General features: G+C 54.9%; 53 protein-coding genes and 1 pseudogene (1 of these 54 running past the window's edge). 10 read left to right on the top strand and 44 right to left on the bottom strand.

The features are described 5' to 3' along the window. From BLP78_RS11445 to BLP78_RS11435, 3 genes are all read right to left on the bottom strand, one after another. Window positions 1-1,150, bottom strand: partial view of an alkaline phosphatase family protein gene (locus tag BLP78_RS11445; RefSeq protein ID WP_090459335.1) — the 5' portion only. The gene continues 224 nt to the left of window position 1, outside the view; only the first 1,150 of its 1,374 coding nucleotides appear in the window; its start codon is at window positions 1,148-1,150; the stop codon falls past the left edge of the window. Next, the gene (locus BLP78_RS11440) at window positions 1,137-1,787 is read right to left on the bottom strand and encodes a hypothetical protein (protein WP_143002948.1); all 651 of its coding nucleotides are present in this window, start codon (window positions 1,785-1,787) and stop codon (window positions 1,137-1,139) included. Before BLP78_RS11440 ends, BLP78_RS11445 begins: the two co-directional genes overlap by 14 nt. 151 nt (window positions 1,788-1,938) lie before the next feature. Next, window positions 1,939-3,027, bottom strand: coding sequence for a hypothetical protein (locus BLP78_RS11435; RefSeq protein WP_090459330.1), 1,089 nt, complete (start codon window positions 3,025-3,027; stop codon window positions 1,939-1,941). Window positions 3,028-3,519: 492 nt separating this feature from the next. On the opposite strand from BLP78_RS11435, the gene BLP78_RS11430 reads away from it, so the two are divergent. Then, the gene (locus tag BLP78_RS11430; RefSeq protein WP_090459329.1) at window positions 3,520-4,272 is read left to right on the top strand and encodes a hypothetical protein; all 753 of its coding nucleotides are present in this window, start codon (window positions 3,520-3,522) and stop codon (window positions 4,270-4,272) included. A 272-nt stretch (window positions 4,273-4,544) separates the two neighbouring features. Here the strand turns inward: BLP78_RS11430 and fliR are convergent, their stop codons facing one another. From fliR to fliF, 13 genes are all read right to left on the bottom strand, one after another. Then, window positions 4,545-5,357 carry a flagellar biosynthetic protein FliR gene (fliR, locus tag BLP78_RS11425; RefSeq protein WP_090459327.1) on the bottom strand — a complete coding sequence of 271 codons (813 nt, stop codon included), beginning with the start codon at window positions 5,355-5,357 and terminating at the stop codon, window positions 4,545-4,547. A gap of 148 nt (window positions 5,358-5,505) precedes the next feature. After that, the gene (gene fliQ / locus BLP78_RS11420) at window positions 5,506-5,775 is read right to left on the bottom strand and encodes a flagellar biosynthesis protein FliQ (protein WP_025039698.1); all 270 of its coding nucleotides are present in this window, start codon (window positions 5,773-5,775) and stop codon (window positions 5,506-5,508) included. A 135-nt stretch (window positions 5,776-5,910) separates the two neighbouring features. Then, entirely contained in the window at window positions 5,911-6,687 is a 777-nt protein-coding gene (gene fliP, locus BLP78_RS11415) for a flagellar type III secretion system pore protein FliP (RefSeq protein ID WP_143002947.1), read from the bottom strand. Beyond that, a complete protein-coding gene (gene fliO, locus BLP78_RS11410; protein WP_256330242.1) occupies window positions 6,677-7,264 on the bottom strand; it encodes a flagellar biosynthetic protein FliO in 588 nt (195 codons plus the stop codon). The genes fliP and fliO overlap by 11 nt, the downstream gene beginning before the upstream one ends. A gap of 23 nt (window positions 7,265-7,287) precedes the next feature. After that, window positions 7,288-7,743: a flagellar motor switch protein FliN gene (gene fliN / locus BLP78_RS11405; protein WP_371128878.1), complete on the bottom strand. Its 456-nt coding sequence runs from the start codon at window positions 7,741-7,743 to the stop codon at window positions 7,288-7,290. Next, on the bottom strand, window positions 7,740-8,717 hold the full coding sequence (fliM, locus tag BLP78_RS11400) for a flagellar motor switch protein FliM (protein WP_090459324.1): 978 nt from the start codon (window positions 8,715-8,717) through the stop codon (window positions 7,740-7,742). Before fliM ends, fliN begins: the two co-directional genes overlap by 4 nt. Window positions 8,718-8,724: 7 nt before the next feature. Continuing rightward, window positions 8,725-9,228 (bottom strand): flagellar basal body-associated protein FliL, encoded by a 504-nt coding sequence (gene fliL, locus BLP78_RS11395; protein WP_090459323.1) that lies wholly within the window; start codon window positions 9,226-9,228, stop codon window positions 8,725-8,727. Window positions 9,229-9,535: 307 nt separating this feature from the next. Next, a complete protein-coding gene (locus BLP78_RS11390) occupies window positions 9,536-10,981 on the bottom strand; it encodes a flagellar hook-length control protein FliK (RefSeq protein ID WP_090459321.1) in 1,446 nt (481 codons plus the stop codon). A gap of 48 nt (window positions 10,982-11,029) precedes the next feature. Then, entirely contained in the window at window positions 11,030-11,479 is a 450-nt protein-coding gene (fliJ, locus tag BLP78_RS11385) for a flagellar export protein FliJ (RefSeq protein WP_090459320.1), read from the bottom strand. Window positions 11,480-11,555: 76 nt separating this feature from the next. Continuing rightward, entirely contained in the window at window positions 11,556-12,983 is a 1,428-nt protein-coding gene (gene fliI, locus BLP78_RS11380) for a flagellar protein export ATPase FliI (RefSeq protein WP_090459318.1), read from the bottom strand. Between the two features lie 105 nt (window positions 12,984-13,088). Next, the gene (locus BLP78_RS11375) at window positions 13,089-13,775 is read right to left on the bottom strand and encodes a flagellar assembly protein FliH (protein WP_090459354.1); all 687 of its coding nucleotides are present in this window, start codon (window positions 13,773-13,775) and stop codon (window positions 13,089-13,091) included. Window positions 13,776-14,016: 241 nt separating this feature from the next. Beyond that, window positions 14,017-15,015 (bottom strand): flagellar motor switch protein FliG, encoded by a 999-nt coding sequence (gene fliG / locus BLP78_RS11370; protein ID WP_090459316.1) that lies wholly within the window; start codon window positions 15,013-15,015, stop codon window positions 14,017-14,019. After that, entirely contained in the window at window positions 15,008-16,699 is a 1,692-nt protein-coding gene (gene fliF, locus BLP78_RS11365) for a flagellar basal-body MS-ring/collar protein FliF (protein ID WP_090459314.1), read from the bottom strand. Before fliF ends, fliG begins: the two co-directional genes overlap by 8 nt. Window positions 16,700-17,156: 457 nt before the next feature. On the opposite strand from fliF, the gene fliE reads away from it, so the two are divergent. Further along, the gene (gene fliE, locus BLP78_RS11360; RefSeq protein WP_090459352.1) at window positions 17,157-17,498 is read left to right on the top strand and encodes a flagellar hook-basal body complex protein FliE; all 342 of its coding nucleotides are present in this window, start codon (window positions 17,157-17,159) and stop codon (window positions 17,496-17,498) included. A 242-nt stretch (window positions 17,499-17,740) separates the two neighbouring features. Here fliE and BLP78_RS11355 read toward each other — a convergent pair whose 3' ends face one another. Next, window positions 17,741-18,046: a helix-turn-helix domain-containing protein gene (locus tag BLP78_RS11355; protein WP_090459312.1), complete on the bottom strand. Its 306-nt coding sequence runs from the start codon at window positions 18,044-18,046 to the stop codon at window positions 17,741-17,743. Window positions 18,047-18,059: 13 nt separating this feature from the next. Beyond that, window positions 18,060-18,383 carry a type II toxin-antitoxin system RelE/ParE family toxin gene (locus BLP78_RS11350; RefSeq protein ID WP_090459311.1) on the bottom strand — a complete coding sequence of 108 codons (324 nt, stop codon included), beginning with the start codon at window positions 18,381-18,383 and terminating at the stop codon, window positions 18,060-18,062. 374 nt (window positions 18,384-18,757) lie between these two features. Between BLP78_RS11350 and BLP78_RS11345 the strand changes: the two genes are divergently transcribed. Next, entirely contained in the window at window positions 18,758-19,405 is a 648-nt protein-coding gene (locus BLP78_RS11345) for a recombinase family protein (RefSeq protein WP_090459307.1), read from the top strand. Window positions 19,406-19,412: 7 nt separating this feature from the next. Then, the gene (locus BLP78_RS11340; RefSeq protein WP_090459305.1) at window positions 19,413-22,448 is read left to right on the top strand and encodes a Tn3 family transposase; all 3,036 of its coding nucleotides are present in this window, start codon (window positions 19,413-19,415) and stop codon (window positions 22,446-22,448) included. Between the two features lie 126 nt (window positions 22,449-22,574). On the opposite strand, the gene BLP78_RS11335 is transcribed toward BLP78_RS11340, so the two are convergent. The 3 genes and pseudogenes from BLP78_RS11335 to BLP78_RS11320 form a co-directional block, all read right to left on the bottom strand. Next, window positions 22,575-25,808, bottom strand: coding sequence for a S8 family serine peptidase (locus BLP78_RS11335; RefSeq protein ID WP_090459303.1), 3,234 nt, complete (start codon window positions 25,806-25,808; stop codon window positions 22,575-22,577). 414 nt (window positions 25,809-26,222) lie between these two features. Further along, window positions 26,223-26,348, bottom strand: a pseudogene (locus BLP78_RS11325) (hypothetical protein); the annotation flags it as partial. A gap of 111 nt (window positions 26,349-26,459) precedes the next feature. Continuing rightward, window positions 26,460-30,503: an InlB B-repeat-containing protein gene (locus BLP78_RS11320; protein WP_143002946.1), complete on the bottom strand. Its 4,044-nt coding sequence runs from the start codon at window positions 30,501-30,503 to the stop codon at window positions 26,460-26,462. Between the two features lie 150 nt (window positions 30,504-30,653). On the opposite strand from BLP78_RS11320, the gene BLP78_RS11315 reads away from it, so the two are divergent. Together BLP78_RS11315 and BLP78_RS16280 are read left to right on the top strand one after the other, a co-directional pair. Then, window positions 30,654-31,367: a tyrosine-type recombinase/integrase gene (locus BLP78_RS11315; protein WP_256330239.1), complete on the top strand. Its 714-nt coding sequence runs from the start codon at window positions 30,654-30,656 to the stop codon at window positions 31,365-31,367. 19 nt (window positions 31,368-31,386) lie between these two features. Beyond that, window positions 31,387-31,488 carry a hypothetical protein gene (locus BLP78_RS16280; protein WP_371128879.1) on the top strand — a complete coding sequence of 34 codons (102 nt, stop codon included), beginning with the start codon at window positions 31,387-31,389 and terminating at the stop codon, window positions 31,486-31,488. A 105-nt stretch (window positions 31,489-31,593) separates the two neighbouring features. On the opposite strand, the gene BLP78_RS11310 is transcribed toward BLP78_RS16280, so the two are convergent. Together BLP78_RS11310 and BLP78_RS11305 are read right to left on the bottom strand one after the other, a co-directional pair. Then, the gene (locus tag BLP78_RS11310; RefSeq protein ID WP_090459298.1) at window positions 31,594-32,172 is read right to left on the bottom strand and encodes a hypothetical protein; all 579 of its coding nucleotides are present in this window, start codon (window positions 32,170-32,172) and stop codon (window positions 31,594-31,596) included. Window positions 32,173-32,259: 87 nt separating this feature from the next. Beyond that, entirely contained in the window at window positions 32,260-32,481 is a 222-nt protein-coding gene (locus tag BLP78_RS11305) for a hypothetical protein (protein ID WP_143002945.1), read from the bottom strand. A gap of 846 nt (window positions 32,482-33,327) precedes the next feature. On the opposite strand from BLP78_RS11305, the gene BLP78_RS16050 reads away from it, so the two are divergent. Both BLP78_RS16050 and BLP78_RS16045 read left to right on the top strand, forming a co-directional pair. Continuing rightward, on the top strand, window positions 33,328-33,552 hold the full coding sequence (locus tag BLP78_RS16050) for a hypothetical protein (RefSeq protein ID WP_256330238.1): 225 nt from the start codon (window positions 33,328-33,330) through the stop codon (window positions 33,550-33,552). Between the two features lie 6 nt (window positions 33,553-33,558). After that, on the top strand, window positions 33,559-33,822 hold the full coding sequence (locus BLP78_RS16045) for a JAB domain-containing protein (RefSeq protein ID WP_256330237.1): 264 nt from the start codon (window positions 33,559-33,561) through the stop codon (window positions 33,820-33,822). Between the two features lie 402 nt (window positions 33,823-34,224). On the opposite strand, the gene BLP78_RS11295 is transcribed toward BLP78_RS16045, so the two are convergent. The 10 genes from BLP78_RS11295 to BLP78_RS11250 all read right to left on the bottom strand — a co-directional run bounded on the left by BLP78_RS11295 (window position 34,225) and on the right by BLP78_RS11250 (window position 43,780). Continuing rightward, entirely contained in the window at window positions 34,225-34,560 is a 336-nt protein-coding gene (locus BLP78_RS11295) for an EscU/YscU/HrcU family type III secretion system export apparatus switch protein (RefSeq protein WP_090459295.1), read from the bottom strand. Next, complete coding sequence (locus BLP78_RS11290; protein ID WP_090459293.1) at window positions 34,553-35,614, bottom strand: flagellar hook-length control protein FliK; 1,062 nt, start codon at window positions 35,612-35,614, stop codon at window positions 34,553-34,555. Before BLP78_RS11290 ends, BLP78_RS11295 begins: the two co-directional genes overlap by 8 nt. A gap of 301 nt (window positions 35,615-35,915) precedes the next feature. Next, window positions 35,916-36,242: a flagellar protein FliT gene (locus BLP78_RS11285; protein ID WP_090459292.1), complete on the bottom strand. Its 327-nt coding sequence runs from the start codon at window positions 36,240-36,242 to the stop codon at window positions 35,916-35,918. Next, complete coding sequence (gene fliS, locus BLP78_RS11280; RefSeq protein ID WP_090459351.1) at window positions 36,242-36,715, bottom strand: flagellar export chaperone FliS; 474 nt, start codon at window positions 36,713-36,715, stop codon at window positions 36,242-36,244. The genes BLP78_RS11285 and fliS overlap by 1 nt, the downstream gene beginning before the upstream one ends. A gap of 32 nt (window positions 36,716-36,747) precedes the next feature. Then, window positions 36,748-38,766: a flagellar filament capping protein FliD gene (fliD, locus tag BLP78_RS11275; protein ID WP_090459290.1), complete on the bottom strand. Its 2,019-nt coding sequence runs from the start codon at window positions 38,764-38,766 to the stop codon at window positions 36,748-36,750. A gap of 49 nt (window positions 38,767-38,815) precedes the next feature. Next, window positions 38,816-39,157 (bottom strand): flagellar protein FlaG, encoded by a 342-nt coding sequence (locus BLP78_RS11270; RefSeq protein WP_090459288.1) that lies wholly within the window; start codon window positions 39,155-39,157, stop codon window positions 38,816-38,818. A gap of 106 nt (window positions 39,158-39,263) precedes the next feature. Further along, complete coding sequence (locus BLP78_RS11265; RefSeq protein ID WP_090459287.1) at window positions 39,264-40,418, bottom strand: flagellin N-terminal helical domain-containing protein; 1,155 nt, start codon at window positions 40,416-40,418, stop codon at window positions 39,264-39,266. Window positions 40,419-40,907: 489 nt separating this feature from the next. Next, the gene (locus BLP78_RS11260; protein WP_090459285.1) at window positions 40,908-41,534 is read right to left on the bottom strand and encodes a response regulator; all 627 of its coding nucleotides are present in this window, start codon (window positions 41,532-41,534) and stop codon (window positions 40,908-40,910) included. Next, window positions 41,531-43,078, bottom strand: a complete 1,548-nt coding sequence (locus BLP78_RS11255) for a sensor histidine kinase (protein ID WP_143002944.1) — start codon at window positions 43,076-43,078, stop codon at window positions 41,531-41,533. Before BLP78_RS11255 ends, BLP78_RS11260 begins: the two co-directional genes overlap by 4 nt. A 372-nt stretch (window positions 43,079-43,450) precedes the next feature. Further along, window positions 43,451-43,780: a thioredoxin family protein gene (locus BLP78_RS11250; RefSeq protein ID WP_218118972.1), complete on the bottom strand. Its 330-nt coding sequence runs from the start codon at window positions 43,778-43,780 to the stop codon at window positions 43,451-43,453. Window positions 43,781-44,224: 444 nt separating this feature from the next. Here BLP78_RS11250 and BLP78_RS11245 point away from each other — a divergent pair, with 444 nt between their 5' ends. Further along, on the top strand, window positions 44,225-44,929 hold the full coding sequence (locus BLP78_RS11245; RefSeq protein WP_090459283.1) for a DUF3579 domain-containing protein: 705 nt from the start codon (window positions 44,225-44,227) through the stop codon (window positions 44,927-44,929). A 397-nt stretch (window positions 44,930-45,326) separates the two neighbouring features. On the opposite strand, the gene flgL is transcribed toward BLP78_RS11245, so the two are convergent. The 11 genes from flgL to flgB form a co-directional block, all read right to left on the bottom strand. After that, window positions 45,327-46,262 carry a flagellar hook-associated protein FlgL gene (gene flgL, locus BLP78_RS11240; RefSeq protein ID WP_090459282.1) on the bottom strand — a complete coding sequence of 312 codons (936 nt, stop codon included), beginning with the start codon at window positions 46,260-46,262 and terminating at the stop codon, window positions 45,327-45,329. Window positions 46,263-46,348: 86 nt separating this feature from the next. Further along, entirely contained in the window at window positions 46,349-48,259 is a 1,911-nt protein-coding gene (flgK, locus tag BLP78_RS11235) for a flagellar hook-associated protein FlgK (protein ID WP_090459280.1), read from the bottom strand. 123 nt (window positions 48,260-48,382) lie between these two features. Beyond that, a complete protein-coding gene (gene flgJ, locus BLP78_RS11230) occupies window positions 48,383-49,405 on the bottom strand; it encodes a flagellar assembly peptidoglycan hydrolase FlgJ (protein WP_090459278.1) in 1,023 nt (340 codons plus the stop codon). Next, window positions 49,405-50,460, bottom strand: a complete 1,056-nt coding sequence (locus BLP78_RS11225; protein WP_256330244.1) for a flagellar basal body P-ring protein FlgI — start codon at window positions 50,458-50,460, stop codon at window positions 49,405-49,407. The genes flgJ and BLP78_RS11225 overlap by 1 nt, the downstream gene beginning before the upstream one ends. 123 nt (window positions 50,461-50,583) lie before the next feature. Beyond that, the gene (locus tag BLP78_RS11220) at window positions 50,584-51,348 is read right to left on the bottom strand and encodes a flagellar basal body L-ring protein FlgH (protein ID WP_371128877.1); all 765 of its coding nucleotides are present in this window, start codon (window positions 51,346-51,348) and stop codon (window positions 50,584-50,586) included. Between the two features lies 1 nt (window position 51,349). After that, entirely contained in the window at window positions 51,350-52,132 is a 783-nt protein-coding gene (gene flgG, locus BLP78_RS11215; RefSeq protein WP_090459277.1) for a flagellar basal-body rod protein FlgG, read from the bottom strand. Window positions 52,133-52,463: 331 nt separating this feature from the next. Further along, the gene (locus BLP78_RS11210; protein WP_090459276.1) at window positions 52,464-53,216 is read right to left on the bottom strand and encodes a flagellar basal body rod protein FlgF; all 753 of its coding nucleotides are present in this window, start codon (window positions 53,214-53,216) and stop codon (window positions 52,464-52,466) included. Window positions 53,217-53,556: 340 nt separating this feature from the next. Continuing rightward, window positions 53,557-54,777 carry a flagellar hook protein FlgE gene (gene flgE / locus BLP78_RS11205; protein WP_090459274.1) on the bottom strand — a complete coding sequence of 407 codons (1,221 nt, stop codon included), beginning with the start codon at window positions 54,775-54,777 and terminating at the stop codon, window positions 53,557-53,559. Between the two features lie 64 nt (window positions 54,778-54,841). After that, window positions 54,842-55,510 carry a flagellar hook assembly protein FlgD gene (gene flgD, locus BLP78_RS11200; RefSeq protein WP_090459272.1) on the bottom strand — a complete coding sequence of 223 codons (669 nt, stop codon included), beginning with the start codon at window positions 55,508-55,510 and terminating at the stop codon, window positions 54,842-54,844. A gap of 39 nt (window positions 55,511-55,549) precedes the next feature. After that, a complete protein-coding gene (gene flgC / locus BLP78_RS11195) occupies window positions 55,550-55,969 on the bottom strand; it encodes a flagellar basal body rod protein FlgC (protein ID WP_090459270.1) in 420 nt (139 codons plus the stop codon). A gap of 14 nt (window positions 55,970-55,983) precedes the next feature. Then, on the bottom strand, window positions 55,984-56,391 hold the full coding sequence (gene flgB, locus BLP78_RS11190) for a flagellar basal body rod protein FlgB (protein WP_090459268.1): 408 nt from the start codon (window positions 56,389-56,391) through the stop codon (window positions 55,984-55,986). A gap of 438 nt (window positions 56,392-56,829) precedes the next feature. On the opposite strand from flgB, the gene flgA reads away from it, so the two are divergent. Next, the gene (gene flgA, locus BLP78_RS11185) at window positions 56,830-57,558 is read left to right on the top strand and encodes a flagellar basal body P-ring formation chaperone FlgA (RefSeq protein ID WP_090459266.1); all 729 of its coding nucleotides are present in this window, start codon (window positions 56,830-56,832) and stop codon (window positions 57,556-57,558) included. The last annotated feature ends 113 nt before the right edge of the window (window positions 57,559-57,671 follow it).

Below are 57,671 nucleotides of genomic sequence, written 5' to 3'. Positions count from 1 at the left end.
CGAGTACTTGCGACACGCTTTGTATGCCCAGTTTTCTCCTCCGCGCGACCTCATCGTTATAGTCCGGCGTGCCGGCGAACTTCTCGGATAGTAATTGCAGGATCGATGTGTGATCCATCGATCCCTTGAAAACAGTACCTGGTCGGATCCATGGTGACGCGATAAGAGCCGGAACCCTCGGGCCGGTGCTTTCAAACGCGGTTTGGAATAGCGAACGAGGTGGAACCGCTGTAGGGATCGCGAGTGGCGGAACATGGTCGAAGAATCCGCCATGCTCATCATGCATAGTGATCAACAGCGTGCGGTTCCATTTTTCCCTGTCCCGGGTCAACAGGCTGTAAATATCCCGCAGGAAGTTTTCGCCGGGTCCGATAGGCGTGGGTGGGTGGTTGTCGTTGGGTATCCAGCCGAAATGGGTAGGAGAATCAGTATACTCAGGCTCGATGAATATCACGCCAGGCATCTCTGAGACTGATTCCGACTCGAAATCCGCCGGAAAATGCCGGAAGCTGCGGAAATCAGGCCCAAGTACCTCTTCATGGAAACGATCGAAAAGAGTAAAGAATGAAATCCCGCAGTGATAGACGCGCCAACTGACATTACGGGAATTCAGCCACTCAAAAATAAAACTTCCCTTCATTGTTGGGATGGGGCGCGGTTTCGTGTCGTCGATCATGCTGTAGCCGCTGTACGCCACTGAACGATTCGGCTGAGTATCCGTCGGAAGCGGAGCAAACCAGTTATCGCACACGGCATACTGCGTCGCAAGAAAATTCGATATCGGCGTATCGCCAGGCGATAAAAATCCCAACGATGGTGGGTCCTTGACTTTGCTGCCTGTCGCCTGGAAATAAGCATCGGCAAAACCGCTCATTGTGAAACGCGAACCGGCCTTTGCCAGTTGAGTTGCTACACGAGCCCTGCTGTGGGGCAGGTCATGCAACAGAGGTCCATCCTTCAATTCGAAAGGCTGGTAACCCTGGCCGTCCAGGAAATTGGTATAGTCGAAGTTCGTCTCGGGATCGACCAATCCCTCCACGTCTTTTCGATTGCCAAAGCGGGCCATGCTGAGGTGCCCAAGAACGTGATCGAAGGATCGGTTCTCCATCATCACGATCACGATGGTCTGAAACTGGTCAAGGGCCGCCATTCGGTCTCTCCTCGCAGCTCATCTGCGTTCTGATGGTTAATCGGCCCCGTACCGCGTCGAGCGCATTATCGCAACTTTCACCGGGAGCTAATGGGGTACGAACCGTCCAGGTACCTATAACAGACACATTTTTGAAGTGACCTGTCGTACCATTCGGTGGTATCTCCACCTCGATATCTTCCTTGCTGACACCCAGTGGCCGATTGTAGTTATTTACAATCGACACGGCTCGGACCCGTGAAGAGGTGTCTTTTTGCTGCAGTGTGAACGATGTCGATACGGACTGGGGGCTGCCGCCACACTGGGCAATGCCCCCCAGCAGCCCGGCACTCTGGCTGGGTATCACCTGGACATCCCACTCGCGCTGAGCGCTCTTGAGCAGGCCTGGAACCTTGATCGTAAACCGGGTATTCTCCGTGGGGGCGAAAGATCGCGAGCCTTCTGTGGGCCCTTCCCCTGTCCCCTCCAATGGAGGTGCCGCATCCAGGGTGATTTTGTCTGAAGCCTCCCAATCGATCTCGACGGTTTCTCCGGGACATACAATGCTCGGGGTTACGGAGAAAGATTTGATCTGGGCACAACCTGCGACCAGCGGCGCCATAAGCAACGTGGTCAATACTAAAAATCTGTCATGCATTTCCAATCTCCCCGGGACGAGCACAGTTCGCGAACCGCCCACGATGCGCGTCATGCTTTCTCAACTCTTTCAAACGAGCGGAACCATCAAAGCTTCAGCGGGTAACAATGATCGGAACATCGCCCGGTGCCCGCATCCATTCTGGCCGGCTTTACCAATATCCCGGCGGCACCAGGTAGAGGCCCGTATCCCATTTCCATTGCCGGATGGGGTTTTCGGTCATCGCATCTTTGTCATCAGGCTGCGCAGTCCAATGAAAATCGCACACGCTTCCCATGTGCCCTACGAACGTATGTATGCCGCCATTCGCGACACCAACGAAGAAAGGCACATTCTCCAGTTTTTCCAGCAACATCAGGGTATTGCGATCCGGCGTGACGCCGCGGTAGCCCGTAATGACTGCATCGCAGCGTACGCCATTCGATCCTGGAATCGGTGATTTCCATACGCGCGTGCCCGCTTTCGCCATATTAAGCGCGCCCAATTTCTCTCGCTCGTTTGAGTTCGCAAGATCTTCGGCGGTTCTGGGGCAATAAAAAATGACGGTCCAGCCGTCTTTCTGTAATTCCTCGCAGAGCACGGTACCGCGCAGATCGGCATCCTTTACTCTGCTGTTGATCTCGGCGAAACGCCCACCATAACCGCCCCCCTCGTAGGCTGCCTTCACGTTTTCCATTACCCAGCCGATACACGAACTTTCCTTAAGCCGCGCAGCTTGCCCGGACGTATTTTCTATGATGACCGACCCAGGTTCGATCGATCCCATTCGCCAATTTCCCATGCTCATGGCATCTATTTCCGTTCGCAGGGCTGGCCGGTCGCCTCTCAGGATAGCATCGTGGAAAGGTGAGTGGTCGCCGTAGTAGAGACCGATACCGGTGTTGTCGATAGCGGCCTTATGCGCATTGCTATTGTCGGTGATACTCTTGTCACCCAGTTCCGCAACCTTCTTCCAGCTCAACGCCTCGTCTCTTTCCGGCGCGAGACTCCCCGTTTTTGAGAACAACCATTGAGCAATGGCCAAGGCCGGCGGGTCAGAGATTGTATTAACGTTGCCGTCATGGTCATAATTATCGATGACCTCCCACAACTTCTCAAGATTTTGGGTCGTGCCCTCGATAATCCCGTTGCTGGATATACGCCTCACATTCAAATCCGGGTGAGCACTTTGAAGCTCGGCGGTATTGATGAATTTCCCCCTCAAGCGATTAACGAAGGTGTTGTGGTCGAGTATGGGCATTTCGTAGCTCCTGGCAGTAACCGGACAAGATCGAAATGGCGGAGATTTCAGCCTCCAGTTTTCCTCGCCCTATAAATTCACTTTAGCAGCAATTGCGAAAAGTTCAATTCCCTTCAAGTCGGAATCAGTGCTGCCCCACCGGTTAAGGTACTGTCTATATGGATTATATGAACCATATGAATATATTGTCCATGGGAGACGCGGGTGTATAAGGATTGAATGTTTCAGAGCTTGTTGGCATTAATTGGAGATTGAGTAGCCCCAGCTCGGGCTCATGCATGTAAACCTGTGCTGGCGCCCAATAGAGTCCCGCCAAGCCGACAAATTGGAAATCCGCATGAAGTACGGGCTACATCGCATTGAATATGTTTGGTAATTTTGATTGACGCGGAAGGTCAGGCATTATAAATTTGCGCTGGGACAAACTTACACCACCGTTGGCTACTGAAATACTGGCGCGTTGTGCTTACTTACTCACTTGAAGGAGTTAACTTGAAGACAGTCAGTTCAAATTTAATCAAGTACCTCGTGGTATCCGCTTTGGCCATCACATCCGTTGTTGCGCCGCTGGCTGCTGAGAGTGCGCTGTTGTCGATTAGTGCAATCACACATGAGCAAACGGGTTATAGACCCAATTGCGCTTCGGGTTTCGGCGGCACGACTACGGGTGCCGGGATCAGTTCGCTCGTGGGAGCGGTTTCCTTTGCGGGGAGCGATTGCATCACGCCTGCTGCAACTTCTTTCTCTTTCATCGGGGAGATGGTCTTTACGGTATGGGGTGGAGATGAACTGTTTGCCAACTATAGCGGTTCCTTCACTCCGACGGCTTATCCATCCATTTTTTCGTTAACTGACTCTACCTTCAAGATAACGGGGGGTACGGGAAACTTCTCTGGAGCAACGGGTGGCGGAACATTGCGAGGGATTCAGAATATCGCGAACGGTATAGGATTAATACAGCTCACGGGGCAGGTAGCCGATTTCAATAAAGATGAGAATAAATCCCAGCCTTTATTTTTTTATCAACGTGCCAGCGATGACCCGGACGATTTGGCAATGATTTATACCAGTTCCGATGACAGTTTGTTTCCAGGTTCGATTACGCTCGGTGATTATTTTTATCAGGATCAGAATGGACAGCTACTCGCGATCAATGCGCTACCCGCATCCGGCTCATTGAGCTTGCTGGCTATCGGTCTCCTCAGCTTCATAGTCATGCGCCGCCGCAAGATATCGAATTCGTGAAATGGCTTTAGCCCGGATGTTTCATAAATTTGCGTGATGATTGCGCAGGATTTTGTTTTGTAGGGAAATTTTGTGAAGGAGTGGCGTAGTTATTCATACGCCCGACTGAACGAAATTTTCATACGAAACAAAAGATCAGCAAGGGCGCGCGTCAATTTATGAAACATCCGGGTTAGTAACCGTATCTTGCCGGCGATGCGGTATATTAACTGTAGAGCGCTCCGAACCGATTTTGAGCACTGCGCGTAGCGTTGCAAACTTGGGAATAGCGATCAGGATGGGGGTGGTCCTCCCGGTGACGGAGGGCGAGCGTCATGCGCTATCTGCAGCATGATTTCCAGTCCGTCCGTGATCAAATGTTCGATCACTGGAATAAAGTAAGGCAGCGACAGCATCAATACCACCATTCCCACCATTAGCGTGATCGGGAAACCGACAGCAAAAACGTTGAGCTGGGGTGAGGCGCGCGTCAGAATGCCGAGCGCCAGATTGACGATCAGCAATGCTGCAACGACCGGCAGCGCAAGTTGCAAGCCTGCCAGGAAAATCGTGCCTCCCCACTCCGCGAGCCTTCTCCATCCGCCGGCTGAAAAGGGTTCGGCCGAGATGGGAAATGCGCTGAAACTTTCAGCCAGCACAGACAGCATCAGCAGATGACCATTTAACGACAGGAACACGAGCGTCGCCAGCAGCCCGAGAAATTTGCCCACTACCAGCGTACTGCCATCGCTTTGCGGTGTGAAGAAGGTGGCGAAACCCAGGCCCATCTGCAAACCCGCAATCTCTCCCGCCAATTCCACGGCACTGAACACGATACGCATGGCAAAACCCATCGCCAGTCCGATTACGACCTGCTGGCTCAGCACCAGCAGTCCCGCGGGCGAGGCCGGCTCCAGGCCCGGAAGCGGTCCTATGGCAGGCGCCAGGATCAGCGTAATGAGAACGCCCAGTCCGATCTTCACCCGCATGGGTATGGCCGTGTTGCCCAGTACCGGCGCCGCTGCCAACAGCGCCAGGATGCGGACAAGCGGCCATAGGAACGAGGTCATCCAAGCGTCAAGATCGGCAGAACTGAAGGTGATCACTAGGGGTATCTTTAACCTGAATTCGGCAGTTGGACGAGGTGAAGTGCGCTGTTAAGTCCGTCCCACAAAAAGATAAAGCTCACGGGGTACGAAATCCTTTTGGCTTTCGCTTATTGTCGCCTGGCAAGCTGCAAGCCAGCATGAATTGCTAGCTCACCAATGCTGGAATTCCCTCAAATACCTGCCGCATGTAGTCAAGCATCACCGAGAGCATCCACGGCCCAGCCAGCACCAGGGCCGTAAATAGGGCCACCAGCTTGGGAATGAAGGATAAGGTCATCTCGTTGATCTGCGTGGCGGCCTGGAAGATGCTTACCAGCAGGCCGGTCGCCAGCGCAACCAGCAATAGCGGCGCAGAAATCATCAGTGTCACCTCCATGGCCTTCTGGCCCAGGGTCATTACGCTTTCGGGGGTCATCGTTTCATCCTTAAGGGTCGATATGGCAAGAACTGGTCTACTTGCCACCACAAATATTTTTGCTCGATCATTTCTCCCTGATCGGAGAAGATTTCAAAACCGGTTACCTGCCAACCGTAAAGCCATACTCCGCCGTCATTGGTAGAAGCTCTCCGCAAGCGAGCCGATCAGCATGTGCCAGCCGTCGACCAGCACGAACAGCATGATCTTGAACGGCAATGCCACAAGGGCGGGCGATACCATCATCATGCCCATGGACATGAGCACCGACGCCACAACCATATCGATAATGAGAAAGGGAATAAACACCGCAAAGCCGATCTGGAAGGCGGTTTTCAGCTCGCTTGTGACAAAGGCCGGGACGAGTACGCGCAATGGCACATCTTCCGGGCCGTTCAGTTGCGGGCCGCCGGAGAGCTTGACGAACAGTGCCAGATCCGCTTCCCGCGTCTGCTTCATCATGAACGCCTTGAGCGGCGCGGCGCCCCTGTCCAGGGCCTCCGACATCGTTATCTTATTGCTGGTATAAGGTTCGTAGGCATTCTCGTAGATTTTGTCGAAAACCGGCCCCATGACGAAAAAAGTAAGAAACAGCGCAAGCCCGACGAGTACCTGGTTTGGGGGCGAAGACTGCGTGCCGAGTGCTTGGCGCAGCAGCGAAAGCACGATGATGATACGGGTAAAGCCGGTCATCATCAGCAACGCCGCTGGCAGAAAGGTGAGCGATGTCAGCAGCAGCAGGGTTTGCAGGCTTAGTGAATAGTTTTGCCCGCCACCGAGAGCCGGCGTGCTGGTGAATGCGGGCAAACCGGGATTCTGCGCCAGCGCAAGCAAGGGCGCGGCCAATAGCACTGTTCCGAGCGCGATCCCCGGTACGACGCGTGTCGCGGACGAAAAGTTGTTAATTGCCATGCTGCTCACCATCACGTTTCGCCGTCACCTGCCGGAACCAGGCGGAAAAATGGTGATTCGTGCTGGCGCCGCCGACGGGATCGGCAATGCCGGTGGTAATCTCGCCCTTGGGCATGCTGTGCAATGCGGTGACATGCCCCGGTGCGACGCCTATCACCAGCCAGGTATCGGCGACTTCTACCAGCACCACCCGCTCGCGCTGACCGACAGCCGAGCCGCCGATTACCTTGATACCGCCACCGGACCTACGCTGGAGGCCGCCAAAACGCCTCAGCAGCCATGCGGAACCCGCCATTACGGCAAGTACCAATCCCAGGCCGAGTATGACCTGGAGCATGCTTCCGCCGTAAGCGGCACTACCCGTTGCATCTGTTGCTACTGTTTGTGCCATGGTAGTCACTGGCAATGTCCACAATATCAATGACAACGGAGCCAGAAAAGGTATCGGTCCAGCCGAAAAGCCTTTGGGGTGGCGCGCGAGGTCAACGCGATAGGGTGAGTTTATAAAACATGCGCACTTGCCATGGAAATGCGCAAACATGCCGTTGCGGATGCCGCCGATTTTCATCTCGTCCATACCTGAATTCGTGGCCTTTGAACTTAGCGGTTTAATTTACGGATACGCTCGCTCGGCGTGATGATATCGGTCAAGCGAATACCAAATTTCTCGTTGACCACTACAACCTCGCCTTGGGCGATCAAATAACCATTGACCAGCACGTCCATCGGCTCGCCTGCCAGGCCGTCCAGCTCCACGACCGAACCTTGTGCCAGTTGGAGCAGATTCTTGATGGCGATTTTGGTACGCCCCAATTGCACGGTGAGTTGAACGGGTATATCCATGATCATGTCGATGTCATTGTGAATCTGCATCTTCTGACCGGGGGTAAACTGCTCGAAAATTGGAGCTGGAGCGCCTTCGGCCACAGCGGCTGCAGCAGTTTCCTGCTCAGTCATTCGTGATTCGGAATTGGCTTGGTTTGCGTGCACGTTCATCTCCTTGGATTGTTTCGTAAAGGGTCGCCTGGACAGATCGCGGCGTTCATCGGCGCTCATTCGTTGCTCGCGGAGCCAAGCATTTTTTCCATGCGCAGCGCGTACCTGCCGTTTGAAACGCCATAACGGCATTCCATTACCGGTACGCTATCGACGCTGGCGGTGACAAATTCCGGGATATCCAGCGGAATTACATCGCCTACCTGCATGTTGAGTATTTGATCGAGGGTAACGTGCACATGCGCCAGGTCCACCAGCATTGTTACCTCAGCCGACTGCACCTGTTTTGACAGGCGGCCAACCCATCGCTTGTCGACCTCCAGCGCCTCACCCTGCATGCTGCTGGAAAGCAGGTCACGTATTGGCTCAAGAATGGAGTATGGGATGCAAATATGCATCTCTCCTGCGATGGTGCCGAAGTTGACCTCGAACGTAGTGGCGACAACCACTTCATTGGGTGTCGCCACGTTGGCGAACTGTGTGTTCGTTTCGGCACGTACATATTCAAACTCGATTGGATATACGGGATGCCAGGATTTTCCGTAGCTGTCGAATACCAGATTGAGCAGGCGCTGGATGATGCGCTGCTCGGTTTGAGTGAAGTCGCGCCCTTCCACCGCGGGAAGAAGGCGGCCATCGCCGCCGAACAGGTTATCAACCACCAGAAACACCAGGGTGGGATCGAACACGAATAGCGATGTACCACGTAGCGGCTTGACGTGCACGAGGTTCAGATTGCTCGGCACCACCAGGTTGCGCACGAATTCGCTGAATTTGATGACCCGGACCGGGCCTGCAGTGACATTTGCGCTCCGGCGCATGAAATTGAACAGGCCAAGCCGTAAAAGCCGGGCAAAACGCTCGTTGATAATTTCAAGCGTAGGCATGCGCCCACGCACGATACGCTCTTGAGTCGCCAGGTTATATGGACGGAAACCTGAAGGTCGAGCCTCCTGCTGAGTTTCGTCCGCACCGCCTCTGATCCCTTTGAGCAGCGCGTCCACTTCTTCCTGCGAGAGAAAGTCGTTACTCATGAGGCATTCACTGGATCACGAAAGAAGTAAAAAGTACGCTTTCGACGACTTCCCCCGAGTTGTCTTCACTGAACGGTTGATTGATCTCGGCGAGCAATTCGGCGGCAAGCGCCTTTTTGCCGTCTGTGGCAATAATCTGCGAAGCAGCCTTGCTGGAAAGGAGCAGCAAAATCCGGTTGCGCACCTCCGGCATATGCAGCTTGATCAAGTCTACCGCTTCGACATTTTCAACCTTCAAGGCCAGATTGGTCTGAAGATGCTGTTCGCTGTGCTCGGGCTGCAGATTGACGGTAAATGTATCCAGGCTGACGAATACGGGTGGCTTCTTCATGGGCGTTGCCCCGTCCTGGATCTGGCTGAAATACCATGCTGCACCACCGGCACCGGCGCCGAGCAGCAGTACGGCCGAAACAACTACCAGAATCAATTTGCTGCCTTTGGGTTTTTGCTTCGGATCGACGACAGCGGACTCGCGATATTCCCTTTCCTGTTTGTTCAGCCTGGTTGCCATGACTCGTCCTGTTCCTAAGTATGAATACCGTTACAAAGTATAAATACCATTATCACAGTAGTAGTGTTGCGGCAGCACGGCGAACAGAAGGAGAAAAACCGGCCATCTCGGAATTTGATGTATGAGACTAAATCGGCTCAGTATTGAACCTGAATCCGGCGGTTCAACTACCGGATTCGGGTTAAAGTGGCAACAAAAATTTGGCACGAAAATTCCCACACCTTTTGGCATTTGGTTTCCAGCGAGCGTGGGCTGGCAGCCAAAAAGTAATTTCAATTCCTGGTTGCGGCTTTTACACTTTTGCAGGCTAAGCGAACGTATCCACCAGACTGTTTCCCCCGGAATGAATAGTGTTTGCACCCGCATCCATCCCAGGCATGGTCATTTGACCGTTGCCCTTACTGTATCGTGCGCCCGAATGGTTTTGCTGTTCGGACTCTGCCTGTTGCCGGGTAGAATCGGCACTCACAGTCGTGTTGCCTAGATTGATCCCGCTGTCCGCCATCATTTCCTTGAGTCGCGGAAGTGCAGCTTCCAGCGCTTGCCGCACATCAGCCTGTTGCGAAATGAACATTGCGCTGACCTGGTCATCGGAGATGGATAAGACGACTTGCAAGGGGCCCAGATCGGGCGGGTTGAGGCTCAGCTCCGCAATCTGTTTCTGGTTGGAGACCATCCAGAGCACCTTCTGACCCAGTGCATTATCCCAGCCGGCAGCACCGAGGCGGGGTTCCAGCCCAAGCGCAGCGTGAACAGGCGTGCCTGCCGCAGCCGCAGCCGCCGAAGCTGCGGATATGGCTGCCGATATGGGACCGCGCTCAGGTACGGCTGCCGCCGCCCCCGCCTCTATCTGTGCGGCGGACAAATTGTGCTGCGCAACTTCAAGCATGGATTTTTCGGGTTGCCGGGTTTCATCCGCCAAGCTGAATTTCGGCGCGCCGAACTCCAATGGGGGCAAAGTGCCCTGTCTCCCATCCTGGGACGGCTTGATCGGGGCGTCGTCGCCAGTAGCGAAAGTCTTATCTGGAATGACCGGATCGCTTACGCCGCCCTGCTCCGCTCTGGTTGCTATCCTGGCCATTACGCCAGACGCGACGGTAGCGAGTGCGTCAGATGGTAATCTTGCGTTCCGGGGCGTGCCCGCACCGGCGGTGGCCGGGGTCGCCCTCGTGCCGATGCCGGTGCTGGTGCTGTCCGGAATTCCGACCGACCGTGCAGTAACCGGGTTGAATTGCGAAACCACCAACCCTGCATGCTGCGCCGCGGCAGTGGCGAGTTCGGGCGGAGACATGCTGGACAAGGTATCGGCGGGGTCGTTGTGCTGGTGTTGGTGCTGGGCATTGGCCTGGACATCGGCTCGGGCATCGATTCCGGCATCGGTTCGGGAACCCGGCGTACGGGTGGCCACCATACCGGGCAATATTTCCGTCATATCCATGGGCTGAAGTGCCGCAGCAACCACAACCAGATTACTTTCCCCTTCCTTTATATCCTTCATTATTTCCGCATTTCGTGCTTCCATCTCCCCGGCGCTGATGACCCTGCCATCGGGATCTTTGCCTGAGGCTGTTTTCTCATCGGGTAGCCCAACGTCGGAGCGGTCCTTTCCGCTCATTTCATGCGCAAGCATTTCGCCAAAACCAGCAGTAGCGGCTGCTTGCCCGGCCTCCTGCGCATCAGTAGCGGGAGCGGAATTCCTGAGCGCAGACACGGGGGATGAAGACATACTGTTGAGTGCGGGCAAGGTCAGCATAATGTTGGTTCCGATATTTTTCGATGGTGATGGTTAAGAGGGAAGTGATCAGCGCGATGGATTCTGGCGTGCGGCGACATTGCCCGTATGCTCGTCGGTTTCACGCTGTTCGCGCTTCGTGGTACGCAGCAATTCCGCGCGGGCCTGGCGTTGCGCGAGCGTGTCATAAGAATTGAAAGTGCGCTTGGCCGACTGCCAGGCGATCTTGCCCGCCGCGACGCGCTGCTGTGCCGAAGCCAGGACCTCGCGCTGCTGGGTGATTGCGGCATCGAGCTTGTCGATGAACTCCTGGTAGTTGCGCCAGTCGGATGCTGTCAGCCCCTGCCGCATCGACACGTGAAAGCGGTCACAGTAATCATCCCGATATTGCAGCAGCAACTGGAGCTTGGCTTCTACCTGTACACCTTGTGTGCACAGCATCCCCAGGCGTTTTGCCGCATCGTCCGTACGTGTCTGCGCCAGTTCGATCAATGTATCCAAAGCGGGTGATTTTGCCATTCTCTTCTTTTCCGGTCAGGGTTGATAAGGGTCAAGTTCGGGCTAATTCGATCAGGTCAGGCTAAGCCGGGCCAAGTCAGGTTTGGTCAACCGCCCGGGGCTGTTCGCCGAGCAGCACGCCCAGTTTAGCGGCGCTGTCCGCATAATCCGCACGCTCGAACATACCTTGCTGAAGGAACGCTTCCAGTTGGGGATATAGCGTGATCGCGCGGTCCAGCAGCGGATCGCTCCCGGACGAGTAGGCCCCTACACTGATCAGGTCGCGTGAACGTTGATAACGCGAATAGAGCTGCTTGAAGCCACGTACCTGCTCGAAATATTGCGGTGAAATCAATCCGGTCATGGCCCGGCTGATCGAAGCTTCTATATCGATGGCGGGATAATGGCCCGCTTCCGCAAGGTGGCGCGACAGCACGATATGACCGTCGAGGATTGCACGGGCCGCATCCGCGATAGGATCCTGCTGGTCGTCTCCCTCGGTCAACACGGTGTAGAACGCGGTAATCGAACCGCCTCCCTTGATGCCATTGCCGGCCCGTTCCACCAGTTGCGGCAATCGGGCGAACACGGAAGGCGGATAACCTTTCGTTGCGGGCGGCTCTCCAATTGCCAGCGCTATCTCTCGCTGCGCCATGGCATAGCGCGTAAGCGAATCCATGATCAGCAGGACATTCTTGCCCTGATCGCGAAAATATTCGGCGATGGACGTGGCATAGGACGCACCCTGTAATCGCATCAACGGCCAGGTATCGGCCGGGGCGGCCACCACCACCGAACGGGCCAGCCCTTCCGGACCCAGGATTTGTTCGATGAATTCCTTGACCTCGCGGCCTCGCTCACCGATCAGCCCCACCACAATCACATCGGCGCTGGTGTAGCGCGCCATCATGCCGAGCAGGACGCTCTTTCCCACGCCGGAGCCGGCAAACAGGCCCATGCGTTGGCCTCGTCCAACGGTAAGCAGCGCATTGATGGCGCGTACGCCGACATCCAGCGTCTGATTTATCGGGTCTCGATCGAGCGGATTGAGCGGCTGATTGACGAGTGGTGCGCCATGCTCCGCCTGCAGCGGTCCCAGACCATCCAAAGGGCGTCCGGCACCGTCCAGTACGCGTCCCAGCAGCCCGTTCCCCACCGGAAAACGCTTGAGCCGGTCAGAGGCACGGCGTCGTGGCTGGCGAGCGTCATCCAGTATCGGCAACGCGCCGGTGTTGCTCCAGGGGATGACCTTCGCGCCAGGTGTCAGGCCAAATACGTCGGTGTTGGGCATCAGATAAAGCCGGTCGCCTTGAAAACCCACTACCTCCGCTTCTACCCTGTTGCCATTGGGCGTCAGCACGGTGCAGCCGCTTCCCACCGCGAGCTTGAGCCCTACTGCTTCCATTACCAGTCCCGTAACGCGAGTAAGATTGCCGGAAACCTGGAAGGGTTGAGCGTTGCCAGCCATATCGCCGCAGCTCTTGAGAAACTGGCGCCACTGGTCTGTGTGAGAGGAAGCTTGCATAAATTTGTCCTGAATCCGCCGGTAGCGAACTTATCAAAAAGTGAAGGTCAAGCGTTCATCGGTTACAGCAAGTCATGACGCCGGTGAAAGTGAGCGGTAAACGTATTACTCCAGCCAGTTGCTGTTTTGCCCCAGCGTTTGAACCATGCGCTGCCAGCGCGTTGCCAGGGTGGCGTCGATCTGGCCACTGCCCGTCTTGATGCGGCAACTGCCACGGTCCAGGCTGGAATCAACGCAGACCGTGCAATCGTTGAGTTCGTGGTGTAGATGTTCGCGCACCAGGGCGGCATCATCCGGATGCAGGAATAGTTGTACCGGTTGACCGAACGCGGCGTCATTTTGCAGGCAATCGCGCACCACCCCAAGCATGAGTTCCGGTTTCACCTTCAAGGCTTCACGCAACATTTGCCTGGCGAGGCATAGGGCCAGAGTGAGCAAGTTGTCAGAGATAGCCTGATCGGCATTTGTCAATTCTCGCTGGAAATCATGCAGCAGCGTCTGCAATTTGCCGACCTCCGCCGCGCCCAGCGCACTGGCGGCCTGATAGCCGGCCTCTTGGCCTGTGTTGAAGCCAGCTTCATATCCGGCGGCGTAGCCTTCCTGCCGTGCTTGCTGATGAATCTGTTCGATCTGCTCGACCGTAGGCAGGATCACTGCCGTGCCGGCGTTATTCGCACTCTCGTGCTTTCCTTCGCCAGGCTCGGGCGTCGATCCCCCGGCAGGCTCGAAAGTATCCATTTCCCAACGCTGATAGGCAGCGAGACGTTCCTTATGAATAATCCGGCTGGCCATGGTTCTCATTCATCCTTTTTTACCTTATCCATCCGGCTGAGCGCGTGAGCGAAAGCGGCGCCCAGGCATCGCTGCGGGATAAATTGGAAATACATCGGCGCTCGCTCATTTGCCTATTTGACAGCTAAAAAGTTTCAGTAATGCGGGTATTGCAAGATCGGATTTTGAGATCCCGTTTACGTGGCAGCCTGCCGGATTTAGGTTGAAGGGAATCGGTTGAATTCTTCAAGCCCACAGACTGCTAGATATAACTTTCTTCTTTCTTGCTGCCGAATACGATCCGGCCTTCGTCGGAAAGCCGGCGAACAACCTGTAATATTTGCTTCTGCTGGGCTTCTACTTCACTCACCCTCACCGGACCCATGACTTCCAGGTCTTCACGCAGCGTTTCGGAAGCCCTGTTTGACATGTTTCTGAATATTTTTTCGCGAAGTTCCTCGGCCGCGCCCTTCAGCGCGATGACGAGCGACCCGGAATCAGTTTCACGCAGCACAAGTTGAATGCCACGGTCGTCTATGTCCATCAGGTTCTCGAAAACGATCATCTGGTCCATTATTTTTTGCGCCAGATCCTCGTCGAACTCGCGTAAATTGCCAAGCACGGAAGTCTCGGCTGCGCTACCCATGAAGTTGATGATTTCGGCTGCCGTGCGGATTCCTCCTACAGGGCTTTTGTTGATATTTTCGCTGCCGGAGAGCAGGTCGGTCAGCACATCGTTGAGCTCGCGCAATGCGTAGGGTTGAATGCCTTCGAGCGTGGCGATACGGAGCAGTACGTCATTACGCAGTTGCTCGGTGAGTTGACCCAGAATATCGCTTGCCTGATTTCGATCCAGATGCACCAAGATGGTGGCGATGATCTGTGGATGCTCGCCTTTGATCAGCTCTGCGACCGATTGCGAATCGATCCATTTGAGGCCTTCTATCCCGCTGGTGTCGTTGCCTTCCAGAATACGGCTGATGATGTCCGTGGATTTGTCCTCGCCCAACGCCCTTTCAAGCACCGCGCGGGTATAACTTTCCGAGTCGAGATCCATGAGAAGGTTTTCCCCATTGGCGCGGCTGCAGAAATCGCTGAGCACCGCATTGATCTGCTCCTGGCTCAGGTTCTTGACTTTTGCCATTGCGATGCCCAGCTTCTGCACCTCGAGGGGGTTCAGATGCTTGAGTACCTGCACTGCTTCATCCTCTCCCAGCGATAGAAGCAGGATCGCGCCCTTGCTGATGCCCTCCTCATTCATTGCCTGTCACCCACTGTTTGACAATGCCCGCCACCAGCTTCGGGTCATTCCTGGCCAATTGTCGGGCAAGCGCCAGGTTTTGCTCATAACCGGAGGATCGCGGCACGGTAGCCAGAGCCGGAGCGGGCTGTTGCCCGATTTTATCTTCGTTCTTCTCGGTGGAATCCGTCAGCAAAGGGGGCGGCGGCTGATTCGCGCGCTTCAGCATCGGTCGCAATACGCCCAATACCAGATACAGAATCAGCGCCCCGATCAGCAAATTCTTCCCGATCTGCTGGGCTAGATCAATCATTTCCGGCTGTTTCCAGAGCGGCACCTCGGGCAGGACATCCTGCTCGATATCCGTAAATGGGCTGTTGACTACATTCAGTGTGTCGCCACGCTCATTGCTGAAGCCCATGGCTTCCTTCACCAGATCCGTGATCTGTATCTTCTGGGCGTCGCTCAACGGTTTGCTGCTGACCACTCCATTCTGATCCGTCATCTTGCTGTGGTTGACAACCACCGCAACGGACAGGCGCTTTATGCCGCCCACCGGTCTGCGCACATGCTGGATCCTCTTGTCCACTTCATAATTGGTGGTGGCATCCTTGCGTGTGTTCATGCTGGTTTGCACAGGAGGCGTTACAGGCTCCGTGGCGCCGGTCGTGGGCGTCTGACTGAGGGGAGAGCCCGGCGGTGTCGTGATCGGAGCCGTTGCCGGCATGGGAGGCTGATTGGAAAGAGCGCCCGGCACGCCGCCCTCCTGACCGGCCCCACTGGCTGATTCCGAGGTCTGCTGGCTGCGTACCGTGGAACTGCCCGGGTCCTGGTTGGGTTTATAAATTTCATCCATTTGCTCGGAGTGAGCGAAATCGACATCGGCGGTAACCTGGGCGCGCACGTTTTCCTTTCCCACGATGGGCGCGATGATGGCTTCGATACGCTTGATATAGCTCTGCTCCAACGCCAGCAAATACTTCAACTGGTTGGGGTTCAAGCCTGTGCTGGCGTCCGATTCGTCAATTTTGCTCAACAGGTTGCCATGCTGGTCCACAACCGTGACATTGCTGACAGGCAGGTTGGGGACGCTGCTGGAAACCAGATGTATGATTGCGTTTACCTGTTGCTGGTCGAGCACGCGGCCGGGGTAAAGATTTACCAGGACCGAGGCGCTTGGCTTTTGTTGTTCGCGCATGAATACGGATTGCTTGCCGATGGCGAGATGGACCCGCGCGCTATCGACTGCTGAAACTGCCTGGATCGAGCGAGCGAGCTCACCTTCCAGCGCGCGCTGGAAGTTGACCTGCTCAAGAAACTGGCTGGTGCCGAACTTCTGGTTTTCCATCAGTTCGAAACCGACCAGGCCGCCCTTGGGCAAGCCCTGCGCAGCGAGTTTGAGGCGGACGTCGTGAACCTGATTGGCGGGCACGAGAATTGCTCCACCTCCATCGGCAAACTTGTGCGGTACGTTCATCTGCTGCAGGGATGCAATGATGGCCCCGCCGTCACGGTCGGATACATTGCTGAACAGCACTTTGTAGTCGGGAACCTGACTCCACATCCAGCCGCCTGCCAGCAATGCGACAATGGCCGAAACAGCCAGCATCAGGCCCATCTTCTGCTGACTGGACATCCGCGCCAAAAAACCCTGCGCGAAAGTCTGGACTCCGCCCGGTGCGATGGCTTCGGCAACTACCGACATGGTGTCTCCAGCGATTCGATATGAATAGAATGGATTTTTTTATTGTTTGTCATATAAGCTCAACTTGGCATTCAATCTGAATTCGGCGGCTGTAGTGAGGTAGCAAAGTAGTAGTGAGTTCACCAGGAAGGTGAGGCCAAGCAATGCGGGAAATCTTTATGGGTCATGGGTGCTGAATTTAAAAGTGCGCTGTCGGCTGCTGTATCCGGGTCTGGCAACCTGTCGGACCTAAATGAAATCGGCTGCAAAAGCGTCTGGGCAGTTCATATTTCGCCGCTTTTTCGCTGCGATTCTTCAAGCCCGACAGGCTGCCAGGCGAATTCGAGCATTATCAACATGCACGCAGGTTTTAAAACAAGGAATAGAAGTGGGTTTTGCAGCCTTTTCAGCGAACGGATCCGAGGTAGGGCCGTGTTATCGTGCACACTTTCCAGAAAAGCGTAAAAACGGGGATCAGATGGATGTATCGAAAATAGACGCAATGCTCGCCCAATTGCAAACCGGTGCTGCGCTCGCGGCGGGGAAGCCGGCATCGGCGATAGCCGGCGCTCGCGGTGGCGGCGGTGAAGGTATGGGTATCGATTTCACCACCGTATTCAGGAAATCGCTGGATCAGGTGAATAACGTCCAGCAGCATGCGGCAAAGCTTGCGCGGGATTTCGAACTGGGCGCGCCCGATGCGAATCTTACCGAGGCAATGATATCGATGCAGAAGGCCTCCATCTCATTCCAATATACCCTGCAAGTACGCAACAAGATGGTATCGGCGTATCAAGATATCATGAACATGCCGGTGTGAATGTGGGGAGTCGATTAAATCGACAGCCCATTCAAAAGGTGTTGAACTGACCTTTGATGTAATCAAAGGACTTGCTTCTCTGGCTTTGAAGCAAATAACTGGCGGGGCGATGTAGCAATGGTGTGGTTTGGTATCATCGTTACTTTCTCTCTCCTTAAAGAGGTAAAGACACGATTCGCGCTTTAAAGCACGCTAAGCCGCTGCGGCGAAGTCATGTATACGGGCCCGAAGCGGCTACCCCGTTATCGGCTTGCAGTTCGCTTCGCTGCTTCTAGTGGCGCAAAGCTGATGAGCAAACGAGACCCCGTAGCTTCCGCCAAGCGCTCCAGCGTCCGCATCGACGGGCGGGAGCGGCCGCTTTCCAGACGGGCGACGACGGGCTGCGTCGTACCCATCCTTCGGGCCAGTTCCTCTTGCGTCAGGCCGGCGCGGTTGCGCACGTCCATGACGGCCCCCGCCAGGACAAACTCCTCCTCTAGCGCATCGTAAGCCTTCTTGTACTTCGGCTCTTTCAGCCACTTCTTGTGCATCTCAGATATGCGCGCCATTGCTACACCTCCATCATTGAACCGATTTCGCGCGGGTTAACGCCAAGTCTATCTCGCGCCGCGGCGTCTTATCCGTTTTCTTCACGAAGACTCGGACAATCACCACGCGTCGAACCAGTGCCGTCACGTAAAGCGCCCGCAAAATTCCGCTGCGGCCCTTCAGCCGTATTTCCCAAATACGGCCTTCAATATGCTTCACGTGCGGATCGCCCACAAGCTCCAGGCCCTTCTCCTCAATAAGCTTTGCGATGCGCGCCAGCCTTGCCCGCATGTCTTCGGGCAAGGCCTCGACCTCCGCACCAACGGTTTCATTCAGGGTCTCGACCGTCCAGCTCATATCTCAGTATATCAAAAAAGATATAATACGGGAAGCTCCTTTTTAAGGGTTCTAAGCCCAAACCTGAGGAATTTTTGAAATCGTTATAATTCAATATATTAAAGTAAGTTTACACTGGCCAATATGGCTTCCAAGTCGGCGCATGACAAATAACCCATGGCAGCGAGAAACTACAGGAATTTTCAACCGTGCGTGATTCGGCAGTGGTTACTGCTGTGGTGGCCATGGTCAGTTGGTTTTGTAGATCTGCGGCGGGCTGCTTAGCCAAATAGAGTAGCCAATACGCTGCTAGCCAATTTACATCGTAGTTTTACTTCTTGGCTACATGGTCTTACAATTGGCCAATTAAAGTATACCCAACTTGGCCAACGTTCATGAATGTCGCCCGCCTCTACCTGCGCGTCAGCACCGACGAACAGGATCTCACCCGCCAAGCCGATATTGAGCATAGTGCCCGCGCGGCAGGCTACTACATTGCTGGCGTCTACCGCGAGAAGGCGTCGGGTGCTCGCGCCGACCGACCCGAGTTACTGCGCATGATTGCTGACTTGCAGCCGGGCGAAGTGGTCGTTGCCGAGAAGATCGACCGCATCAGCCGGCTGCCGTTGGCTGAGGCAGAGCAACTTGTCGCCTCGATCCGATCCAAGGGCGCCAAGCTTGCCGTGCCGGGCGTGGTCGATTTGTCTGACTTCGTGGCTGGTGCTGATGGCGTGGCCAGGATCGTACTGGAGTCAGTGCAGGAGCTGCTACTCAAGCTGGCGCTGCAAATGGCCCGTGATGACTATGAGACTCGCCGCGAGCGGCAGCGTCAGGGTGTCCACCTTGCCAAGGCCGTTGGCAAGTACGCCGGCCGCATGCCTGATACCACGACACACCAGCGTATCGTCATGCTGCGTGGCATCGGCCAAACCATCAAGCGGACTGCAGAACTGGCGGGGTGTAGCCGAAGCCAGGTCAAGCGGATATGGGCCATCCACTTGGCCAAGACGCAAGCTGCCGATAGCGATTTGGCTGCGCAGTAAGTGGTACATGCGCAGCGACAGTAGCAAGTACCTGACTGTCCTCTCGGAGGCAGAGAAGCTTGCGCTCTATGGTCTGCCCGATTTCGACGACTTCCAGCGCACCGAGTTTCTCGCCATGACCGAAGCTGAACACGCCTTGGCGTTTCGACGCAAAGGCATGACGGAGCAGGTCTATTGCCTGTTGCAGATCGGTTACTTCAAGGCCAAGCAGGCTTTCTTTCGTTTCTCCCTGAAAGACGTGCCGCCGGAAGACATCGCTTTTCTGTTGCTGCGCTATTTTCCCGGCCAGACACTGTCCGCGCTGCAACTGCGCGACAGCGAATACTATGCGCAGCGCAAGGAGATCGCCGCCCTGTTTGGCTATCGTATGTGGTCTGACCGCGATCTGCCAGTGCTGCTGGAAAAAGCAACGCTGCTGGCCAGAACGGATGTGACCGCCACCTTCCTGCTGAGCGAACTGATGGTATTTTTGAACGGCCAGCGCATCGTGCGGCCGGGCTACACCACATTGCAAACGCTCATTGGCGATGCGCTCAGCACCGAACGTCAACGCCTGGAACAACGGGTCGAAGCGGCCTTGGACGAAGTGGCGCGCGCCGCACTGCAAAAACTGCTGGTGCGAGAGGATACGCTGTCCGAACTGGCGGCCGTCAAACAGGACGCCAAACACTTCCGGCATCGCATGATGGTCATGGAGCGCCAGAAGCGCGCCACGCTGATGCCGCTGTATGCGATCGCGAAAGCGCTGTTGCCCAACCTGGATATCTCGCAACGAAATATCGATTATTACGCCAGCCTTGCCAACTATTACACAATCTACGATTTACGGCGGCTCAAGCCTGGACAGACCTATCTCTATCTGCTGTGCTATGCCTGGCAGCGCTACCGGCAGCTTTCTGACAACCTGGTTGACGCGCTGGGCTACCACATGAAGCAGCTCGAAGACGACACCAAGGAAACGGCCAACAAGCAGGCCGCCAAGGCTCAAACCCAGCAACAACAAGCAGCGCCACGGGTCGGCCAGCTACTCCTGCTATATGTGGACGATGCCCTTGAAGATGCCACGCCCTTCGGCTCGGTGCGGCGTCAGGCTTTCAGTATCATGTCGAAAGAGGCTCTGCTCTCGACCGGCCAGCGCCTATGCGAAAAACCTGTTAGCCAGATGGAGTTACGCTGGCAGTCGGTAGACAAGCAATCCGGTCGTTGCACCAAGAACCTGCGCCCACTCGCCATGTCGCTCGACTTCGGCAGCAGCGCCACCAAGAGTCCATGGCTCTCGGCCCTGGCTTGGATGAAAGGTGTCTTCGCCCGGCAACAGCGGCTCGCGCAACGGCCGCTCGACGAAATTCCGGAGAACACCATCCCGAAGCGCTTGCGCACTTATCTGCTGGACTTCGATAAAAATGGTAATCCAACCAGCCTACGGGGTGACCGCTACGAATTCTGGGTGTACCGGCAACTGCGCAAGTGCCTCGATATCGGCGACATATTCGTCGATGACAGTGTGCAACACCGGCACTTCGCCGATGAACTGATCGCCCTGGATCGGAAGGCGGCGGTGCTCAAAGAACTGGATATCCCGTGGCTGCGTCAACCGGCCGGTGCCACACTCGACACCTTGTTCACTGAGCTTGATACCCAGTGGCGATCTTTCGACCGGGAGTTGCGCCAAGGCAAGCTCAAACATCTGGACTTCGATCCGGTCAAGAAAACCCTGATCTGGCACCGTCCCAAGGCCGAACAGGACGAAGCGCTGCAAAAGGGCTTCTATTCCAAAGTCCAGGCGCGAGATATTGCCGACATCTTCCGTTTTGTAAATGAACAGTGCCGCTTTTTGTCGGCCATGACACCCTTGCAACCGCGTTATGCGAAAAAGATCGCCGATGACGATAGCCTGATGGCGGTGATTATTGCGCAGGCCATGAATCACGGCAATCTCAGTATAGCCGAGACCAGCGATATTCCCTATCACGTCCTCGAAGCCACCCATCAGCAACACCTGCGTCTGGCGACGCTGAAAGCGGCGAATGACCAGATCAGCAATTTTATCGCGCAGCAGCCCATCTTTCCGTACTATTCGTTTGACCTTGAGGTGCTCTATGGCAGCGTCGATGGCCAGAAATTCAGCGCCGCTGACCCAACGCTGAAGGCGCGCTACTCGCGCAAGTACTTCGGCAAGGATCGGGGTGTCGTCGCCTATTCGCTGTTGGTTAACCATGTGGCGCTACAGACTGAGTTGCTGGGCGCGAACCAGCACGAAAGCTATTGGGTGTTCGACATCTGTTACAACAACACCTCGGATATCGTGCCGACCACCATTACCGGCGACATGCACAGCATCAACAAGGCGAACTTCGCCATCCTGCACTGGTTCGGGATGAACCTCGCGCCGCGCTTCACTCATCTGGAGACGCAGCTGAATCATCTTTGCTGCGGCTGCGATCCAGAGGAGTACGCCAATTTCCTGATTCTGCCGACAGCGCAGATCGACCGCGAATTAATCGTCTCGGAGAAAGACAATATCGACCGCATTGTGGCCACCTTGGGACTCAAGGAGATGAGCCAAAGCACGCTGGTACGCAAATTATGCACCCTGTCCGGTCATCACCGTACGCGCAAAGCAATCTTCGAGTTCGACAAGCTGATTCGCAGCATCTATACGCTGCGCTACCTGCGCGATCCGCAACTGCAGCGGAATGTCCATCGTTCACAGAACCGCATCGAAGCCTACCATCAATTGCGCTCCGTGCTCGCGCAAGTGAGCGGCCGGAAAGAGCTGATCGGGCGTACTGACCTGGACATCGCGATCAGTAACGAGTGCGGCCGTCTGGTCGCGAACGTGGTGACCGCCTATAATTCCATCCTGCTCTCGGGGCTACTGAACCGTTACGAGGTAGAGGTAAACCAGAAGGCGCTGGATATGCTGAAACGAATCTCGCCTGTCGCCTGGCAGCACATCCATTTCCTGGGACATTACGCATTCCGCGACAATCAGCATCCGATCGACATGGAAGCTATATTGGCCAGTGTAAATTTCCTGTAATATACTGAACTATAACGGTTTCAAAAATTCCTCAGGTTTGGGCTTAGAACCCCGATACGTCGCCGACCCTCGGGCCAGACCAAGCGCGAATCGTGTCTTTACCTCTACCTCTATTACATCTAATCGTCAGCGACACATTTCCCGTATGCGGGGGTACTCGCCTGCAAACTCACTTCGCGGCATCGGATGGAGCGGCGTTTCAGCCATTCCGAGCTTATGCTCGGATTGCTGATTGCCTACAATCCCCCAGCCCTCGTGATCATCATTAGCATCCAAAGCAAGTACTTTAACTATCCCAAAATGTCTCTTTGGAACAAATCTACGGACATCCAACTCAAGAGATGCATCAGCCGGTAGCGTTTCGCGTGTGCAATATAATGGACGGTTGTTATTGTCAAAGAAGGCTACAAACAAGCGTTGTGGCTGGCTTGCGGGATTAATTATGCGTACTACCGTGTTTGAGCCACCGCGTAAATCGTAGGCGCCGACGAGATACGAACTTGACGCGTCAGGCGTTGGGGTCGGCGGACTGGTGAGTATTTTCGGCGCAAAACCGAGAGTGACTCCGCCCATCAAGACCAAGCGTTTGCCGTCAAAGCGTTCTTGAGAAATATGGACTTCACCGGTGAGTCTATTTTTGGGTAATACCGTCCTTGCGCTGACCAGTACCTGTTCTCTCGGTTTTAGCTCAAACGGTACGTCAAAACCGAACTTATCGAGCTCGACCAGCCACTCGGCAGGCGCATTGACGCGTAGTCGTGTACGAATTGGAAAGTCGTGGGGATTACGAACATAGAAGTTTCGGCCGAAGTTGCGTCCCCTGCCGGTTTCAATATCAGAGTAATTGCGATGGGTGACATTATTATCAGTCGGGGTGATTACATCGACAACGGAGCTTGCGCGAGAGTTAGCCGATATACTGTCCTGCGGTGAGTCGACTATCGCCAAGAGACAAAAGTGGTTTGGACGTGCCGGGTCGAGGGATGGCGCGGGAAAATCAAACACAACCACCTGTCCGGCATCGGCTCCAGTTCCTGCGACCGTACTACCGGAGTATGCCAAGTTAGTTATCCCGCAGTTGGGCGTTGCAGTTCCCATGCAATTGAGTGGGTGCCACTCGGTAGTATCGGCAGAATTACCGGGGAACGCCGTCCAAAAATCGCTCGGTAGCGGGGGCAGGGCGGTACCGAATTGTGACCAAAGTAATTTCACCGTTACTGATGTTGCTGCCGCCGGGCCACGATTGCGCACCCGAACGTAAACACGATTCACCTCGCCGCTGATACCACTTGGCGTTTCATCCGGGAAAGCATCGAAGTTTGCTGCCGTCGGAGCCATCGCTTCATAGGGCGGCTTATCTACTTTGATATCCATGCTTTGCCAGTGACCGATAAATCCACGGGTCGGTTCAAACGATGTATTGCTCGGCTGTTCGGTATTGCCCCAATCGAGGCGGTTGTCGCGCAAAAATATATCGACACCGGCGCGGCCGCCCTGGGCTGAGGGTGCCGCCACTCGCACCGCTTCAAAGGCATTGACGCGTCCAAAACCATGTGTCGCATGACCAGCCGCTGGACTGCTGAAGCCATTAGTATCTGCATAGCTCCCGGTCGAATCCTCGATGCGATCAGCGGTGTCTTGAAGCAGTTGTTGGACTTGAATGCGAGTGAGAGTCGGACTCGACGAAAGCACCAGACCGCCGATGCCGGCAGTCAATGGTGTGGCAAACGACGTACCATTGAAGCAGGCAGTATAGTCACGCGCATTCGCTGGCGGTGGCCCAGCCTCGACAGTTGGACAATTTCCGCTGGTTGCATTGTTATTGTAACCAGCCGCCCCGACCATATCCGTGGTTGTCGCCCAGAGCGTACCACGACCAGAGGTCACGGTCGTCAAACCTGCGGAGGGCGCAAGCAGGTCCATACAATTACCAAAGCCGCTAAAGTCGAACTGATCGCGGTTGGTTGCACGACTTATTGCAATCACACTTGCCAGCGACGAAATATCTGGGTTTACACCGATACAGTCATTAACGTTGGGATTATTCATGGCGAAAAATACCACACTGCCGAGTCCACCGCGCCCCAATGTTGCCGCGTTATTGATCGCCGTCACCTCAGCCGCAGTAACCGGGCCGCCTATCGCATAACCCCAACTGTTTGTGATGACTGCCGCACCCGACTGTTGCGCGTAGCCAAACGCGAGCGCGTTTGAAAATGCCCCTGACGCGCCACCAATGCGAATCAACATGAGACTACAGTTCGGGCAGCTACCGGTTACCCCCAGCGCGTTATTGCCCCGCGCAGCCGCTGAGCCAGCAACTGCGGTGCCATGCCGTCCAAAATTGGTATCGGGGCCTGTAGGGTTATTATCACCGCAGCCTGCTCCCGGGGTGGCGTCACAAGCCGTAAAATCCCAGCCATTGATGTCGTCGATGAGATTGTTTCCATCATCGTCAGCACCATTTGGGACATCGACCGGATTCACCCATAGATTCGGAGCCAAGTCAGGGTGATTGAGATCGAACCCGCCATCAATCACGGCTATCACAGTTCCCGGCGCTCCTTGGTTAATGTCCCAGGCCCAGGAAGTGTCGACATCGGCGTCGACGGTGCCGCCAGATTGGCCAGTGTTACGGTGATGCCACTGATTAGGGAATAACGTATCATTTGGAACCGTTTCCCGAACCTCAATCGGTCGAATAAAGTTCGGATGCGCGAATTCGACGAGTTCCTTGGCCTGTTGATAACGGTTCGCCATTTCCAAGGCGTCAGCTTCAGAGCCACTAGTCACGGTCAACAGGTATTGATTTTCTGCATAGGGATTTTTCATCACGACTGCCACCGCATTATCGGCATTAAACTTTTTTATGGCCTCCGGTTTTGCATCGGGACGAAATTGAACTACGAATTCGTCACTGAGCAGCATGAAAGTTTTTGAACCGGCCGGTGAAACCACGAAGCCCGCCTTCCCAATCGACTGATCGGATCTTTTGGGCAATTCTCGCGATAAGTTAACGATTTCCTCACGATTCATGCGCCGCGGAAGCGCAAAGATAAGCAATCCACCATCGTACTCTTTCATGAGCGTGAATTGCATTGCCAAGCCTATCTTTTTTGCGGCGTCTACTCTGCCCTCACGCGCCAACACAGCAATGGCGTTGTCGACGATCTCGATGGGAATTTTTTTGTCGAATGTAAAATAGTAATCCCCTCCGGAACTCGACGGGGTCTTGATTACTGTGCCGCTGGGCTCGCTGCTCAGAATAGGACCCGGAGATTTGTCGGGATGGATGCTACTGAATATTGTGCAGGAGGAAACCAGGATGGATAGCAACAAAACCGGTAGACGGACCATCATGGCCTTTCCTTTGACATAAATGATAAATAAGAATCAATGCTAACAAAGTTCTTCTTTTCTCGGGCGTCAGCGCCCTTACGTTTTACGGGATACCGCCAAAAGCATAATTTCTGTATCAGCACGTCATCGATTAATACTTTCGGATTGACAGATTCGTTTCTATATTTTTCTTTAAATCCTATGTAGATAACACCGCCCTCCTGGTGCTCCAGTCTATACAGGAAAAAACTCAAGCAATCTCTCAGGGTTGTGTCTATATATATTAAATAGCATGGATTTAGAAGAATACAAGGGGGTTTGTGTACGTCAAGTTGAGAGCATTTGGCGAAAGGGGCGGCAACAGATAGGCTGAACCTAACACCACTGCGTCACATCTCGACTCTACCCGTTTCGTGAGCTGATCCCTATCCCTATATTGGAGAGCACGACGACAGGGCGGTTTTCAAGATGCGGATTGAATAACCGCTCGCAGCTCACGTAGAAGTTGTTGACATCCACCAGGGCGAACACGCGCCCATGGCCAGAAGCTGCTTGTGCCACGCTATACCGCAAAGGGCGATACCGCGCCAGTCACGACCCCCCATACCTGCAATTCATCGTGCTCCTGAAAGCAGAGGGGCGGGTAGGCGGGATGCTCCGCATGCAGCTCCTTCACTCTTGCACCGAAAATAGCAAGGTTTCACTTTCAGTGATAAGCCCGTCTTTCGTTTCGGTCACCACTTTCCAGCGATATGTTTCACCCGGATCCAGGTTTTTAATGCTGACGCTGGTCGGCTCACTTGAGCCCTGATAGTGAAGCCAGCAAATCACGACAAGGATGAGAGCAAGTAACAGCGCGAACAGGGATGCTCTGCGTTTATTGGCAAGGAACAGCACCAGCGCAAGCACCAGCAGTATCACCACTAACACGATACAGACAACAGGCGATAAATGTTTCACTATTGCAGGCGGCAGAATGTCATCCAGCGGACTGCCATCCGTACCTAATACTGTGCATTTGTTGAAATCAAAGCGTTCAGCGCTCTTCCAGAGGCAATGGTAATGTGTGACATCAATCTCTACCGTGCCAGGCACTGGCGTCCACTCAAAATCGACCTGATTCCCCGGGACTTCGCCGTTGCGCGGCGGGTTGGTCAGTTTGGGTGGCGCCAGCACGATGCGTTGATCCAGTTTTTGTGATTGCAGGTAGGTTTCTGCAAAAATGGCGTCGCCCGTTGCCATGACATCCTGAATGCAATTTTCCCGACGCGGAACATCAACCAGACCAGCGCAAATTTGTTCTGCTTGCGCTTTTCCAATTGGGGTAATTGGCGCTGTCGGTACGGGTACACCCGGTTGCGCTGGCGCCAAGCAGTTTTGTGCCTGTGAAACGGGCCAGTCGGGCACGACGAATGAATCCGGGGTTAAGCCGGGCTCATAATGAAACAGTGACGTCGTTGCATCGACACGCCAGGAGTCGGCGAATGTTTTATATAAATCGTGGTGCCTTTGCGCGAGGCTGGCGGGACGCGGTCCCAAAAAATCGCCGTTCGATAACATTGGCAGCCAGTTGTTTGGCGCAATCGCACCCATGATGCCTTCGGTCGCACGACCGTGATAAACGTTAATGTTCATGTAATGCAACTGATGGCGTTCCCAAAAGGAAGGGGTGACGGCGATGCGTGTGCCGCCTGGAATTTGCACTTCCAAGCCGCCGTTGTCGTTGGTGGGGACAATGCGACCGCCCTTACTCAGCGCAATAGCGTTAGTACCCAGCACGGTGGGTTCACCATCAACTCTTAGCTGCAGGCGAGTCGATTTAATAGTTGGTTTGGGAGTGTCGAATTCACCAGTTGATGGTGGATGTAAAATGGGTTGATAGGTAATGACATGATCACCAACGCGCATGGCGACGGCGGTATTCAGACTCACACAGGAACTCAAACCTGTATGGGCATTGGCTCCCAAAGGTCCGGCGGTCGTCACGGCGGATTGGCGAGCCTGTAATTCCATACCCGGATCGCGCAGCAACACAAATTCACCCGTGCTTTGAAAATCGTAATTCACACCATCAACCGTTCGAATATGCGGGTCGCCTTCCGTGTTCGGTGCGCTGCCCACTATCCATCGTTCAATGGTTTTAATATCGGTTTTGCTGAGTGGTGGGCCACCGCAGGGCATGAGTCCAAACGGACAGTCCTCATTGGAACCCGCAATGTTGTCTGGATCGTAAGGGTGCTGCAGATTACCGTCGTCGGTAATACGTTGATACATACGACTGCTAGCCAGGTTCGTCGCATCGACGCTCGTGCATGTCACGACACTCGGATCACAGGCAGGTGCACTAATGAGTCTTCTGGCCTCCCTGAGCGATTTCCATAGTCTGCGTTCGCCGGCTGCCGGGACTTCGGCTTCCGATAAATCAAAGTTTGCCCAGGGGTATTTTCTCACCGGTGGGTAGTTCAGCCCTCCATGACATTCGATACAGCTCTTGTTGAATATGCGTTGAATGTCTGTGTAAGTCGGTGGGTCATCTGCATCAGGTAGTTTGTCAAGCGCAAACTCTGCCGCAACTAACGGCATAATCTCGGCACAGCCTGAAACACCGAGGCTTTCACTTAAATCAGTTCGAAATGTTTCGTCATAACTGGTTTCGATATTAAATTGATCGGCGAATGAGTAGGTGCGTGATCTTCCGCGTACGCCCAGCGACCATTTATCGACGGAGACACCCAATGGTTCAAGAAAATAACGATACAGTGAAATATTCTCGGTATTGACGTCGTAGTCTTCACGATCGACATAAATTCCGCCCATCGCAGTTTGGTCAGACGAACCGCCCCCACTATCGAGCTCAATAATGCTACTCGTGGGTCGACGGAATATTTCCTGACGCAACTGGCGTAGCCTTAAACTTGCAGTACTGCTCGGGTCTGTCTCGGGAACAATGCCATCCGTGTTACTGATATGCATGTCAATCAGTCCGACGGCTGGGTCTGCACCGGGTGAATCATCGACGTATACATCCCCATCACGATCGAGGTTCAGTTTTTGAATATCGGCTTTACGACGCGAGATGCTGGCAGCACGCCGACGTGTGTCATCGAAGACGTCATTGAAATTCATCCCGTTTCGAGCTGCAAAAAAGGGTGGGACATCAGTGATACTCGAAATCGTCTGGGTTGAGGTGATATCTGTTCCGCCATTTACACTGATGCAACCCTCCGCAATCGCAAGCGCAATGGGTCGAACGTCAATGGGCACGTTACCCGTCGCGTGGTAAGGGGGCGTCATTTCATCCACGATGCGTTGTGGATTAAGGTCCAGATAAAGATTGTTAAAGAAATTCGTCCCGCGACCTTCGTCTGGGTCGAATCTGATACCTGTCCCCGTATCTGAATGGTGTAACACCACAAAATCATTATTTCGAGCGACCCTTGATGGGGTGGCGTTAGGCGTTAACCTGTCGAACGTATAATTAACGGTGGTATCGACGACTACTGTAGGAAGGGGTTCGCTTGCGACATCTGGAAAAGGCGGGTCAAAATTGAAACGGATGTGGCCGTCATTTGGCCCACCTTCAGTGCCGGGGGTGTCCCAGCGCGTAATTCTATCTTGAGGTCTGACTACATCAGTCACCCACGGGGGCTGAAGTGCAAGTTGCTCGATCACCGCGCGGACGTCTTCATTGGTTTGCCAGCTCCATAAATTCATTAACTTTCGAAAGGTCGCGGCCTCGATCGAACCTTTGTAAATGCGGTCACGATTAAATGCCAACATCCCTCCCCAGCTATCGTAGGTATCCCAGTTTGGTTTGCTTTTAAACTTGACTGAACCGATGGGATTTCCCGTTGTTCCGGGTGTGGTGCCTTTGTTGCGCACATTTCGGGTGGAGTGACAGGCGAAACATTTAGGATCGTCTTCGGTAACCTGCCGTTGAGGTCTTGCTTGAAACCGAAACACGCCTGGACTGATTTCATCCATGTCGGGTATTGGCTTAATCACGATCTCGTGAAATCGAAAATTCTTTTGCGAGTCGTCCCACTGCATATATTCAATGGCATTCGGGTGTGCACCTGGGAAAGACGAGTGCTCGGCCAGGCCAAGCGAAAAAGCTTGCTCTGAATCTTCGCTGACCAGCAGTATTCGAGGAAACTCACCCGTGCCGGTCTGTAAACTTTCTGATCGCGTCATCAAAATCCAGTTTTGTCTGAACTCTGCCGGCAGGGCGGCAACGAATTCCGCCAGCGTATTGACGTTACTGCCAGCACCTGTGAGATAAGTATTGATTCCCCCAGGAGTTAAATCAGTCAGGGCAGCAATGGGAGTATCTAACGTGAAATTCGCACGCACCGATCGCATTTGATCCATTGGAACAGTACATGTAGCCGTCGTGCCAGATGACGCACAATCACCACCCCATCCAGCAAAACTGGAACCGGCATGATCCCTCGCCGTCAGGGTGATCGATGTGGTTGAGGCGGTATTGCAACTAGTGCCGACAGTGTCCGTATCCGTTGCCGGATTGGTGCCAACAATACCGCACGATATGCCGTCCCCTTCAATCCAGCCTTTTCCAAGACCTGTTTTCATGACACGAAGATCTGCCGCATACGTGCTACTTGCAAAGCAAAAAAGTAGCATGGCAAATAATTTTGAGGCCATGTGCTGAGCGAGTTTCGAATTAGTATTTACTGAATCATCTCGCTGTTTCACTTTTTGTCTCCATCCCTGGGTATAGGGTTGCTATTGATATTGATATTTCATTTATAGATGAGAATAAGGATAAAACAAGCTGGGGATAAGATAGAATTTCTTGCACCCTTTACAGTTGATAACATATTTTATCAACTGTAAACTAAGCTCATGAATTCGCTCATCCCAAAACCTCAAAACTCGGGTATTTCCGATCTGGCATCCACAGCGGAAGTACCGATGCTGACTTCCGCCCAATACCGCCAATTGAGCGAAGTGCCGTCGGCAATTGAATGGTTCGCCAATATCGACAATCCGCAAACGCGGCGCGCTTACGAAAACGACTTGCGCGACTTCATGCAGTTTGTCGGCATCCAGCAACCGGAGGATTTTCACACCGTCACCCGATCCCACGTTTTGGCCTGGCGCAAAACGCTGGAAGTGCGCCAGCTCGCCGGCGCCACCATCCGCAGAAAACTGGCCGCGCTGGCTTCCTTGTTCGAACATTTATGTGAATCCAATGCAGTGACCCACAATCCGGTCAAAGGCGTGAAGCGCCCGGTAGTGGAATCGCAACAGGGAAAAACCCCTGCATTGGGCGATGCCCAGGCGCGCGCCTTGTTGAGCGCTCCGGACGCTAATACGCTCAAAGGCAAGCGCGACCGCGCCATTCTCTCGGCCTTGCTCTATCATGGCTTGCGCCGGGAAGAACTTACCAAGCTGAAGGTGAAGGACTATTGCCAACCACGCCGGGGGGTGGCTCATTTGCAGGTACAAGGCAAAGGTGGCAAGATGCGCTTCGTTCCCACCCATCCTGGTACATTGACCTTGATAGAAGAGTATCTGGAAGCTGCTGGCCACGGCCGCAACCAATGCGTTGGATAACGGCGCGGACATTGCCAAGGTGCAGGAGTGGCTGGGCCATGCCAATATTGCCATCACCCGGATCTACGATCACCGCAAGACCCGGCCGGAGGATAGTCCGACTTTTAAGGTCGCTTACTAAGCAATCAATGATCTTTGTGCAATATGTGGATATTCTTGAACGCTATCGAGAAAAACACAAGAGGCCTACCCGATGGAGAGCCGTCAATTAAAGTAGCTACATTAGCTACATCATAATAAACGCAGCAGTAACACTTGCTAGTACTCCTACAATAAAACCTACTCCATGTATCCTTACAGCGTTTTTCAAGTGAAAGTACTTAAAGTCCTCAAGTAACTCTGGATCAAATAAATCAATCCACACCTTGTATGCCGTAGCGGCTTCTTTAAACAGATAAACTGCTGCCTCACGCTCACTAGGGGTGCTAATAGTCGCTTTCTCCGTTGCCGCCTCAAATGCCTTGAGCGCATTCTTATATTCTTCGGTAACTTTTTCTTTGGGCGCACGTGCACACCACTTTGTTTTCTCCTTATCGGAGAGAATTTCATTTGCTTGAGAGGACAGATTAACTGCTATCTTTTGAGCGACATCAAAACCGGCATCGACTATGAACCAAAACGCAATCTCATAATCGGACTGAGCATTCTGAGAATCTTTTGAGTCGGCTCGGGCAAGAGCATTGAGTGCCTTAGTGTTTTTTTCAGTTACGGACTCAAGTTTTATCCCCTGACGGAGAAGTTCTGCGTACATTGGTTCTACGATTTCCCTGTAGAATTTGTACGGGTTATTTTCTCTGTCCGTCATAGATTCCTCAAAGCAGAAAAAAAGAAAGCCGCGCTTGTAAACGCGGCTTTCTTATGGATGCCTTTAAAGTGGTATTATCCCAAAGACTCACAAATTATGGAGGAGCAACCGCGACTGTTCGATGATTTTTTCAGACTGCTTACGCATTTTCTCTGGGTCGAGAGATACCGATTTTAATTTGCGACCAAGCTTCTCCTCAATCGCTTCTTCCATCTCAGCGGGAGTGTGGAACTGGTCCAGTTTTTTTCCGACTAACTCTTCAAAGCCTTTTCCCAAGAAATACGATTCTTTAGAAGGAGTAGTTCTCATTTAATCTGTGTCCTCTGACTTGTTCTGTTATTACGCTGATCGATATGGTTGGGGACGATAAGCCCAACTAGACATTCGCAGTATAGCAGATCATTCAATCTGTCAAGATATTTTTTTTAATGCCCAAATAACTCCCTTCTTGGCTATTAATGCCCAACCCCTCAAAAAGGTAAAATTAGCCCCAATCGCAGACAATCAGCAGGAAACAGTCTGGCTAATATTGCCCATCCCGCCAAAAATGTAAAATTGGTTATTCTTACCCGACCCCTCGAACAGGTAAAGTTAGGCTAACTGCGGCTAATCCCGTCCGAATACGCCCCAAACAGGAGTCACTCTTTTTGGTGTGACGGTAGTTTCAAAGCTGCTTCCTTTGCGGGGTTGTACGCCCGTTGCGGCAAACCCGCTTCCATGCTGTGCGCGGGGCGGGCTCTATGTGCTTCGCACACCGGGCCTGAAGTCCCGGCCATCCGGTAACGATCCCTTTTGCAAACCTCCTCATAAAGATTTTCGCGTCCGCGAAAATTTGCCCTAAGCCGCTCCCTGCTGTCACAGATCACGCCAGCCGCCTTCGGCGGTGCGCTTTGCCTGTCATGGTCTGTGAGCCGTCATCCCTTCGGTTGCCGGCCGCATCCCCCCTGAAAATCTTCTACCCGGCACGCGCCCATTCCTGTTGCGTCATCCCCCCATAAGCGCCCCCAATCCTCTGCGAGGGGGAACTTGTGGGGGGATAACCAAAACGCAACAGGAAAAGGCGCTAGCTGCTTTTCCGTATTAAAGGCACAAAAACCGAAAGGGGTCCGAGCGAGAGGATCTATTTTTAACCCTTAATCGCGAGGAAACCCAAATATGAATACCACCACACCAGACCTTTTTACTCTTGGCGACAATGCAGCGCCCTACGCATTGAGCAATGATTACGACGTTATCGCGCACGCGCTTGCGATTGTCGAAGGAAAACTACGCAAGGCCGGCGAGGTATTGAATTCACCAACACTGGTAAAAAACTTCTTTACTTTGCGGCTTGCGCAAAAAGAGCATGAAGTTTTCGAAGTGGTGTTCCTCGATTCCTAAAACCGCATGATAGCGGTTGAGTCGATGTTTACCGGCACACTGACCCAAACCAGCGTATACCCCCGCGAAGTATTGAAACGTTGCCTTCACTATAACGCTGCCTCTGTACTCTTTTGTCATAATCACCCTTCAGGAATTGCTAAGCCAAGCCAGGCCGATGAGGTTTTAACCAAGAACCTAAAAGACGTGCTTGGACTGGTGGATGTCAGGGTGCTCGATCACATCGTTATTTGTCATGCGCCGACTTGGAAGCCATATTGGCCAGTGTAAACTTACTTTAATATATTGAATTATAACGATTCCAAAAATTCCTCAGGTTTGGGCTTAGAACCCTTTTTACTGAGCACAGGGGCGCGTTGCCTCATTAAGTAACGTAACCCCCCGGCTTTGCCGGGGACTCCGAAAGGTTTGACCTTTGCGTCGGTCGGGGGTTGTGTATGGAATTGGATAGGCCATATGATCAAAGTAATTATTTACAAGAGAGATACTTTGGAGCTGTAGCCTCACTCCGCCGCGAAGCGGCTCACGGTTTTGAGACCCCTTTGAGGGGTTCGCCCAATAAACCGCCAGCTTTGCCGGTGGTAATTTAATTTGAATTGCTGCCGCCATCCATCCTCGCATCGACCTGTAAAACTATTTTGTCGATCTGATGGCGCAGGGCAGACCATGCATTCAACTGGATGAGCGAGATACCGGATCGGGTCGGGCAAGTGCCGAGATTTCTGTTCCGGTCTCCATTCCAGCTTCCATCTTATAAAGCCAGGCGAGCAGTTCCGCTACCGCGCGGTAGAGCTGCGGTGGGATATACTGGTCCAGATCTATTTGCATCAACAGGGATACCAGGTCGGCCGATTCGTGCACATAAATACCATGGGCTCGCGCTTCGCTGATGATGGTTTCGGCGATGAGCCCGCGGCCTTTTGCGACAATTTGCGGCGCCGTCCGGCCGGCGCGATAAGCCAGCGCCACTGCCACCCCCTGCACCTTGGACGGATCGGGTTTATTCATCCAGTTCGACCCCCATTCCGCGCAGACTGATGCCGGCGGAATCCAGCCCGTTCGCGAGCGGCGTCGCACCCGCCCGTAGCATGAACGCCGTAACAGGGCTCGCCGTGGTAAGTCGTATTTCGACTCCACGCGCGTCAAAGCGCAGGTTGGCCGAGACTCGACCCAAATTAGGCATGGTCAGATTCAGGCAGGTTTGCCAGGCGGCGTGGGCATTGCCGGGTTCATCGGATTCATCAAACTCGCCGGGTTCGCCGGTATCCGCGGGTTTTTCCTCGAAAATCTCCCATTCGATCTTCTGGCCGGGCCAGGCCACGCCCTGCCAGGTGATATGGCGTGTTTCGAAAACTTCCAGTTGCTGCCGCACCAGGGCTAAAGTATCGGGATGAACCGGCGCATTCGCATCGGCAGCATTATCGCGTGCCATACCGGTCATTACGGATGCGTTGGATTGGGCGGCTGGCTCGGGCAAGCGTGCTCTCAACCCGAATAGCGGCGCCTGCGGCTCCAGCAGCAATTCCGCCAGCGGCCTTTCACCTGCTATCCATTGAGCCTGATGGGATTCGTAGAACAGGCCGCTTTGGCCCAGCGTGCGGGCCAGAATCGCAGCCAATTGAACACCATCTGCGGGCGGCGCCGCAAGTAGCGGAGCAGAGCCGGATAACGTTGTGAGGCTGCCTGGAGGGGTCGAGCGGTTTAACAGATCGCTGATGAAACGACCGGTCTCACTGAGTGGCGCGGAAACCGCGGCTGTAGAAGGCTCGGCCATGAGCATGAACGTGGGCCGGGGATTCCGTGAGACGAAAACCAGGTTCAGCGCATCACCCGGGCGTATATCCGCAGGCAACCTCATATGCAATAGTTGGGCATCCGCCATGCCTTTTGCACCTACCGTCACCAGAAACTCGCCGTTCGGAAGACGGGATTGTACTGAAGCTCGCAGATGACGCCCCGCTTCGAGTCCCGCCAGGAACGCGGTGTACCCTGGTTGCCTGTGAAAGGATGAACCACTGGCGTGGACTTGAACTACTTCGTTGAGCAGATTGATCGCGGACATATCGAGGTTTTCTCCCCTGGCCTTTATTTTTTATGTCTCTATATGATCTGACAGAGGTAGGTCGGGCTCTGCCCGACGATTAAATTGTATCGGGTAGGTCGGGCTCTGCCCGACGATCGTAAAAATGATGTCGGGCGGAGCCCGACCTACTAGGGACGCGTGACCATCATCGAGCCTTTTCCTGGTCCATATCTTTATGGGTTGCGCTTTGCTTTACCCATCCTTTCGTGAAAGCGGTGGCAGCAATTTGGAGCATGTTCAATTCCAGCGTGCATTCTCCAACCACCGGGCCTGGCCGTCTCTACGTACGCGTGTCGTACGCTTGATGTACCCGCCGGGCCATTCCGGCGTTGCCAAGCAAAGTCTGAACGCTTTTCATCCAGGGCTCGGTGTGCGTTCGTATCTCCGCATCGTCGGCCAGTATCTTGTGGATCAGCTCTACTTTTTGTTGTTGCATATCGGCTGTAAGCCGAACCGGCGGCGCCGCTCGGAGTTGCGTCACCACGGCGGCGCAGCGATGCTCCAGCATTTCCAGTTTTTCCCAGTCGCTGGCGCGGGCAGCCTTCACCATTTCGCCGGTAAGATTGGAAATCGATTGATACGCGGCGATTTTTTCTGCGCTGTTCATCACGCTTGACCGAAATCGTTGGCGGCTCTGGAACCTGGCAGAACTGAGGAATTGATCTGGTCGGCACTCTCATCGGGCGGTATGCGCGAACCAATCGCTTCCCAGGCCTCACTCAACTCGCCAAGGAGGCGGGCCACTTCTTCGATGTATTCAGGTTTGTTATGCAGATTGGCCTCCAACAGGCGGCGGCTCATATACTCATACAGCGCATTCAACTGTTGGGCCAGTTCGCCGCCGGCCTCAACATCGAGGCTGGCTTGCAGGCCGGAACTGATAATAGCGATTGCCTTGGAAACGGCCTCTCCCTTGGCAGTGATCTGGCCGGTTTTCATATGCGCAAGGGCGGATGACAATGCAACATGCGCGCCCTGAAACAGCATCAGGATGAGTTTGTGCGGATTGGCTGCGATGACTCCGGTCTCGAGGCCAACGCGGGCATAGGCATTTACGCCGCAACGGGATGCTGAATACATATCGAATGCCTCCTTCGGCAATTATTTTTCGTTCAGGAATTGTTTTTCGGCAAAGTGGCCAGTTGCTGGGTTAGAAACTGGCTGGTCTGATTCAGGCTGCTAAGCATCGTATCCAGCGCAGTAAATTGCGCCCGGTAACGCGCCTCGATCGTATCCAGGCGCCGAAGGAACGCTTCCTGGCGGCGATCAATCGTCTTGATGCTTTCGGTGAGTCCATCGACACGGCTCGCAAGGATGCCGTCAGTGGTCAGCAGATCTCCCGCAAGCTTGTTCAAGCGGTCGGCGGAACCGCGTGAGAAATCCACCATTCCACGCGCGCCCAACAGGCCGCCTTTGATAATGAGGCTCAAGCCTTCCGACGCCGTGCCGGCTGACGCCGTGAGTGTCTGCCCTGTTCCGAGAGCGGCCACGCCATTGATGGTGCCGGCTACATCCGCACCTACTGTGGTTATCGGACTTGCGCCAAGAAGATTGCCGGCGCCATTGCCGCCGGTAACAGTGACACTGGATGCGGAACCGTAGCGTGCCGAGGAGATGGCAAGCACGCCGCCGGATTGCGAAACTACAACCGAGCTGCCTGCCGCTGTCAGGCTGGTGGCGCCATTCAACTTGCTTTGCACCTCGGCCGCCAGCGCATCGGCCGACGCGTAAATTCCCGCCGCAAGCGTGACGCTGGCAGCCACCCCATCGACCGTGATATCGATTCGATCATTGACGCCGGCGGTAATGGTCAGCCCTGCTGCCTGGCTGCCGGTGAGGCTGCCCATGGTAGCCAACTGCGCGATTGTCACGGCATAGTTTCCGGCGGATGTCTTGCCGGTTGCGCCACTGTAGGCGATCAGGCTATCGGTCGATTTGCCGTTTGCGGCGAAGAGGCTGGCGATCTGGTCGAAGCCGGCATCCATTGCAGTCTGAAGCCGGGTGGCATCCAGCGCCAGGCTGCCGTCTTTCTGGAAGGCGACGCCGATTTGCGACAACGAGGTAAAACTGCCTGCCGCACCGCTCGTGCTTCCCGTTGCGGCCGATACCGTGGCGCGGAGCCAGCGCTGGATGGACAACGCTGCCGAATCTCCCTGCAACACCCCGCCCTTTTTGGCCACCGTGTTGTACGTACTGAGGTCTGCGAGTGTCTGATTAACGGCATTGAACGATTTGACGAACGCCTCCACCGATGCCTTGACGCCCGTCGTATTGCGCGACACATCAAGTATGGTTGGGGTGCCTGCATTGCTCTTGAGCAGGTTGAGTGTCACACCCTCGATCGCATCGGTAATCGTGTTCGAGTTCTTGCTGATGGCGATTCCGTCGATCTGGAATTTGGCGTCCTGCGCCGCCTGGACTTGTGTGAGATTCTTTCCGGTACCGGCTGCAGCGGTCGGATCGAAAGCAAGCTGAGACAGACCGGCATTATCCAGATCCACACCGTCGTCGTCGCTTGCGATGATCCTGATGCTGCTGGCTGCGCCAGCATCCTTGGCCGTCAACACCAGCCGGTTACTGCTGCCGTCGTTGATGATTGTCGCGCTAACGCCGATATTGGCTGCATTGATCGCGTCGCGCACCCCCGAAAGCGTATTGTTGGCGGGGTCGATGATCAGCGTCTGCGCGGGTTTTGCGTTATTCAGCGTAAAAGTGTTCAGGCCGCTATCATAGTCGCCATACTGAATGGTCAGGGTGCCGCTGCCAACCGTACTGTTGGTGCTGGCAAATCCCTCCGAGCGGATTTTCTGTTGTTGCGCCAGTTGCTGCACTTCCACCGAGTAGCTGCCCGGTACAGCCTTACCCGTGCTATTAGCGATAGCAGTCAGTATGGAAGTATCCGCCACACTGGCTGTGGCAGCCTGGAATCTGGCGGGATCAGCGAGCCCTTGCATCGCGGTCTGGAATGCAGCCAATGCACCCTTCAGCGTCCCATAGGCGGACAGCTTGGCCTGATAATCGGCTTCGCGGCGGTCCAGCAGCGCAAGGGGTTGCCGTTCGACCGCCATCAATTGGCTGACAATGCTGTTCACATCCAGATTCGAGCCCATGCCTGGTGCGGTGATGCCCATATCTGCCTCCCGTTTGTGCTGTTAGTCAAATTCTGGCCTCGGAGGCCGGTTAAACTTTCGTGTTCAACAGCAGGCCTTTTAAACGGCCCAGTGCCTTGGCCAGGGCCAGCATCTCCTCCATGGGGATCTGCCGCACTAATTCCTGTGTTGTGCTATCGATGATCTTTACCACCACTTTGTCGCTCTCGGCGTCAATGCTGAATTCCAGTGTCGAGATGGCTGGCTGGCTGATTTCCTGCGCCATTTCCTTTGCCGGTTGCACACTTGCCGGCGATAGCGCACGGTCCAGGCGGTTTTGTACTTCCCCGGACGTCGGCGTCAGGTTGCGTTCCAGCGAATTTACGGAGACAACCGCGGCTTGACTACCAGCTCCAACGTGCTTGATTTCCATGGGGGATTCCAGAAGGGATTGAAAAAGGAAACCCGGGGCGCCGCCCCGGATTCCTTCACAACAAACTTTGAGTCAATTTCGCTGATCGAAAATCCGATAATTCCTGTTAGCCTCTCAGCAGCGCCAGCACGCTTTGCGGAAGTGCATTGGCCTGGGCCAGCATCGCCGTGCCTGCTTGCTGCAGTACCTGGTTCCGCGAAAGAATAGCGGTTTCAGCGGCAAAATCGGTATCGACGATACGACTGCGGGAGGCAGCCAGATTCTCTGCGGTGGTTTGCAGGTTCGAAACCGCCGATGAGAAGCGATTCTGATATGCGCCCAGGTCGGCACGGGCCGCATTAAGCGCGCTTAATGCGGAATCCATTGAGGCGATGGCAGTTTCAGCCCCTGCAGTGGTGCTGATATTCACTCCCGCAAAACCAGTGACGGTGGCTGTTGTCGCCGCGGTCGTGGCGGGTGTAAGGCTGGTTTGAATAGCGGTGGCCGTGCCGCCCACGATGGTGCTGCTGCCCGAAGTGTTGGTCAGCGTCACCATGCCGGTCAGCGCGTCAGCGGCTGCGGTAACGTTGGTTGTACTTGACACCAGGTTGATGGCTGCTGCGACATTTGCGCCCTTGGTTATGGCATCAGTACCGAGAGCAATTGCGCCCACATTGGTGCCGTTGATTGTGAGTGCATTCGCGGCCAACGCCGTAAAATCTGTGATGGTAGTAGAGCCGGTAACATTGGCGGTGGTAGTGGTGCTGGTACCCAGGGACGAGCTTTGTGCATTGACCAGGCTGGTGATGGAAATGGTTTCACCCACGTTGGCGCCGACCTGGAATGCCTGATTGGTAAAGGTGCCATCGAGCAGTTTGATGCCGTTGAACGCGGTCGTTGAAGCCACCCGGTCGATTTCGGCTTTGATCTGCTGCACTTCGTTGTTGAGTGCGGTACGGTCGCTTACGCTGTTGCTCGCATTACCCGATTGCACGGCCAGCTCACGGATGCGCTGCAGGTTATTGCCGATTTCGCCCAATGCGCCTTCAGCGGTCTGCGACATCGAAATACCGTCGTTGGCGTTGCGGACAGCCTGGTTCAGGCCGCGAATCTGCGATGTCATGCGCTCGGAAATCGCCAATCCTGCGGCGTCGTCCTTGGCGCTGTTGATGCGCAGTCCCGAGGACAAACGTTGCAGTGTCGTGGCAAGCGCGTTTTGCGAACTGTTAAGATTGCGTTGCGCATTCAACGCAATCACGTTGGTGTTGATAATTGCAGCCATGTGAATCTCCTTGACTAGTGTTATGGATTACGCCGTATGGCGTTAACTTTGGTTTGCCTCGCTTACACGAGGCTGATCAACCGCTGTTATGCTTATTAACGGAGGGTCAGGAAAAACATTTAGCCGGTTCGTCAAGTTTTTCTTCGCGCGATATTTTTATTCCTGTGGATAGATTTAGAGTGAAAAAATGGATAGCCATTTTTCCCTGGGCAAGTCATTACAATCAAGGAGCGAGCGAGTCTTTCGGTATAGTCTTTCGCAAGCAGGAATCCACTGCCGAATTACACATGATAAGTGGAGGAGAGCACGCGCGATTCGCCGATCAACGGCTGATCTATGTCTTATATCGAAACTTTACCCTGCGAGTGCAGTGTTTGGGGGCGCTATAAGTCCTGATACGATGGGAGCGAGGAGCCCTATGATAAATAGACTGGCAGATAGATGGGACAGGTGGGCCGGGAAAATACACCTCCTGAATCCGGCCCGGATTCAGGCCAGGCCGTTCTTGATTGCGTAGTGAGTCAACTCGGCGTTGTTCTTGAGCTTCATCTTTTCCAGCAGGCGGCTGCGATACACGCTGACAGTCTTGACAGACAGGCACATTTCATCAGCCGCATCGGTAAGGCTTTTACCCGAGGCGATCAGGCATAGCGTCTGGTATTCCCTGTCGGACAAGGCTTCATGAGGCGGCCGGTCGTGGTCGGCGCCGAGGTTGTCCGCCATTGCCTCGGCCAGGCTTGTCGTAAGATATTTGCGCCCCCTCGAGACCTGGTGAATAGCAGCCATCAACTCGCTCGGGGCGCTTTGCTTGGTGATATAGCCGGATGCACCCGCCTTTAGCGCCCGAATGGCATATAAACCTTCCTCATGCATGCTGAGCATGAGTACGCGAATTCCAGGATGTTCCTTCTTGATGTGCTTCAGGACTTCGATGCCGTTCCTGTCCGGCAGCGATATATCCAGCACGACAACGTTCCAGTCGCCCTCGCGTACTTGCCGCATGGCCTCCGAGCCGCAATCCGCTTCTCCGATAAGCATGACCTTCTCGCTCTCCAGCAGGATCTGCCGCAGACCCTGACGTACGATGGCGTGGTCATCGACAATCAGTACATTCATGGCTGCCGCGCCTTCGATAGCAGGATGACCGATTCCGCCACCGGGTCGCCTGGTTCCGGCACGAGTGGAATTGATAAAAGCACCGTCGTACCTTGTTTCTGCCCCCCGCCGACGGTCAGTTTTCCGTCGAGAAGGCGGGCGCGCTCGATCATGCCGCGAATGCCGAACGAATCAAGCTTCATGCGATCCGGGAACATAATGCCGCAACCATTATCGCGCACCTCCAGTTCCAGTTGCCCCTGAGCCGCATGCAGGTTTACCCAGACACATGAAGCATGCGCATGCTTGCTGATATTGGTGAGGGCTTCCTGAAAGATACGGAACACGGCAACCGCGATATCCGGCTCCAGGTCGATATCCTGTTCGGCGCATACCACCTCGCACGGGATGCCGAGCCGTTTGGCAAATTCGCCCGATTCCCACTCGATCGCCGCAACAATGCCGAAATCCATGATGCCGGGGCGTAAATCACGACAGATGCGCTGTATCGAATGCATCGTACGATCCACCATGTGAGATACGGTACGGACTTTTGCCTGTAGGGCTGCACCTTCCTTCCTGCCGTCACTGCCGCCCTCCCCTGCATGCCGCGCCAGCCAGTCGAGGTCGATCTTGATAGCCGTGAGATTACCGCCCAGGTCATCATGAATTTCACGGGCGATGCGGATGCGCTCGTGTTCCCGTGCCGCCATGACGTGTGATGATACTTCTTTCAGGCGTTCGTGCGATTCCTTGAGCTCCGTCTCCCTGCGCCTGCTTTGGGTGACGTTGATGATGATTCCTTCCCAGATTACACCGACTCCCGGTTCCCGGCGCGGGCTGGCTCGCAGGCTGACCCATTTTGTATCGCGGTATGACTCGATCCACAGGCGGCCTTCCCAGTTCCATGTCGTCAGGCTGGCGGCTGAGTGTGCCCTTGATTGGCGCAGGCTCTCTCGATCCTCGCCCGGCAGCACAAGATCCAGCAGCAGCGCGGGGTTCGCTTGCAATTCCTTGACTGCAATATCGAGCAGATTCACACACTGGTCGCTTACGAATGGCATGGAGTGATTGCCATCCTCATGCAGAACATATTGGAATACCATGCCTGGGGCATTTGAAATGACAGCCGGCGGATACGCTTCTCCCCTTCCTGTCCGCCCCGATCCCTCTGGCCTCTCCCGTTGTACAACCTGACCGCTGATTTCGCCAGTGAAGTGCCGGGTGATATCGTTGGCAAGAATGATAAGCAATGATTTGCCGGAGCCCTGCCATAAGTGCAAACGTACCGCTACCGGAAAAATAGTGCCGTCCTTGCGCCTGAAGTATGTCTTGCCCTTCACCTCCCGCTTTTCACCTGCACGCAACGGAGACTGCATGGACCATAGGCTTTCCGCAGCGAAGCCCGGAACATCATCGCGCGGCATGAGCTCGCATAATTCAGCCATCGAATATTGCAAATCTCGCTGGGCCGCTACATTGGCGTATTCGCACCTGAGCGTATCGGCATCGAGCAGATACACTGCGGCGTCGAGATGGGAAAACCGGGAAATGGGAGGGCTCATGCTTGAATCAGGTTTTGAAACAGGAAGAGTGTTTAGCTGAATTATTCAAACATTATGGGAGCTTATCACTATGCGGATTGAAGCGAGCTGTAAGCTTACAGCTTTTATCAACATTGATGGGTTGCGCTTCGCTTCACCTCATCCTACTAATATAAATAACAATGGTTACTCCCTGTCGTGGTGCAGACCGCGTGCACCAGGAAAGCAGGCATCACGATACCTTATCTAGCAGCCTGTCGGACTTAAGGGAAATCGGCTGCAAAAGCGTCTGGCTGGTTCATATTTCACCGCTTTTTCGGCCAATAGAATAACTATTGGCCTTCAAAATCCTCAAAATCTGCCCTCACCCAGTCACTTTTTCGCTGCGATTCTTCAAGTCCGACAGGCTGCCAGCTCATCCAAGGCTTTGCTGATTGCGGCGGAATCGACAGGCCGAACCAGGCGGGCGATCTCCTTCCCGCGGTGCAAAAAGATCAGGGTCGGCCAGAGTTTCACTCTAAAGGAACGCCCAAGCGGACGATCCTTGCCATCTTCGATCTTGATATGGCGTATGGAAGGATGGTTGAAGAAGGCCGAAGCAATCAGCGGTTGGGCGGCACGGCAGTATCCGCACCACGGCGCGCCAAACTCCATGAGAACGGCCTCTTCGAGAGCATCAATCTCTGCACGTGGCGGTTCGATGGCTGCATAGGCGTTGTTCATACCCATATTATAGTCCGCTCCAGGTGCACAGACCGTCTGCCGCGCTGGATGATGCCCGGTCATTGCTACGGCAATGGCGGCTCATATATCATGAATCGAATGCGCAAGTACGGCATATCAATTGTGCCTGATCCTCTGCCATTCTTGTAATTGGTATGAATTCTTCACCTTGCATAAATTCAATTCTTCATCTTGCATAAATTCTTCACACAATAGTGACAATTTTATCACGCCCGACATGCTAGATTACACTCGTAATTCCGCTGCCACTGTTCCAAATTTCAGCATCATGTTTCTTAAGCGACCCGAGGATCAGACATTAACGCCGACAATTATAAAATTCAAGCCGCAGCGAGTTTTCCAGCGCAACCGGATCTTTCCCGGTGAGCTAGGCCAGGCAAAAGGACGGTCCGGGATTTCCACCACACTACTGTGGAGGTTCATATGCTTACCGAGACTCGTCACCTGCAACCACATTTGTTGGAAATTGCGGCGGGAAGGAGGCGGCGGCACCCGCCACTACAAGGTAGTGAAGGTAGCGAGGGCTGTAAAGGCAGCAGTCATGCTCTTGCGCAAGAGCATCGTCATGGCGCGAAATTCAATTTGCTGCGCGCTGCTCGCTCCCGAGTCAAGCACCATTATCACTTGGGACGTACGAGCCCATCCATCCTGTCCGTTCGCCCTATCGAACCTCGGCTCGAGATTTCGAGGGCGGATGGTCGTGTCGCTTTCCGGTTGCCCCAGGCATTGCCGACGCGCGCTAACGATGCTCTTTCTATTTGTCCCTCCCCGCATAACCGCCCTGATGTCAATGAACTGCTGATCAAGGGCATCCGTCGAGATGGTTCGACCTTTCGCCCTAGCGACTGGGCTGAACGGTTGTGCGGCGTAGCAGCGATATTACACTCGGACGCGATAGCGCCCTCTCGCGAGCATTTTGCCGCTCGCCCCCGTTTTGACTGTTCTCTCCTTGTTCGGCCCGCTATCATCTCCGGGGTCCTTTGCGTGATCGTCGACCTGAGCTTGCGCAGCCTCGAACCGTGCGCCTGGGAATTCGTCCGATGTTTCGCGTGTGATAACGACCTTATCGCGCTGGACAGGTTTTCGAGTTGTCGAGGGGGGTTGAATCTGAAAAAAATAAAAGAGTGAGAGAAAGAACAGGTCAGAGACTAGCAGCCTGTCGGGTTTGAAGAATCGCAGCAAAAAAATGACTGGGTGAGGACAGATTTTGAGGATTTTGAAGGCCAATAGTTATTCTATTGGCCGAAAAAGCGGCGAAATATGAACCGGCCAGACGCTTTTGCAGCCGAGGTAGCTTGGGTGAACGGCTGATTGGTCAAATTCGCACCAGCCGGCATCGCCATGGCTTTGACAATACCTTACGGTTGCACCGGCTAACAGCGCTGACAGCGGCGTGCCAACTCGCGGTTGGTTGCGGCATTGGCCGCCTTCCTGCTCTGGTTTTATCGGGAAGTATGCAATCTACAAACGTATGAACCGGTGGTCAGGGAGCGGCATCATCTCGCCGAACTCCGTCGTTCGATCCCTACCGAATATAATCGAACAGCGACAACCCCTGCACTTTCAAAAATGCTTTCTGCGTCGCCTCCAGATAGGTCTGCTGCTGGGTCAAATCGCTGATGACCTTGGCGTAATCGACTCCCCGCAGGTCGGATAGCTGTTGTTTGTACTGAATATCCAACTCCTCGCCGCTGTTGTTGAGCGTATCCACCTCTTTCATGCGCGTGCCTACCGATGCGTGGATTCGCAGCACATTGTCCAGCGCGTTCGAGAGGTTGCTTTGGGCAGTGCTCAAGCCGTTGGCGAGCGCGGTCTTGCTGGCGTCATCGGTCACGGGGGTTTCAAGCACATCGATCAGGTCGGAGAGTGTCTTGAACATGCTCTGGTACCCTCCCCCGTCGGCCGGAATCCGCTCGAATACTTCTCGCCCCGATTCGTTCACGGCAAGCTGGCGGGATGAGCTGGCCTGGATCATGCGGAGGCCTTCGTCGCCGTGATACTGTATGCCGCTGCCTGTGTCGGTGAATGGCTTGGTCGCGCCCTGGAAGCCGGAAAATAAATATTGCCCGTTCCCATCGGTGCGATTTGCAAGGCCCTGCAGTTCTTCAAGATTCCCGCGTAATTCTGTTGCGATGGCGCTGCGTCCGCTGTCGGTAAGCGTGCCGTTAACCGCGTACACGGCCAATCCCTGCGCGTTCTGCAATAAACTTGTTACATCTCCGAGCGTAGCTTCCAGCATCCCGAAACTGGCGGTGGCGTTCTGGCGGTTTATCGCGTATTGCATATTGGCTGAATCGGCCTGGGATACTTCAAGCGCCCGAACATAGGCTGCGGGATTCTCGGAAGGCGTCAGTGCGCGCTGTCCGCTGCTTATCTGTTGCAGGGCTTTTACCTGTGCGGCCTGCTGCCGATTGAGGGCGGCAATGCCGAGTTCATAGCTGGTATTACTGCTGATACGCATGAGGACTCCTTTTTGGTGATTCTATCTCTATCCGGCCTTATCGCAGGTTAGCCATCAGTCCGATGGCGCATACCTGCATCCGCTCGTTACCTTGTAATATCAAGCAGCGCGTCGAACATCTGGTTGGCCGTCTGTATCACCTTGCTGGCGGCGAGATACGCCTGCTGGTAGCGCATCAGATTGGCGGCTTCTTCATCCAGATTCACGCCCGATTCGGATTGCTGCAAAGCTTGTGCCTGGCTCAGAAGTGCCGACTGGGCGCTACTGGTGACGTCCAGTTCACGGGTCTTGTTACCTATCAGGCTGACCACCTGACTATAGGCGCCTTGATAATTCGCCGTGCCACCCGCCAAAGTGCGGCTACTCTGCAATGCACCCAGCAGCAACCCGTTGCGATTGTCCGTCGTCCCGTTGTCGTTGGGGCCGATGCTGAACGTATCTCCCGGCTTGGGTATTCCCGTGAGGGTCACGGTCCATCCGTTGAAACTGATCGGGCTACCCGAAGTGAACGTCATGCCGGTCGGATTACCGGTTCCATTCCCGCTCACATCGAAGGTCGTGGCGCTGGTGAAGGTAAAGGTGACCGGTTCTTTAAGATTGAGGTTGGGGGGCGGCGGGGCATCGACACTGCCGGCGCTGATGCGCCCGGTGCCGGTATTGGCAAGCGGCGCGTCGGTCCGGATCGGTGCGGCCACGGCGATCAGATCGGTATCCTGGATGGCCACCTCAATTTGCCCCGCGCCGTTTATCGTGGGCCGGATCAGAAATTCGTCGCCTGCAACAGCAGTGCCGGAAGCAATATTCAGACGCACGCCATCCACAGTCTGCGGGAGTGTTGCAAAGGTTTGTGCGACGCCGTCGTTAAGCCGCGTGAGGGTGTAATTGGCGCCATCGTACCGCAGCCGGTAATCACTGGTGGTAAGGGCGTTGTAGCCCGTGATATCAGCGGCAATGACCGCGTTGCCGGTATTCTTTGCCGACGCCGCGACCGACGGGCTCGGTATCGTAAAGAATTCGCCACCCAGGTTGCCGTGCACATCCTGCCCCAGCCGATGCTGGTCGTTGAATGTGCCCGCCAGACCGATAGCAACGCGCCCCAGGCCGTTGCGGGCGGCATTGAGTTCGCCGTTGCGAAATTGCAGCAGCCCGCCCAGCTTGCCGCCATCCAGGCTCGATTCCTTGATTGGTAAAGTATTACCACCGGTAACATAACCAATTTCGAGGCGTTGCGGATCCACCGGAGAAGCTCTCGTAGCGAGTTGGAAGGCGGTTGAACCCACGACCAGGGACTGGCCCGTGCCGATAAAGATACTGTAACCGCCATCGCTCTGTTCAACGACCTTGGCGCGAACTTCATTGTTGAGCTGCATGACCAGTTCGTCGCGCTGGTCTCGCAAGTCATTTGCCGGTTGGCCGCCTGCGCTGCCCTCGGCAAGGCTGATGGTTGCATTCAGCTCGCTAATTTTTGCACCCAGCGTATTGATGAGCGAGACACTATTCTCGATCTGTGCGTTCACCCCATCCTGGATTTTATCCAGGCTGTCGTTCAGCGACTGGAAACGCCGTACCAGCACCTCGGCGTTGGAAAGCATGGATTGACGGGAGGCTACATCCGATGGATTGGTGGCAACGTCTTGCACGCCACCGAAAAAATCTTGCAGCGCCGGCGCCAGGCCCAGCCGGCCGGTCGGGTCCGCCAGTAGCGTATCTATCTGGCTCATCTGCGCTAAATAGGTGTCGAGCTGGGCCGATTCCGTCTTTGCCTGTGCAACCTGGCTGACCAGCAACTGGTTATATACGCGCTTTACCGTATCGACCTGCACGCCCCGGCCGATGAATCCGCTGCCGGTGGCTTGCGCGCCGCTGGCCGACTGTACGGTTTGCTGGCGAGTGTAGCCGGGCGTGGCCGCATTGCTGACGTTATGGCCGGAAACAAGCAACCCTTGCTGGGCCGCGTTGAGCGCGCTGAGACCGATACCAAAAATGCCGTTAGCCATATTGTCTCCAAATCCTATCCGTATTCGTTTGATATTTAACGGCTCAGGATCAAAAATATTTAGTTCGTTTAGTCCAATTTGGCAGTGTGCAGGACAGCGAAGGGGAAATATCGGCAGTGGCGCTTACAATGGTGCTTCGCCGGACCACTGGGTGGTCCTGATGATCTGGCTCAGCTTGTCCGCATAATCCGGATCGGTCGCATATCCGGCCTGTTGCAGGCCTTGCGCGAAACTCTCCGCATCAAGGCCTTGCACCGCCTGTGCCAGCACTTGCGCATAGCGCGGGTTGCTGCGCAGAAGATTGGCATAGTCGCCGAAGGCATCCGCATAAGAACTGTAAGCGCGGAATTTTTCCACGCTCTTGCGAGCCACCCCGTTGACGTATTCCGTCGTTACGGACTCTACTACAGGGCCTTTCCAGTTGGCGCCGGCCTTTACGCCGAACAGGTTGTAGCTGGGTGCGCCATCCGGCCCGCGAAGTTCGCGTTTGCCCCATCCGCTTTCCAGCGCAGCCTGTCCCAGCATGAACAGCGCTGGGATGCCAGTCGCCTGGCTGGCCTGCTGCGCATACGGCATCAGCCTGGCCTGAAACTCCATCACATGTGAATGCGCGCCGGGTCGAGGCACTGCCGGAGTGAGCGATTCCGCTCGGGGATTTGCCGACGGCGTCAATAGACCCGATGAACTCGATAATCGCGGTTCGGCTGCGGAGGCCGGTGGTTGCGCATGCTGCGGGGTAAGCAGATGAGGTTGCAATCGCGCCAAGGGCGGAATGCTCCCGGCAGATTGCTGACCAGTGACAGCGGAAGCCGGGGCAGGTGTTTCCTGATCCGGTTCCGGCGGCAATCCGCCACGCAGTTGCCGTATCATGACATCGGCCAAACCCACGCCACGGGAGGCCATGTTCTGCGAGAGCTGCTGGTCGAGCATCGACGTGTATAGGCGGCTCTGCTCGCTGTCCATCAAATCATCCTGGGGCGTGGCATCGCGCATGGCCTTCAGCATCATGTTCATGAACAGGGCTTCAAACTGCCGGGCTGCGGCTTCAAGACCTGCCTGGCCATCTTTTTTCGATGCAATGCGTAACCCGTTGACCGCCTGCACGTCGAGGGCGAATTTGGTGGACAAATCAGCCGAAGCAACCATCAGATGATCTCCAGTTCCGCCCTTAGCGCGCCAGCCGACTTCATCGCCTGAAGAATCGACAGCAGGTCTTGCGGCGTCGCGCCGATGGCATTCAATGCCTTCACCACTTCGGCCAGCGACGCACCTTCAACCATTGTCAGCATCCCCGATTCCTGCTTGATCTCGATCGTCGAGCGCTGCGCCTGCACCGTCTGCCCGCTGGAAAACGGTCCGGGCTGGCTGATCACCGGCTCGGTACTGATGACTACCGATAAGTTTCCGTGGGCAATGGCGCAGGCGTCAACGGTGGCCGACTGGTTCATGACCACCGAGCCGGTGCGGCTGTTGACGATAACCCTTGCCTGAGCCGGCGTGGTGCTGATATTCATGCTTTCCACTTCCGCGATAAATGCCACGCGCTGATCGCTGGCTTCTGGTGCGCGTACCTGGATTGCGCGGCCATCCAGCGCGGAAGCGGTACCTTCGCCGAAGCGGGCGTTGATCGCTTCCACTATGCGTCGGGTATTGGAAAAATCGGAGGTGTTGAGGTCGAGCCGTATGCCATTGCCCTGGGTCAGTACCACGGGCACCGCCCGTTCGACCGTTGCGCCGCCCGCGATACGGCCGGCGTTCAAATGGTTTACCTGTACCTTGCTGCCGCTGGCGGCAGCACCGATTCCGCCAACCAGCAAGTTGCCCTGAGCCATTCCATAGACTTCGCCGTCAGCACCTTTGAGCGGCGTCATCAGCAATGTGCCGCCGCGCAGGCTTCTGGCATTGCCCATGCTGGAGACCGTCACGTCGATAATCTGGCCGGGCTGAGCAAACGACGGCAGCACGGCCGTTACCATTACGGCAGCCACGTTTCTCAAGCGCATATTGGTGCCGGGCGGGACATTGATGCCCATCTGCATCAGCATGCTGTTGAGCGTCTGTATGGTAAATGGCGTCTGGATAGTCTGATCGCCGGTGCCGTCCAGTCCCACAACCAGTCCGTAGCCGACAAGCTGGTTTGTGCGCATGCCCTGGACCGAGGCAAGATCCTTGATGCGCTCGGCGTGTGCCGGGCCCGCCATGGCATAGCACCCGATCCACAGAATAGACAGTAAGTGAACGACAGACTTGAAAGATGGAGGGATCATGGAATCGCTGGGACCGCGGTAATCATTCAATTTTTGACGCAATAATTCATGCGTTTGCTAAAACGGCGAGACAGTCAGGAAAAAGCGCGAGAGCCAGCCCATGGTTTGTGCCTCATCGATATAGCCGTTGGCCTTGTACTCGATTTTTGCGTCAGCCACCTGCACGGACGAAACCATGTTGTTGATGACGGTCTCGGGACGGACTACGCCGGAGAAACGGATGTACTCGGTGCCCTGCGTCATGGACAGTTGTTTTTCGCCGCTTACCACCAGGTTGCGGTTCGGCAGCACTTCAAGCACGGTAACGGTAATCGTGCCGGTAAAATTGTTGGCGGAAGCCGCTTCGCCTTTACCTGCGAAATCATTGGCGGTAGAGGCGCCCATATCCACTTTTTTGGTGATGGGAACGCCAAATACAATAGGCGGGATACCCACATTTACCTCGCCGTTCTTATTGACACTACTATTGGATTTCTTGCTTGCGTTGGTTTTTTCGTTGAGGACGATCACTATCGTATCGCCCACCTGGCGCGCGCGGCGATCTTCAAATAACGGCCGGTGCTGAATGCCCGCCTGATAAATCGCGCCATTGGCGGGCGGTATCCCTGCTTGCGCCGCGCGGGAAGATAGTGGCTGCTGCACGATCGATGCGGGGGCCGGAAGGGTTATGCATCCTGACAGCCCAAACAGAATGGCGGCCATAAGCACGAGAGATGCCGACAACTGTTTGCTGCGTGCGGCAAAAATATTTGCAGTCATCGGGCTGTCCGCATGCTCGCGGCATATTGCCGCTTGCCAGTCATTGTTTCTATAATTTGCCACATTACATTTGCGAGAGGCGCTGCAGCATCTGATCCGAGGTCTGGACCGCCTTGCTGTTAATCTCATAGGCACGCTGGGTCTGTATCATGTTTACCAGCTCCTCCACCACGTTGACGTTGGAAGTTTCCACGTAGCCCTGGTTCAGCAATCCGGTGCCATCCGCACCAGGCGTGTTGAGGTTGGGGGTGCCGCTGGAACCGGTTTCGATAAAGAGATTCTCACCGACGGCCTGCAAACCCACCGGATTGATGAAAGTAACAAGCTGTAACGAACCTACCTGGGCCGGGAGAGGAGAATCCTGCTGGGTTATGGTGACAACGCCATCGCGGCCGATGGTAACGCTCTGAGCATTGGGAGGAATAGTGATGGCGGGCTGAATCTGATATCCGCTCGACGTGACGAGCTGTCCCTCGGCGTCAATCTGAAATGAGCCATCACGCGTGTAGGCTGTCGAACCATCCGGCCGCAATACCTGGAAGAATCCCTGGCCGTTAATCGCCACGTCCTTCCAGTTGCCGGTCTGCTGCAGGTTGCCCTGGGTATACACGCGCTCGGTGGCGACCGGCCTTACGCCGGTACCGATCTGCAGGCCGGACGGTAATTGCGTCTGCTGCGATGATTGCGCGCCAGGCTGGCGCAACGTCTGGTATATCAGGTCCTCGAACACGGCGCGCGAGCGCTTGAACCCATTAGTGCTGACATTTGCCAGATTGTTGGCGATGACATCCATCTGGGTCTGTTGTGCATCCAGACCGGTCTTTGAAATCCAGAGTGAGCGAATCAAGTGGTTCTCCTGAAGGTTGAGCGGTAAGGGCGCTGTGCAGCCGTTGGCTGCCGTGGCGGTATTTGCGACATCGTATAACAGCGCCGAGATGGCCAGCGTGTGGAAAAGAGGGTCAATTCCATGTTTCTTCCCGGTTTCATCCTGATCGGATATGGGGAAATCGTCCTTGGATAACGGGAATTAATCGATGGTGAAAAAGGCGTGATGGCGAAGCGCCAGTTATGCAGATTGCACCAAGTAGGTCGGGCTCCGCCCGACATCGTTTTTGATTGTCGGGCGGAGCCCGACCTACGATTATGCAAGGATTACAGCGGAGTCTGGCGTTCGGATATCAGCCGTTTACAGACAAGAGGACACTGGCGCGTTGAGCATTACCCTCGGCATTCTTCAGCATCTTCATGTGCATTTCAAACTGGCGGGAAAGCGAGATCATGTCGACCAAAGCCTCGACCACATTGACATTACTGCCCTCCAGTGCGCCGCTGCTGAGCGTAACCTCGACGTCGGCCTCGGACTCGCCGCCGGCCGCCAGCCGGAATAGCCCATCCAGGCCGCGCGTGAGTTGGGCCTCGGGAGGATTGACCAGCTTGATGCGGCCAATTGTCGAGGAGATACTCGGTTCATTCGCGCCGGCTCCTGCCGGCACTGTAGAGACCGTCCCGTCCCTCCCGATGGTGACGACAGTATTTGGTGGAATGGAAATCGGCCCGCCGTCGCCCCGTATATTCAGGCCGTTGCGAGTCTGCAAGATCCCGTTGGAGCTGATATGCAGGCTGCCATTGCGTGTGTACGCTTCGCTCCCATCTTCCAGTTGCACGGCGATCCATCCCGGTCCCTGTACTGCTACGTCGAGTTCACGTCCGGTATGCTGCTCGGTACCGGGGCGGAAATCCGCGCCAGCGCTGGAATCCACCACGAATGCCCGCGTCGCCAGCGTATTGCCGAGGATCGGCACGGCACGTAATACGCTGGTCTCGGCACGGTAGCCCGTCGTGTTTGCGTTCGCCAGATTGTGCGACATGGCGGCTTGTTGCCCCAGCGTATGCTTTGCGCCGGTCATGGAAACATAGATCATTCGATCCATGATTACTCCTGTGGTAGGTGGATATTTTAAGCAGGGTTAGAGGACCATGCGGCAGGTTGAGCGGCCTCTGGAACGAACCTCGATTACGGATATCGCCGTGCGTCACGTTCTCGCAACGGTGAAATACGGAATCGAGGCCTAACAGCCTGTCGGGCTTAAAAGAAATCGGCTGCAAAAGCGTCTTGGCGGTTCATATTTCGCCGCTTTTTCGACCAATAGAATAACTATTGGCCTTCAAAATCCGCAAAATCTGCCCTCACCCAGTCACTTTTTCGCTGCGATTCTTTAAGTCCGACAAGGCTGCTAGCAGTTGCAGTTTCTTACATTTTCATGCTTTCCATCACTTCAGATTCACTATCGTCTGTAATAGCTGATCTTGTGTCTTGATGGTCTGGGCATTGGCCTGGTAGATGCGCTGGGCAGTAATCATATTGACGAGCTCCGAGGTAAGCTCCACGTTCGAATCCTCAATTGCACCGGATTGCAATACACCCAACCCTCCGGTATTGGGTACGCCCACTAATGCGGCGCCAGAGGCGGCGCTTTCTTTCCAGGTATTATTACCGCGCAATTCCAGACCCTGGGGATTGGCGAAATTGGCTAGCGCCACCTGGCCCAGGGTTAAAAATTTTCCGCTCGAATAGCTGCCGCGGATTATGCCGTCAGCCCCGACGGCAAACCCGGTGAGCCGACCTGAGGTATAACCGTCCTGCTCCAGCGCGTTGATACCGAAGTTGGATCCGAACTGGGTCGTGCCGGTGAAATCAAGATCGAAAGCCAGAGGGTTGGCGCCGGTGCTGACCGGCGCCGCTACACTGAATATATTGGAACTTAGCGGGTCGAGCGCGCCGTTGGACAAGAAATTCAACGCGCCCACCGATGCGCCGCCATTGAGCAGAGCGCCATCATTGGCCGCAAAGACATCCCAACTATTGGTGCCTGTCTTGAGGAAATAGGCCGACAGTGTGCTCGGGTTGCCCAGGCTGTCGTGAATCGGCAAAAAGGTTGAACCATGGTACGTTGTCGGATCTGCCAGGTTGAAGGCGGCGGAACTGAGCGCCGGTTCGCGCGAATCCAGGTTAACGAGGGCACTCACCAGCGTGGTTGCCGCGGGCGGCAGGTCGGCCGTCGAGATCTGCAGATCGGTTGGCGCGGCGGTACTGACCACGCCGGTTGCGTTCGCCGTATACCCAGTGAGGCGCTGGCCGCTACTATTAACGATGAACCCATCCTTATCCGGATGGAATTGACCGTTGCGCGAATAGCTGATGGTGCCCTGATCGCTCAGGCGAAAAAAGCCGCCGCCGTTGATCGCAACATCGAGCGGATTGCTGGATGCGGTAATGCTGCCCTGATTGAACTGCTGCGCGATTGCGGCAACCTTGACGCCGATGCCGGACTGAACGCTGCTGCCGCCTGAAAGTGAATTGGCAAACACATCCGCAAACTGGGCTTGCGACTGCTTGAACCCCACCGTATTGGCATTAGCCACGTTGTTGCCGATCACGTCGAGATTTTTCGACGCTGCATTCAAACCACTCAAGCCTTGCTGGAAACTCATGATAACTCCTTGGATAGCGCCTCATCCATGAGGCGGAATACTCGATAATGCCCGGTTTAAAAAATTAAAAAATCTGTTTGATGTCGGTCAACCCTACCATTCCAAGTGTTCCGACATTCAGCCGGACGCCTTCATTTCCCTGGGACACGCCCTGAACAGAGCCGAAGGCCAGCGGTTGCGCATCGATCTTCTGATCACCGCGCGACGCTGCAACGCTGAAGCTGTACGTACCATCGGCGGCCTGGACACCCTCGGTGGTCTTGCCGTCCCATGCCAGGGCCAAGGGGCCGGCTGGCAGCGCATCCAGATTCATAACCCGGATTGCGCGGCCTGAGGCATCGTGTATCGTTACTTTCACTTGATCCGCCGCTTGTGCCAGTTCCACGCCGAATATTCCGCCGCCACCCGCCAACCTTAGATCGGACCCGGGCACGAGCACGTCTTTACCGATCATGGTGGCAGCCTGCAGAGATTGTCCCGCGTTAAAGTTGCTCGCCATGGCCTGGATAGTGGCATTAAGCTTTTCGATACCGTTGACCGTACTGATTTGCGCCAGTTGCGAAGTCACTTGAGCGTTATCAAGTGGATTGAGAGGATCCTGATTTTTCATCTGCGTAACCAGCAGCTTGAGAAACCGGTCCTGAGGATCATCCGCCGCCGGTTTAGCCGTATTTTTTGCACCATACGTTGCAAAGAGATTTGAGGCCGATTGTGTATCCTGGATTGTGCTCATGGTTTTTCCTTGTTGTTGCGATGTTTATTGTCCGATGCTTTATTGTCCGATGCTTAGAGTCTTCAGCAGCAGGGTCTTTGCGGTATTCATCATATCCACATTATTCTGGTACGAACGCGAGGCGGAGATCATATCGACCATTTCCTCCACCACATTCACGTTCGGCATGGTCACGAAGCCTTCCTCGTTTGCCATCGGATGGCTGGGTTCGTATATCAACTTCATCGGTGATTGATCCTCGACTACCCCCGACACCTTTACCCCATTGGATGCGTTGTTGGGATCGGCGCCGGCTGCTGACGGGATACTCATGAACAGCACCTGTTTGGCCCTGTATGGCTGGCCATTGGAACTCACCGCGCTATCGGCGTTGGCGAGGTTGCTCGCCACCACGTTCAGGCGCTGATTCTGGGCTGTCATCGCCGAACCGGCGACGGTAAAAATATTGAACAGGGACATGATGCAATCTCTCCTTAACCTTGAATGGCAGACCGCATGATTTTGATCTGGTCGCTGATGAATGTGAGGTTGGCCTCATAGTGAATAGCGTTGTCGGCAAACTGGCTGCGCTCGATATCCATGTCTACCGTATTGCCATCCACGCTTCCCTGTATGGCGGCGCGATACATCAACGGCGCGCCGGCTGCGGCTACCCCGCCGCCACTGCCTGGCGACGCAATATGATTCGGAACATTTGTTGCCAGTTTGACGACCTTGTTGCCGCCGGTATTCTCCAGCGCCTCCTTGAAACTGATGTCGCGCGCCTTGAAGTTCGGCGTATCCACGTTGGCGATGTTGGACGCGATCAATTGCTGGCGATGGGCCCGCAGATTGGCGGCATCCTCGTAAAAGCGAAATGTCGCGTCAAGTTTGTTTATCATGAATTCTCCTCAAGTACATGCTTCCGATACCGGTATTGATTGGAAATTGCACTGCTGCCATGGTATTTCACTCCTGATCGGTCCAAAAGAAAGATCAGCAGGGTTAAAACCCTTTATCTTCGGGTTTAAGCGATCTTTCGCTTCCTGAGATGCGAGGCTGCCTCGCCAACTATTCCGCAGCCACAGGACCACAGGTCCAGTCTGCCTTCCGGAAGGAAGAAATGGGAGGAGGCAATCAATGCCATTTTCCTGCAGGATCAAGAGGTCTGGATCAGGTTGATTGCGGCAAACATGATGCGTTGTCATACATGCGGGCAATTCATCAAATAACGGCCCAAACCCGCCTCAGTTCGACATGCTGCCGAGGCGGCCCGCAGACTAGAATTGCGGCCAACCCCGGTTCACCCTGATCCAGGACATTTTTTCGAGGAATTCGCCATGCCCATCGTGTCTCGCCATGTACTTTCCTGCGGCCTGAGCTTTGTCGCCCTTCTCTCCCTGTCTGCTGCGGCATTGGGCTCGACATCGGCATCGGCGAACACGAGGCAGGATCCGCGTCTTGTCCAGGATATCGTCTTGAACTTCCTGCATACCCAGTCGGCCGGTCTGCCCGGCCAGCCTGAAATCACGCTGGGTGCAATCGATCCCCGGATCAACCTGCCCGCCTGCGCCGCGCTTGAGCCGTCCTTGCCGCCCGGTAGCCGGCCGTGGGGCAATACCACTGTGATAGTGCGTTGCACCGTGCCGTATCAATGGACGATTTACATACGCGCCACGGTAAAAGTCATTGCGGATTATGTTGTCAGCGCCAAGCCTCTGACGCAGGGACATATGCTCACCGCGGCGGATTTGGCCACCCGCAGCGGCGATCTGGCACAGCTTCCGCCGGGTGTTGTCACTGACCCGAATCTGGCTTTGGGTAGAACGCTCTCAGGCAGCATTTCTTTCGGAAGCCCGTTACGCCAGGACATGCTGCGCGCACGAGCGGCAGTGATGCAGAATCAAAATGTGAAGCTGGTCTCCAGCGGACGCGGATTCAGCGTAACCGCAGATGGTAGAGCGCTCAATAACGCCGCTGAGGGACAACTGGTGCAGGTTCGTATTGCGTCGGGTTCGGTGGTGAGCGGGACCGCCCGGGCTGGCGCAATAGTGGAAGTAAGTTATTGATGGACTGTAGACTGTAGATACTCTGTTCCCGTCAACAATAATTTTCGATTTTTCTGCCTCATGCGTGAAGCGCATAGAACCGTCGATTATCGAACGGCTGATTGTGGGTAAAC

The sequence above is a fragment of the Nitrosospira sp. Nsp1 genome, from assembly GCF_900100985.1.
In the GTDB taxonomy this organism is placed as follows: domain Bacteria; phylum Pseudomonadota; class Gammaproteobacteria; order Burkholderiales; family Nitrosomonadaceae; genus Nitrosospira.
This window is presented reverse-complemented; position numbering and strand designations above follow the sequence as displayed.

Excerpts from the sequence above, each read along its gene's own strand:
- BLP78_RS11440 (WP_143002948.1), bottom strand. The coding sequence starts at position 1,787 with ATGCATGACAGATTTTTAGTATTGACCACGTTGCTTATGGCGCCGCTG.
- BLP78_RS11435 (WP_090459330.1), bottom strand. The coding sequence starts at position 3,027 with ATGCCCATACTCGACCACAACACCTTCGTTAATCGCTTGAGGGGGAAA.
- fliQ (WP_025039698.1), bottom strand. The coding sequence starts at position 5,775 with ATGACCCCCGAAAGCGTAATGACCCTGGGCCAGAAGGCCATGGAGGTG.
- fliP (WP_143002947.1), bottom strand. The coding sequence starts at position 6,687 with ATGGCAATTAACAACTTTTCGTCCGCGACACGCGTCGTACCGGGGATC.
- fliO (WP_256330242.1), bottom strand. The coding sequence starts at position 7,264 with ATGGACGAGATGAAAATCGGCGGCATCCGCAACGGCATGTTTGCGCAT.
- fliN (WP_371128878.1), bottom strand. The coding sequence starts at position 7,743 with ATGAGCGCCGATGAACGCCGCGATCTGTCCAGGCGACCCTTTACGAAA.
- fliM (WP_090459324.1), bottom strand. The coding sequence starts at position 8,717 with ATGAGTAACGACTTTCTCTCGCAGGAAGAAGTGGACGCGCTGCTCAAA.
- fliL (WP_090459323.1), bottom strand. The coding sequence starts at position 9,228 with ATGGCAACCAGGCTGAACAAACAGGAAAGGGAATATCGCGAGTCCGCT.
- BLP78_RS11390 (WP_090459321.1), bottom strand. The coding sequence starts at position 10,981 with ATGCTGACCTTGCCCGCACTCAACAGTATGTCTTCATCCCCCGTGTCT.
- fliJ (WP_090459320.1), bottom strand. The coding sequence starts at position 11,479 with ATGGCAAAATCACCCGCTTTGGATACATTGATCGAACTGGCGCAGACA.
- fliI (WP_090459318.1), bottom strand. The coding sequence starts at position 12,983 with ATGCAAGCTTCCTCTCACACAGACCAGTGGCGCCAGTTTCTCAAGAGC.
- BLP78_RS11375 (WP_090459354.1), bottom strand. The coding sequence starts at position 13,775 with ATGGCCAGCCGGATTATTCATAAGGAACGTCTCGCTGCCTATCAGCGT.
- fliG (WP_090459316.1), bottom strand. The coding sequence starts at position 15,015 with ATGAATGAGGAGGGCATCAGCAAGGGCGCGATCCTGCTTCTATCGCTG.
- fliF (WP_090459314.1), bottom strand. The coding sequence starts at position 16,699 with ATGTCGGTAGTTGCCGAAGCCATCGCACCGGGCGGAGTCCAGACTTTC.
- fliE (WP_090459352.1), top strand. The coding sequence starts at position 17,157 with ATGGATGTATCGAAAATAGACGCAATGCTCGCCCAATTGCAAACCGGT.
- BLP78_RS11355 (WP_090459312.1), bottom strand. The coding sequence starts at position 18,046 with ATGGCGCGCATATCTGAGATGCACAAGAAGTGGCTGAAAGAGCCGAAG.
- BLP78_RS11350 (WP_090459311.1), bottom strand. The coding sequence starts at position 18,383 with ATGAGCTGGACGGTCGAGACCCTGAATGAAACCGTTGGTGCGGAGGTC.
- BLP78_RS11345 (WP_090459307.1), top strand. The coding sequence starts at position 18,758 with ATGAATGTCGCCCGCCTCTACCTGCGCGTCAGCACCGACGAACAGGAT.
- BLP78_RS11340 (WP_090459305.1), top strand. The coding sequence starts at position 19,413 with ATGCGCAGCGACAGTAGCAAGTACCTGACTGTCCTCTCGGAGGCAGAG.
- BLP78_RS11335 (WP_090459303.1), bottom strand. The coding sequence starts at position 25,808 with ATGATGGTCCGTCTACCGGTTTTGTTGCTATCCATCCTGGTTTCCTCC.
- BLP78_RS11315 (WP_256330239.1), top strand. The coding sequence starts at position 30,654 with ATGAATTCGCTCATCCCAAAACCTCAAAACTCGGGTATTTCCGATCTG.
- BLP78_RS11310 (WP_090459298.1), bottom strand. The coding sequence starts at position 32,172 with ATGACGGACAGAGAAAATAACCCGTACAAATTCTACAGGGAAATCGTA.
- BLP78_RS11305 (WP_143002945.1), bottom strand. The coding sequence starts at position 32,481 with ATGAGAACTACTCCTTCTAAAGAATCGTATTTCTTGGGAAAAGGCTTT.
- BLP78_RS16050 (WP_256330238.1), top strand. The coding sequence starts at position 33,328 with ATGAATACCACCACACCAGACCTTTTTACTCTTGGCGACAATGCAGCG.
- BLP78_RS16045 (WP_256330237.1), top strand. The coding sequence starts at position 33,559 with ATGATAGCGGTTGAGTCGATGTTTACCGGCACACTGACCCAAACCAGC.
- BLP78_RS11295 (WP_090459295.1), bottom strand. The coding sequence starts at position 34,560 with ATGAATAAACCCGATCCGTCCAAGGTGCAGGGGGTGGCAGTGGCGCTG.
- BLP78_RS11290 (WP_090459293.1), bottom strand. The coding sequence starts at position 35,614 with ATGTCCGCGATCAATCTGCTCAACGAAGTAGTTCAAGTCCACGCCAGT.
- BLP78_RS11285 (WP_090459292.1), bottom strand. The coding sequence starts at position 36,242 with ATGAACAGCGCAGAAAAAATCGCCGCGTATCAATCGATTTCCAATCTT.
- fliS (WP_090459351.1), bottom strand. The coding sequence starts at position 36,715 with ATGTATTCAGCATCCCGTTGCGGCGTAAATGCCTATGCCCGCGTTGGC.
- fliD (WP_090459290.1), bottom strand. The coding sequence starts at position 38,766 with ATGGGCATCACCGCACCAGGCATGGGCTCGAATCTGGATGTGAACAGC.
- BLP78_RS11270 (WP_090459288.1), bottom strand. The coding sequence starts at position 39,157 with ATGGAAATCAAGCACGTTGGAGCTGGTAGTCAAGCCGCGGTTGTCTCC.
- BLP78_RS11265 (WP_090459287.1), bottom strand. The coding sequence starts at position 40,418 with ATGGCTGCAATTATCAACACCAACGTGATTGCGTTGAATGCGCAACGC.
- BLP78_RS11260 (WP_090459285.1), bottom strand. The coding sequence starts at position 41,534 with ATGAATGTACTGATTGTCGATGACCACGCCATCGTACGTCAGGGTCTG.
- BLP78_RS11255 (WP_143002944.1), bottom strand. The coding sequence starts at position 43,078 with ATGAGCCCTCCCATTTCCCGGTTTTCCCATCTCGACGCCGCAGTGTAT.
- BLP78_RS11250 (WP_218118972.1), bottom strand. The coding sequence starts at position 43,780 with ATGAACAACGCCTATGCAGCCATCGAACCGCCACGTGCAGAGATTGAT.
- BLP78_RS11245 (WP_090459283.1), top strand. The coding sequence starts at position 44,225 with ATGCTTACCGAGACTCGTCACCTGCAACCACATTTGTTGGAAATTGCG.
- flgL (WP_090459282.1), bottom strand. The coding sequence starts at position 46,262 with ATGCGTATCAGCAGTAATACCAGCTATGAACTCGGCATTGCCGCCCTC.
- flgK (WP_090459280.1), bottom strand. The coding sequence starts at position 48,259 with ATGGCTAACGGCATTTTTGGTATCGGTCTCAGCGCGCTCAACGCGGCC.
- flgJ (WP_090459278.1), bottom strand. The coding sequence starts at position 49,405 with ATGGTTGCTTCGGCTGATTTGTCCACCAAATTCGCCCTCGACGTGCAG.
- BLP78_RS11225 (WP_256330244.1), bottom strand. The coding sequence starts at position 50,460 with ATGGCGGGCCCGGCACACGCCGAGCGCATCAAGGATCTTGCCTCGGTC.
- BLP78_RS11210 (WP_090459276.1), bottom strand. The coding sequence starts at position 53,216 with ATGGATCGAATGATCTATGTTTCCATGACCGGCGCAAAGCATACGCTG.
- flgE (WP_090459274.1), bottom strand. The coding sequence starts at position 54,777 with ATGAGTTTCCAGCAAGGCTTGAGTGGTTTGAATGCAGCGTCGAAAAAT.
- flgD (WP_090459272.1), bottom strand. The coding sequence starts at position 55,510 with ATGAGCACAATCCAGGATACACAATCGGCCTCAAATCTCTTTGCAACG.
- flgC (WP_090459270.1), bottom strand. The coding sequence starts at position 55,969 with ATGTCCCTGTTCAATATTTTTACCGTCGCCGGTTCGGCGATGACAGCC.
- flgB (WP_090459268.1), bottom strand. The coding sequence starts at position 56,391 with ATGATAAACAAACTTGACGCGACATTTCGCTTTTACGAGGATGCCGCC.
- flgA (WP_090459266.1), top strand. The coding sequence starts at position 56,830 with ATGCCCATCGTGTCTCGCCATGTACTTTCCTGCGGCCTGAGCTTTGTC.